Below are 57,671 nucleotides of genomic sequence, written 5' to 3' on the forward strand. Positions count from 1 at the left end.
GCCGGAAGCTCCGCAGACTTGTCAGTGGAAAAGAACATCGCGGCAATGACGGCGGCTCAGAAATTGTCGCAGCAGAGCAGGCCGGCGACCGCCGCCTCCGTCGTGATGCCGCGCCTTGCGTCAGGCTGGGAGACGCTCGGCTCGAGACGGCGGGCTTCGGCCGCGGCGTGGAGAATGGCGAGGGCGAGATCGCTGTGGCGGGCTTCAGCGCAACGATCGAGCCAGTCCGGCAATTCCCGCTGTTGCGACAATGCGCAGTGCCATTCGCCGTCGTCATAGGCGATGCGGCGAAGCTGCCATCGCGGCAATTGCAGCGCGATCAGCTCGAGCGCGGCATCGATCCGCGCCTCGGTCTCCAGCAATCGTGCGATTCGCAGCCGGCGTCGCCCTCGCGCCGACAAGGGTGAGACCCCCTCGTCCTCGCCAAGCAAGTCCGTCAACATCGCTGTCGTTGTCTGCGCGATCTGTGCCGGCTCCAGGACATCCAGTCGTGTCGTCAAGGCAGCCATGCTGGCCTCCCGTCGTCAGTGAGCATTGGCCTGTGGGCCCTGATCGGCAATGTGGCCGACGGCACCGTAGGAATGCGAGAGGGGCGGGGGAGGGGAGAAATAGGCGGCGCATAAAGATGCCTCGGCGCTGTGGCTGCCTCCATATGCGATCGCCGCGGCGACCAGGCGAAAGCCACTGCGGGAATGCCGCGGTCTTTATGAAATTCCTATAACTTTCCCGGCAGCGCTGTCTCGAAAACCTATGGTTCCGGATGCCATCTGTCGCGATGGAACGGATCGTGGGGCACGGCGACGGGATGCTTGATCTATCACAAGTCGCGCGCCTCCGGCTGTCCTTACGCTTTGCGCGTCTTTCGGGCGCATGAGGAGCACACCATGCTGGACATCCTGATGCTGGCGCTGGCCGCCGGCTTCTTCGCCTTGGCGATCGGCTATACCTACGCCTGCGAGCGACTCTAGGAGACGGGCCATGATCTTCGACTATTCGCTCGCCGGCGCCGTGTCGCTCGGCCTTCTGTTCTATCTCACCTATGCGCTGCTGCGGCCCGAGCGGTTCTGACCGCCGGCTGTCGCGCCTTCAAGGACATATCCCATGACTGTGATCGGCTGGATCCAGATCCTGCTCTTTTGCGCCGTCATCGTCGCGCTCGCCAAGCCGCTCGGCTGGTACATGACGCGCGTCTTCAATGGCGAGCGCACCTTCCTCTCGCCGGTGCTGCGGCCGGTCGAATCCGCGATCTATTGGATCGGCGGCGTCGATGAGCGGCGCGAGCAGCATTGGCTGACCTACACGGTCGCGATGCTGCTGTTCCACGTCGGCGGCTTCCTGATCATCTACGGCGTGATGCGCTTGCAGGCCGTGCTGCCGTTCAATCCGGCCGGGCAGTCGGCGGTAGCCGAAGATCTGTCGTTCAACACCGCGATCAGCTTCCTCACCAATACCAATTGGCAGAACTACGGCGGTGAGAGCACGGTCTCCTATCTCGTGCAGATGCTCGGCCTCACGCACCAGAACTTCCTGTCGGCCGCAACCGGCATCGTGCTGGCGATGGCGCTGATTCGCGGCTTCTCACGCGCCTCGGCGCGGACCGTCGGCAATTTCTGGGTCGATGTCGTCAGATGCACGCTCTATGTGCTGCTGCCGCTCTGCATCGTCTACACGCTGTTCCTGGTCTGGCAGGGCATCCCGCAGACGCTCGGGCCCTATGTCGAGGCCACCACGCTGGAAGGCGCCAAGCAGACCATCGCGGTCGGCCCGGTCGCCTCGCAGGTCGCGATCAAGATGCTCGGCACCAATGGCGGCGGCTTCTTCAATGCCAACGCCGCGCATCCGTTCGAGAACCCGACTGCGCTGTCGAACTTCATCCAGATGCTCTCGATCTTCGCGCTTGGCGCCGCGCTCACCAACGTGTTCGGCCGCATGGTCGGCAACCAGCGCCAGGGCTGGGCGATCCTCGCCGTGATGGGCGTGCTGTTCATCGCCGGCGTCGCCGTCACCTACTGGGCCGAGGCCAGCGGCAGCAATGTGCTCAACGCGCTCGGCCTGACCGGCGGCAACATGGAGGGCAAGGAGGTCCGCTTCGGCATCGTCGCCTCGTCGCTGTTCGCCGTGATCACCACGGCGGCGTCCTGCGGCGCCGTCAACGCCATGCATGACAGCTTCACCGCGCTCGGCGGCATGATCCCGCTCATCAACATGCAGCTCGGCGAGATCATTGTCGGTGGCGTCGGCGCCGGCCTCTACGGCATGCTGCTGTTCGTCGTGCTCGCGATCTTCGTCGCCGGCCTGATGGTCGGGCGCACGCCGGAATATGTCGGCAAGAAGATCGAGGCCCGCGAGGTCAAGATGGCGATGCTGGCAATCTTGGTGCTGCCGCTGATGTATCTCGGCTGGACCGCGGTCGCCGTGGTGCTGCCCTCGGCCGTCGCCTCGATGGCCAATGCCGGTCCGCACGGCTTCACCGAGGTGCTCTATGCCTACACCTCCGCGACCGCCAATAACGGCTCGGCCTTCGGCGGCCTCACCGGCAACACCTTCTTCTACAACCTGACGCTCGCCTGCTCGATGTTCGTCGGCCGCTTCTTCATGATCGTCCCGGCGATGGCGATCGCCGGCTCGCTCGCCGCGAAGAAGTCGATCCCGCCCTCGGCGGGCACGTTGCCGACCACCGGCGGGCTGTTCGTCGGTCTCGTCGTCGGCGTCATCCTGATCATCGGCGGCCTCACCTTCTTCCCCGCTCTCGCCCTTGGTCCAATCGTCGAGCATCTCGCGATGACCGCCGGCACCGTGTTCTGATCCCGGAGCAACCTCCATGGAAACCATGAAACTGCAGAAGCGCTCGTCGATGTCGACGATGCTCGACCCGAAGATCGTGCTGCCGGCCATCAAGGCCGCCGTCGTCAAGCTCGATCCGCGGCTGATGATCAGGAACCCCGTGATGTTCGTGGTCGAGGTCGTCGCCGCGCTCACCACGGTGATCTTCCTGCGCGACGTCGTCACCGGCGGAGCGAACCTTGGCTTCACCTTCCAGATCATTCTCTGGCTGTGGTTCACCGTGCTGTTCGCCAACTTCGCCGAGGCAGTCGCCGAAGGTCGCGGCAAGGCGCAGGCGGATTCGCTGCGCAAGACCCGCACCGAGAGCCAGGCCAAGCTGCTGACGGGCTCAAGCCCGACGGACCGCACCTACAAGCTCGTGTCGGGCACCAGCCTGAAGGTCGGCGACATCGTGCTGGTCGAGGCAGGCGACACGATCCCCTCCGATGGCGAGGTGATCGAAGGCGTCGCCTCCGTCAACGAGGCCGCCATCACCGGCGAGTCCGCCCCCGTCATCCGCGAATCCGGCGGCGACCGCTCGGCGGTGACCGGCGGCACCCAGGTCCTGTCGGACTGGATCCGCGTCAAGATCACGGCCGCACAAGGCTCGACCTTCATCGACCGCATGATCAAGCTGGTCGAAGGCGCCGAGCGGCAGAAGACGCCGAACGAGATCGCGCTCAACATCCTGCTTGCGGGTCTCACCATCATCTTCGTGTTCGCCACCGTGACCATCCCGAGCTACGCGGCCTATGCCGGCGGCTCGATCTCGGTGGTGGTGCTGGTGGCGCTGTTCGTGACCCTGATCCCGACCACGATCGGCGCGCTGTTGTCGGCGATCGGCATCGCCGGCATGGACCGCCTGGTGCGCTTCAACGTGCTGGCGATGTCCGGCCGCGCGGTCGAGGCCGCCGGCGACGTCGATACGCTCCTGCTCGACAAGACCGGCACCATCACGCTCGGCAATCGCCAGGCGACTGCGTTCCGTCCCGTCAGGGGCGTGAGCGAGCAGGAGCTCGCCGACGCAGCGCAGCTCGCCTCGCTCGCCGACGAGACACCGGAGGGCCGCTCGATCGTGGTGCTCGCGAAGGAGAAGTACGGCATCCGCGGCCGCGACATGGCCGAGCTCGGCGCCACCTTCGTGCCGTTCACGGCGCAGACCCGCATGAGCGGCGTCGATGCCGGCGGCTCCTCGGTGCGCAAGGGCGCGGTCGACGCCATCCTCAACTCCATCGGCGGCGGCGGCCCGACCCAGCCCGTCTCCGGCAATACGGTGCGCGCGGTCCAGCCGGTCGAGAGCGAGCTTGTCCGCGAGATCCGTGCAATCTCCGACGACATCGCCAAATCCGGCGGCACGCCGCTCGCGGTCGCCAGGGACGGGCGCCTGCTCGGCGTCGTCCAGCTCAAGGACATCGTCAAGGGCGGCATCCGCGAACGCTTCGCCGAGCTGCGCCGGATGGGCATCCGCACCATCATGATCACCGGCGATAACCCGATGACCGCGGCGGCGATCGCCGCCGAAGCCGGCGTCGACGATTTCCTGGCGCAGGCCACGCCCGAGGACAAGCTCAGGCTGATCCGCGACGAGCAGGCCAAGGGCAAGCTGGTGGCGATGTGCGGCGACGGCACCAATGACGCGCCGGCGCTGGCGCAGGCCGATGTCGGCGTCGCCATGAACACCGGCACGCAAGCCGCGCGCGAGGCCGGCAACATGGTCGACCTCGACTCCAATCCGACCAAGCTGATCGAGGTGGTGGAGATCGGCAAGCAGCTGCTGATGACGCGCGGCGCGCTGACGACATTCTCGATCGCCAACGACGTCGCCAAATATTTCGCGATCATCCCGGCGATGTTCCTGGCGTTCTACCCGCAGCTCAACGTGCTGAACGTCATGAACTTGGCGAGCCCGCAGAGCGCGATCCTGTCGGCGATCATCTTCAACGCGCTCGTCATCATCGCGCTGATCCCGCTGGCGCTGAAGGGCGTCGCCTACCGCGCCATCGGCGCCGGCGCGTTGCTCGGCCGCAACCTGATGATCTACGGCTTAGGCGGCATCATCATCCCCTTCATCGGCATCAAGGCGATCGACCTGATCGTGACCGCCCTGCATTTGGCTTGACAACCACAACCGCTGTCATTGCGAGCGAAACTCTCTCCCCGTCATTCCGGGGCGATGCGAAGCATCGAACCCGGAATCTCGAGATTCCGGGTTCGCCTCTTCGAGGCGCCCCGGAATGACGACCGAAGGGGATCGACGATTTCGATAGCAATGAAGGAGACAAATAGGAGATTCCCATGCTCAAAGAAATCCGTCCCGCCATCTTCGTCCTGCTCGCGCTGACCCTGATCACCGGGCTGCTCTACCCGCTCGCCATGACCGTCGTCGCCGGCACCATCTTTCCGGCGCAGGCCGAAGGCAGCCTGATCACGCGCAACGGCCAGGTGATCGGCTCGGCGCTGATCGGCCAGGAGTTCAAGGACGACAAATATTTCCACGGCCGTCCGTCGGCGACCTCGGCAGCCGATCCGAACGACTCCACCAAGACGGTCTCGGCGCCCTACAACGCTGCCAACTCGTCCGGCTCCAATCTCGGCCCCACCAGCAAGGCGCTGGCCGACCGCGTCAAGGAGGACGTCGACAAGCTGAAGGCGGAGAATCCCGCGCAGGCCGTGCCGGTCGATCTGGTGACGACCTCGGCGAGCGGGCTCGATCCGGACATCTCGCCGGAGGCAGCGCTGTTCCAGGTGCCGCGGGTGGCCAAGGCGCGCGGCTTGCCGGAGGCAAGCGTCCAGGCCGTGATCGCCCGGCAGACCCAGGGCCGTCTGCTCGGGCTGCTCGGCGAACCCCGCGTTAACGTGCTGGCGCTCAATCTGGCGCTCGATGCTGCCAAACCGCAATGAAGCCTTGCCGGCCGCGCCTTGAGGGTCTTGGCCTTAAAGGTCCTGGCCTTAAAGGTCCTGGCCTTAAAGGTCCTGGCCTTAACGGTCCTGGCCTTGGCGCCGAGGTCCCTCCGTCTATAATGCCGCATGGCCAGTCAACGCCGCGATCCTGACCAACGTCCCTCGCCGGAGGCCCTGCTCGAAGCGGCCCGGCGGGAGGACAGTCCTGCCGGCAAGCTCAAGATCTTCGTCGGCGCCGCGCCCGGCGTCGGCAAGACCTATGAGATGCTGTCGAGCGCGCATGCCAAGCTGAGGGCCGGCGTCGACGTCGTCATCGGCTTCGTCGAGACCCATGGCCGCGCCGAGACCGAGGCGCTGGTGCGCGGCCTGGAGGTCGTCCCGCGCAAACATATTTCCTACAAGGACCAGATCGTCGAGGAGATGGATCTGGATGCCGTGATCGCGCGCCGTCCCAAGCTCGCGATCGTCGACGAGCTCGCGCACACCAATGCCGCCGGCAGCCGCCACCCCAAGCGCTATCTCGACGTCGAGGAGCTGCTGTCGCACGGCATCGATGTCTACACGGCGGTCAACGTCCAGCACATCGAGAGCCTCAACGACGTCGTCGCCCAGATCACTCATGTGCGCGTACGCGAGACCGTCCCGGACTCGATCCTCGACCGCGCCGACGCCATCGAGCTGATCGATCTCACGCCCGACGATCTGATCCAGCGGCTGAAGGAGGGCAAGGTCTATGTCCCCAAGCAGGCCGAGCGCGCGCTGGAGCATTATTTCTCGCCCGGCAATCTGACCGCGCTGCGCGAGCTCGCGCTGCGCCGGACGGCCGAGCGCGTCGACGAGCAATTGCTCACCCACATGCAGGCCAACGCTATCGCCGGACCCTGGGCGGCCGGCGAGCGGATCCTCGTCTGCGTGTCGGAGGATCCGCGGGCGACAGGGCTGGTGCGCTACACCAAGCGGCTCGCCGACCGTGTCCACGCGCCGTGGACCGCCGTTACCATCGAGACCCGGCGCAACCTGCAGCTCTCCGACAAGCAGCGCGACCGGCTCGCCGATACGCTGCGGCTGGCCGAGACCCTCGGCGGCGAGGCGCTGACGATTCCGGGCGTCGGCCGGCGCATCGCGGATGACCTCATCAGCTTCGCGCAGGCCAACAACGTCACCCAGATCATCATCGGCAAGTCGAGCCGCTCGCGCCTGTTCGAGATCATCAGGGGCTCGGTGGTGCATGACCTCGTCAGGCGCGCCGGCAACATCAGCATCCACGTGATCGCCGGCGAGGAGGCGCCGGACACGCCGAGCCCGTCGGTGCAGACGCGCCCGCGCAGCGAGCCGCTGCAGCCAAAGCCCTATCTGATGGCGCTGCTGATCACGGCTGTCGGCCTTGGCCTCGCCGAGCTCATCCAGCCCTTCTTCGGTATCGAGAACGTCGATCTGGTGTTCCTGACCGCCGTGGTCGGCGTCGCCGCGCGTTACGGTCTTGGGCCGTCGCTGCTGGCGAGCCTCGCCGCCTCGCTCTGCTACAACTTCTTCTTCCTCCCGCCTCTGTATACGTTCACGATCACCGATCCGACCAACATCGGCGCGTTCTTCTTCTTCATGCTGATCGCCATCCTGGTGTCCAACGTCGCCGCGCGCGTGCGCGTTCAGGCTGACGCCGCCACCCAGCGCATCCGGACCACCGAGCAGCTCTACGCCTTCAGCCGCAAGCTCGCGGGCACCGCGACCCTCGACGACGTGCTGTGGGCGACGGCCTATCAGGCGGCGTTGATGCTGAAGGTGCGGGTCGTGCTGCTGCTGCCGCAGGACGGCAAGCTCACGGTCATGACCGGCTACCCGCCGGAGGATCAGCTCGACGACGCCGACCTCGCCGCCGCGAGCTGGGCCTGGAGCAACGACCGCGCAGCGGGCCGCGGCTCCGACACGCTGCCCGGCGCGAAGCGCCTGTTCCTGCCGATGCGCACCGGGCGCGGCTCGATCGGTGTCATTGGCATCGACGACGATCGCACCGGGCCGCTGCTGACGCCGGACCAGCGCCGGCTGCTCGATGCGCTGGTCGATCAGGGCGCGCTCGCGATCGAGCGCGTGCTGCTGGTCGAGGACATGGACAGGGTCAAGCGCACCATGGAGCAGGACCGGCTGCGTTCGGCGCTGCTCACCTCGATCTCGCACGATCTGAAGACGCCGCTTGCCTCCGTGCTCGGCGCGGCTTCGACGATGCGCGATCTGGCCGCCAGGCTGTCCGACAAGGAGAAGCTCGACCTGCTCGCCACCGTCATCGACGAATCCGAGCGGCTCAACCGCTTCATCGCCAATCTCCTGGACATGACCAAGCTGGAATCGGGCGCGATCGTGCCGAACGCCGCGCTCCACGACGTCGGCGAGATCGTCGGCAGCGCGCTGCGCCGCGCGGGCAAGATCCTCGCCGGTCATCATGTCTCGCTGGAGCTGGCGCCCGATCTGCCGATGGTCGAGGTCGACGCGGTGCTGTTCGAGCAGGTGCTGTTCAATCTGCTGGACAACGCCGCCAAATATGCGCCTCCCGAGACCTCGATCGCGATCCGTGCGGCCCGCGACAACAACTGGGTCGTGCTCGAGATCCGTGACGAAGGCGACGGCATTCCCGCCGCGGAGGTCGAGCACGTGTTCGACAAGTTCTATCGCGTGCAGAAGGGCGACCAGGTGCGGCCCGGCACCGGGCTGGGGCTCGCGATCTCGCGCGGCTTCATCGAGGCGATGCATGGCCGCATCTTCGCCGGCAACCGCACCGATCGGCGCGGCGCGGTCCTCACCATCCGCCTGCCCGTGCTGGCGCAGGCCAGACCGCTGGATACGGCCGCATGACCGGCGCTCCGATCAAGGTGCTCGTGATCGACGACGAGCCGCCGATCCGCAAGCTGCTGCGGATGGGCCTGACCACGCAGGGCTACGAGATTCTCGAAGCCTCGAACGGCAGGATTGCGCTGGATCTGTTGGGCCAGGAGCCGGCGCTGATCATTCTCGACCTTGGCCTGCCCGACATCGACGGGCTCGAGCTGCTGCGTACCATCCGTGGCCGCAACGAGGCTGTGCCGGTCGTGGTGCTGTCCAGCCGCGGCGACGAGGCGGGCAAGGTCCAGGCGCTCGATCTCGGCGCCGACGACTACATCACCAAGCCGTTCGGCATGGATGAGTTGCTGGCGCGGCTGCGCGCGGCGTTGCGGCATCAGTTGCAGGTGCAGGGCGAGCGTCCGGTGTTCCGTACCGGCGATCTCTCCGTCGATCTCGTCCGCCGCATCGTCAAGGTCGGCGAGCGCGAGATCAAGCTGTCGCCCAAGGAGTACGATCTGCTCCGCGTCCTGGTGCAGCACGCCGGCAAGGTGCTGACGCACCGCTTCCTGCTCAAGGAGCTGTGGGACGAATTGACCGACGCGCAATATCTGCGCGTCTATGTGCGTCAGCTCAGGCAGAAGATCGAGGCCGATCCCGAGCGCCCGCAATTCGTATTGACCGAGACCGGCATCGGCTATCGGCTGCGCGCGCCGGACTGAGCTTTGGCCGTATCGGCCGACTGGTCCTATGTGTCAGGGGCGTTGACATCGCCATTCGATGGGCGAGCTTGCGTGTCCCGCGGGCGGCATCAGCTCGTTTCGTTAAATTTACGAGCAATTTTGACCAGCCGGTCATCTCGCGCTGCGGCGCAGTACGTCCGCAGGCGCCCGTTCTCTGGATCAACGGACGATCGAGACTGCAGTCGTGCCACCTGATCGGCGCAGCTGATCGTGCGTTTGCATGCACGATGGTGTAAACACGGGACGTGCCATGTCTCGGCTTGTCAGAACGCGATCTGAATTTGGGGGGGCGAGGCTGCCGACTGCGGCGCAGAGATTGTCATCGGCGATACCGGGAAGAGCATCATGCCTGAAATTCATCTCAATCAAGGTCAGCCCGACGCGTTGCGGTGCCGCTTCGGCATGAAGGCCGGCCTATGTCCCGGTGAGGGGTTCTGCGCGTTCGATCTTTCAGCCTGCAGGGACTGTTCGAGATCGCAGCGCAAGATCCAGACCTTGACGGGTTCGGAAGACCCGATGAGATCAAAGATATTGCACGCCTGGATTTCGTTTGCCGTTCGTCCATCGACGTCGTTCTTGGCTCCCATCAGTGAGGTCGGTCATGGAAGAATACATTCATCTGCAGAACCTCATCCTGTTCAGGAAACGTCTCGCTGAATTCAACGATGAGTCCAAGCGGACGGTGCTCCTGAAATTGCTGACTGAGGAAGAGGCCAGGGACGCATCATTCGGAACGTCGCCTTGTCCAGTTGCGCCTCATGCGGTGGATCAGAACGTCTGATTGGCTTCTCGGTCTATCCGTCATCGAAACGACGAGCGCGAAGCTGCATTGGAATCTCAATGTATCGACGGGCTTCGATTCCCGCGATCGTGAATGCATGTGTGGAGGTACGCGGCATCAGCTTGCGCTTTGGAACTTTCGTCTCGCCGACGCGGTTTACGTGTCGCAATCGGGAGGATGTTCATGGCACGACAATACTCGCGCAAGGCATCGGCCAAGGTCGGCCGGGCCATGAAGAAGCGCAAGGCTGGCACGCTGCGCAGCGGCGGTTCCGGTCGCAAGGTCAAGAGCCGCAAGCAGGCCATCGCGATCGGCCTGTCGGAGGCGCGCCGCGAGGGCAAGAAGGTGCCGCCGAAGAAGAGCGCGCGGACATCGGCGAAGAAGTCATCTAAAAAGACAACCAAGAAGGCATCGAGCAAGAAGACCACGAAGAAGACCAGCCGGAAGACGACAAAGAGGTCATCGAAGAAAAGCTGAGGCTCGGGATTGCGCCGCCTTGCGCCGCGTAGCCCGGATGTCGCTGCGCTCATCCGCGCTACCGCGTACTCAGCCCGCCTTCCTCTGCCGCGCCGCCGACCGATGCGCCTTCTTCGCCGTGCGTCGATGCGTGCTCGTCCGCCGTGGCGCCGCACGCGCCGTCTTTTTTCCGCTCTTGCCGTTCAGGCTCTGCTTCAGCGCATCCATCAGGCTGACGACGTTGTCGGGCCGCTCCTCCGGCTCCGGCAGCTTGATCGGCTTGCCCGACGCCTTGCGCTTGACCAGCGCCTTCAGCGCGGTCTCGTATTGGTCCTTGAACGCCGAGGGATCGAAATGCGCCGCCTTGGTCTGCAGGATGTGGCCGGCGAGCTCGACCATGTCCTTGGTGATCTTCGGCGCCTTGATGTCGTCGAAGAACTCAGCTTCGTCGCGCAGCTCATAGGGAAAGCGCAGGGTGGTGCCGAGCATGCCCTTGCCCATTGGCTCGATGGCGATGATATGCTCACGGTTGGTCAGCACGATCCGCGCCAGCGCGACGCGGTCCTGATCCTTCATCGCATCGCGGATCACCGCGAAGGCGTCGATGGCCGCCTTGCCGTCGGGGGCGATGTAGTAGGGATGGTTGAGATAGCGCTGGTCGATCTCGTCGCGCGGCACGAAGCTGTCGATGTCGATCGTATGGTTGCTCTCGATCTGGACCGCCTCCAGCTCCTTGGGCTCGATCTTGACGTACTGTCCCTTGGACAGCTCGTAGCCGCGGCCCTTCTGCTCGCCTTCGACGATGTCGCCGGTCTCGGAGTCGACCATCTGCTGCTTGAGCCGGTTGCCGGTCTCGCGGTTGATCAGATGGAAACGCGTTTTCTCGACCGAGGTCGACGCCGGATAGAGAACGACGGGGCAACTGACGAGCGAGAGTTTGAGCGAGCCTTTCCAATAGGCGCGGGGGGCCATCGTGGTCTCCTTGGACAATCCGGACGAGGCTGCAACGGGCAAGCATCGGTGTGGGTTCCATGGGCCCGGCGAAGGTCGCTTCGGGAAAAAATAATTCGCTTGACGACTTCGTAAAATCAGCATTATGGTCCGACCCGTTCCGTTGCGTCGGAGGGGGCGTATCGCGGTCGTCACGGACGTCGGCAGCGGAATGCGATGGGTGTGTCGGATTGCAGCGTGATTCAGTCGCGCCGACGAACAATCCGGCACGCACGGTCAAGTCGCGCGGTCCTGATACCCCGATGCTGGTATCCAGCGCAATGCGCGCAAGCGCATTGTCGCGACACGGTGGCCAACAAGCCCGGCGCGCCGAGGAGAACGCGAAGCAGCCGTTAAAGCCGTCGCGCAGGGAGGGCCGGGATGTCTCGGCTGCACCTGTGGTACCTGCCGCCTGCATTTTCTTCGCAGGCGGGCCATGGGGGCGGCGAGCTCCCGGCCTTCCCTGCGCCCTCTCGATTGGCAGAGGGCGGACGCCAGCGCAGCCTGGGCTCCCCGAGCCGCGGGAACGCGGAACTTTGCCCGATGTTATCATCATGTTGACGCGGCCGGTTCCACGAGTTCACCGGCTTTGCTACGCTACCACTCAACGCGAGGGATCACCGTGGCGCTCAGGAAGCTCTCCACCTATCGCAAGAAGCGCGATTTTGACAAGACGGCGGAGCCGTCCGGCGACGCCAAGGTTGCGCGTGCGCCGCGGCCGCGTTTCGTCATCCAGAAGCACGACGCGACACGGCTGCACTACGATCTCAGGCTCGAATTTGGCGGCGTCTTCAAGTCGTGGGCGGTGACCAAGGGCCCGTCGCTCGATCCGCATGACAAGCGGCTCGCGGTCGAGGTCGAGGACCACCCGCTCGACTACGGCGATTTCGAGGGCACGATCCCGGAAGGCGAGTATGGCGGCGGCACCGTCATGCTGTGGGACCGTGGCTATTGGGAGAGCGAGGATCCCGAGAGCGGCTTCAAGAAGGGCGATCTGAAGTTCACGCTGGATGGCGAGAAGCTGCGTGGCAGTTGGGTGCTGGTGCGCATGCGCCACGATCGCACCGGCGGCAAGCGCACCAATTGGCTCCTGATCAAGCATCGCGACGAATTTGCCAAGGAGGGCGAGGCCAACGACATTCTCGACGCCGACAAATCAGTGGCGTCGGGGCGCACGATGGAGCAGATCGCGGCCGGCAAAGGCAAAGCGCCGAAGCCGTTCATGCTCGCCAAGACACAGCGCATGAATGCCGATGCGGTGTGGCATTCGAACCGCAGCGACGGCAAGGCCACTTCGACGAAGACGGCGCCGTCGGCAAAGACGACGAAAGCGAGCCCGAAGTCGAAGACAGTGGCGCCGCGCATGGTGTCATCGTTGCCGGACTTCGTCGCCCCTGAGCTTTGTACCTCGGTCGCGAAGCCGCCGAGCGGTGAGGGGTGGGGGCATGAGATCAAGTTCGACGGCTACCGCGTGCAGATCAGGGTCGAAGACGGCAAGGCAACCCTGAAGACGCGAAAGGGCCTGGACTGGACGGCCAAGTTCAGTGCGATCGCGCAGGAGGCCGCGAAGCTGCCGGATGCGATCATCGACGGCGAGATCGTCGCGCTCGACAAGGACGGTAATCCGAATTTCTCGGCGCTGCAGGCGGCGATCTCAGCGGGCGAAACCGACGAGCTGATCTTCTTTGCCTTCGACCTGATGTTCGCCGAAGAGTTCGACCTGCGCCGCCAGCCTTTGCGCGATCGCAAGGCGCGGCTCGCGAAGCTGTTGAAGGCGAACATCAAAGGCAAGGCGCCGCGCATCCGCTATGTCGAGCACTTCGAGAGCGACGGCGAAGCCGTATTGGAGTCGGCGCGCAAGTTGTTACTGGAGGGCATCGTCTCCAAGAAGCTGGACTCGGCGTATCATTCGGGACGCACCGAGAGCTGGACCAAAGCCAAGACCAGGCCCGGCCACGAGGTCGTCATCGGTGGTTGGAAGACCACCGACGGCAAATTCCGCTCGTTGATGGTCGGCGTCAACAAGGACGATCATCTCGCTTATGTCGGGATCGTCGGCACCGGCTTCGGCCAGGACACGGTGAAGGAGATCATGCCGGCGCTGAAGGCGGCGGCCTCCGACAAGAGCCCGTTCAGCGGCAAGAACGCGCCGCGCAAGACGCGCGAGGTGCATTGGCTCAAGCCCGAGCTGGTCGCCGAGATCGAGTTTGCAGGCTTCACCGGCGACGGCAATGTCAGGCAGGCCTCGTTCAAGGCACTGCGCGAGGACAAGCCGGCGCGCGAGGTCGTTGCCGAGGAGCCGGTGGTGACGACGAAGGTTGCGAAGCCGGTGGCGCGCGCCGCGGCGAGCGTCGCGACCGTCGGCACCACGGTCCACAAGACGCCGTCTCGGACGAAGGGCTCGGCCACGGTGATGGGCATTGCGATCTCCAAGCCCGACAAGGCGCTGTGGCCGGACGCCGGCGACGGCGAGCCGGTCACCAAGCTAGATCTCGCGAACTATCTGGAAGCTGTCGGCGACTGGATGATCGGTCATCTGAAGGGCCGGCCATGCTCGATTGTGCGTGCGCCTGACGGCATCGGTGGCGAAAAATTCTTCCAGCGGCACGGCATGCAGGGCATGTCGGACCTGCTCGAGCTGGTCAAGGTCTCGGGCGATCGCAAGCCGTATCTGCAGATCGATCGCGTCGAGGGATTGATCGCGGTGGCTCAGGTCGCCGCCGTCGAGCTGCATCCGTGGAATTGCGCGCCGGACGCCTATGACGTTCCGGGCCGGCTGGTGTTCGATCTCGATCCGGCGCCGAACGTCGCGTTCGAGGAGGTGATCGCGGCAGCCAAGGAAATGCGCCAGCGCTTGAAGAGCCTCGGACTCGAGAGCTTCTGCAAGACCACGGGCGGCAAGGGTCTGCATGTGGTGACGCCGTTGCTGCACGGCGCGCGCGACAAGGTGAGCTGGCCCGAGGCGAAGGCGTTTGCCCAGGGCGTGTGCCAATGGATGGCGAACGACAACCCGGAGCAATATCTGCTCAACATGTCGAAGAAGCTGCGCAGGGGAAAGATCTTCCTCGACTATCTGCGCAACGACCGGATGTCGACGGCCGTCGCCGTGCTGTCGCCGCGCGCCCGCGAAGGCGCCACCGTGTCCATGCCGCTGACCTGGGCGCAGGTGAAGAACGGGCTCGAACCCAAGCGGTACACGGTCCGAACCGTACCGGCGCTGTTGCCCAAGACCAAGGCGTGGGAGGGCTATGACGACGCGGCCGGAGCGATCAAGCCGGCGATGAGGAAGCTCGCGAACGAAGTGTAAGGCATACGATGCGCGGCGCAATCAAGCACGGACCGACGTGGCGCGGCCACGTCAGCCCGAGCTGATCAGTTGGATGGCTATGAGATCGATCGGATCAGATGCGTCCGAGCAGGACGAGAATCAGCACGATGACGATGATCAGGCCGAGGCCGCCGCCGCCGTAGTAGCCGGTGCCGTAGAACGGACCGCCGCCGATGCCGGAAAAGCCGCCGAGCAGGGCGATGATGAGAATGATGAGGATGATAGTTCCGATGGACATGTGCTTCCCTCCAGTGCCCGGCAGCGGGGCGACAACGTGCCTGCCTTCGCCGAGGAAACTGGTTGGAACTTCGAAAGTTCCGCGTGGGAACAAGTAAAATGCAGCGTGTGTCTTTGCGGTCGCATCCACTGATGACTACATGAAGACGGTTGTTAGTCAGGAGATCGCGATGTCAAGACCGCTTGTCGTTTCCATTCCGCATCGCCTCGGCAAGGACGAGGCCGTGCGCCGGCTCCAGGCCGGTCTCAGTCGCGCCGCGACCAGCGTTCCGGTCCTGAAGGTCGACGAGGAGCGCTGGGAGGGCGACAAGATGATCTTTCGCGTTCGCGCGCTCGGTCAGGCGGCGTCGGGCCATGTCGACGTCGCCGACGATCACGTGCGTGTCGAGGTCGTGCTGCCCTGGCTGCTGCAGCGCTTTGCCGAGGCGGCGCAGGCCGCGATCCGTAACCGCGGCCAGTTGCTGCTGACGAAGAAGAGCTGATCAGGTCGGCGCTGCCGCTGTCTGGCGTCGACCAGTCGGGTGGGCTGCCGCATCAGTCCGCGCCGGGATCACTGCTGCAGGCACGTGCGTGAAGATGGAGGACACCGCGACCATGCCGTTCTGCATGTCCGCAGATGTGTAACCGCGGGCATGAACCTCGGCTTCGAAATCATCCGCGTGGGGCCACACCCGGCCAGCGTCGGTAAACGGCGCCAAGTTGCGCGCAGTGACGACAATAACGGCGTCGCGCCCGCGCCGCCGTGCGAAGGCAATGATGTGACCGGCATGACGTCCGCTCACCTCGAGCGGCTCATAGGCGCCGTCCGTGAAGACCGAGGACATCTCGTTACGCAGCCTGAGCAGCCGCCGCGTCCAGGCCAGCTTGATGCGGCCATCCGGCCAGTGGTCCGCGAGGTGCGCCCAGTCGGGACTCTCGCACGCACGCAGCGCCTGTTCGCGTGCGGCGAAATCGACCGGGCGGCGATTGTCGGGATCGACCATCGAGAGGTCCCAGAATTCGGTGCCCTGGTAGAAGTCGGGCACCCCCGGCATGGTCGCCTTGAGCGTCAGCTGCGTCAGGGAGTTCAGCGCGCCGAGCAGCGCCAGCCGCTTGGCAAGCGTCTCCAGCGACTGCAGGAACTCGGGCGAACGGTCGCGGTCCAGGATGCGTTCGATGAAGGCGCGCAGGCCGTTCTCATAGGCCTCGTTCGGATTGAGCCAGCTGGTCTCCTCCTTGCCCTCGCGCGCGGCCTTCAGCGCATAGGCCTGCAGCCGATCGGGCAGGGTGTCATCGGTGCCGCTTGCCGGCCAGATGCCGACCAGCGTCTGGTACAGCATGTATTCGAACGCAGCCGAGGGCGCGCGCATTTTGCCATCCGTGATGACGTGCGGCGCGTTCAAGGTCTTCCAGCGCGCGACCGACGACGTCCAGTCATTGGGCAGCTCGGTGATGGCGGCCAGCCGCGTGCGCGCATCCTCGCCGCGCTTGGTGTCGTGCGTGGCGGTGGCGGTCATGCCGTGCGGCCAATGCCTGGCGCGGTCCTGCATCAGCTTGTGGAAGTCGGCGATGGCCAGAGCATGCGCCGCCGGATCACCGCCGACCTCGTTGAGCGCGAGCAGCCGGTGGAAGCGGTAGAAGGCGGTGTCCTCCAGCGACTTCGCCATCATGGGCCCGGTGAGCTGCTGCACCTTGAGGGCGAAGCGGCGCACACGCGGGACGCTGTGGTTGGTGCTGCGGTCGCGCTTGATGAGATCCATGGTCAGCGCGTCGCGCAGGAACTCGAAGATCGAGCCGTCGGAGGCGAACCATTCGGCGCGGGCGCCGGCGATGGCGTGGTCGATCAGCTTGCGGTCGGTCTCGGTCGGACCGGCTGTGGTGAGATAGGTGCGATAGACCGGGAAGTGGAGAACATACAGTTCGAGCGCCTGGCGCAGGATGTCTTCCGAATAGTCGCGCGTGGAGTAGTGGCCGTTGGCGATGCGCGCCAGCAGGCGCGTCAGCACGGTGAACTCGCTGGTCAGCAGCGTCTCCAGCACGCGGCGCTTGGCTTCCTTTATTACCGGCGCCAGCTTCGGCGGCTTGTTGCTGATCTGGCGCCAGATCTCGTCGAGCGGCTCCAGGCCGTTGCCGTCGATCAAAAGCTGGATGACCACGTTCATCCATTCGTAGCCGGTGGTGCCGTGCACGCCTGCGAAGCGCGGCAGCTTCTCCTGCTCGCAGAGGATCTTCTCGATCACGACGTAGAACGGCCCCGCCGCGGGCCCGCGGGCGTCGCCGATCAGCCGGCGCAGGCGCTGAAAATATTGTGCGGGATCGCGCAGGCCATCGATATGGTCGAGCCGCAATCCCTGCAACTGGCCGCCGGAGATCAGCGTCTTGACCAGCCGGTGGATCGCTTCGAACGTGCCGGCATCCTCGACGCGCAGGCCCGCCAGCGTGTTGACGTCGAAGAAGCGGCGGTAGTTGATGTCGCTGGAGGCGAGCCGCCAGTGGCCGAGCTTGTAGTGCTGCCTCTCCAGCAGATGATGCAGGGCGAGCGTCTGTGCCAGACGCTCGGGCCCGGCCTTGTAGGCCGCGATCCCGCGGGCAATGACGTCGGCGGCGTCCGGAATGGCCTTGAGGGCCGCCTTGAATGCCGGCGCTTCCTTGCGGTTCGGATGGCGCAGGCCTTGATAACGCGAGGCGAGCTCCAGGATCGCCCTGCCGGTCTCACTGCTTTCTGCGCCTGCCTCCTTGACGATGATGCGCAGCACTTCACCGTAGCGCTCGGGCGCGATCGGCAGCCGATGCTCGAAGTACCAGCAGGAGAACGAGCCTTCGCCTGGATCATAGCGCAGCTCGATGTCGCCATGTTCGAGTGCATGCCCGTAGGAGGTGCCGACGATCGGCAGCAGCACGCCGCCGCGTGCGCGATACGGCAACTGGTCCCAGTCGATGTCGAACGAGGCGGCGTGCGGCGAAGCCTGGCCCCATTCGAGGACGTCGAGCCACCATGGATTGTCGTCGAAATGCACGCCGACATGGTTCGGCACGAAGTCGAGAATGAGGCCGAGATCGTGCTGCTTGAGCGCCGCGCTCAGTTTCGCAAAGCCGTCCTCGCCGCCGAGCTCGGGATTGAGCTTGGAATGATCGGTGATGTCGTAGCCATGCGTCGAGCCCTTCCGCGCCGTCATGAACGGCGAGGCGTAGACGTGGCTGATGCCGAGCGCCTTCAGATACGGCACGACGCGCGCGGCCGCTTCGAAGTTGAAATCACCCGTGAGCTGCAGGCGATAGGTCGCGAGGGGAACGGCCGGAGGCATGCTATCCTCCGATGCTCCAGAACACGGACCACCGCGGCAGGCGGTCTCCAGGCGTGCCGCCCCAGATCGGAGTGCCCGGGACTCCATCCGGCTGGCCGGCAACCTCCTTGTCCGAGACGTTGGCAAGCAGAGTCAGCCTGCTGCCATCGCCCATCTCCCAATGCGCGGTCAGGCGACCGTCATCGGTCACATCAGCGTCGCCGAATTTTGCGCCCGGAAGCCGCGGCGCAACCTCCTTGTGACGCACGGCGAGGAGCGCGCGCACCAACGCCAGACGATCGCGCCCCGGCGACTCATTGCGGGAGTCCCAGTCGATGATCGCGGACTTGAAGGTTTCGATGTCGAGCGGATCGGGGACCTCGTCGCCATGCTTGGCGTATGCCCACTCATACTCCTTGCGGCGTCCCTTGCGCACGGCATGCGCAAGGTCGCCCTGGAAGTCGCAGAAGAATGGGAACGGCTGCTTCGAGCCCCATTCCTCGCCCATGAACAGCATCGGCACGGTCGGCGCCAGCAGCGTCACCGCGAGCGCCGCCGCGATCCCTTGCGGCGGCGCCAGCGCCTCGAGCCGGTCGCCGAACACGCGGTTGCCGATCTGGTCGTGGTTCTGCAGGAAGTTGACGAATGCTCCGGGGGCCAGATGACCGCTCGGCTCACCCCGCGGATCGCCGCCCCAGAATGCCGCGGGCTCGCCCTGATAGACGAAGCCGGAGGCGAGCGCGCGAGCGAGATCGCGGCGCGGCGCCTGCTGGTAGTCGCCGTAATAGCCGCCACTCTCGCCCGTCAGCATGACGTGCCAGGCATGATGATAATCGTCGTTCCACTGCGCGCGGAATTTGCCGCGCGGCGGCTCCTCCGCGGAATCCAGCATGCTGGCGCGGTTGTCGCCGTTTTCGAGCACCAGATGGATGTGCCGCCCGGTTGCTTCGACAAGCTTGCCAACCGCCGCGCTCAGATCGTGCAGCATCGGGATCTCACCCTCGTTGGACAGGATGTGATTGACCGCATCGAAGCGCAGGCCGTCGAAGCGATAATTCGTCAGCCAATGCAGCGCGTTCTCGATCGCGAAGGCGCACACTTCCGCGCGCCGGTAGTCGATCGCGCTGCCCCATGGCGTATGCGCATCGGTGAAGAAGGTCGGTGCATACAGGCCGATGTAGTTTCCCTCCGGGCCGAAGTGATTGTAGACGACGTCGAGAAACACCATCACCCCACGCAAATGGGCCTCGTCGATCAACGCCCGCAGGTCGTCGGGCCGGCCGTAGACGCTGTCGGGTGCGTAGAGCAGCACGCCGTCATAGCCCCAATTGCGCCGGCCGGCGAAATCCGCCAGCGGCATCAGCTCGAGTGCCGTGATGCCGGTCTCGACGAGGTGATCGAGCTTGTCGATCATCGAGCGGTAGGTGCCTTCCGACGTGAAGGTGCCGACATGACTTTCCAGGAACACGGCATCCTGCCACGGGCGGCCGCGCCAGTTTTCCGAGCGCCAGGTGTAGGCGCGGTGATCGATGACTTCGCTCGGACCGGAGACGTCCTCTGGCTGGAAATCCGAGCCGGGATCCGGAACGTCGAGCTCGCCGTCAATGCGGAACTTATATTGCGTGCCGGCGCCGACGCCGGCGACCTCGAGCGCATACCAGCCGCCGTCGAGGCGCTGCATCTCATGCTTGCCGTCGAGCACCAGATCGACGCGCTTGGCGGCGGGAGCCCACAACCGGAACGTCGTGCCTTTCCCGGTGATGCGAGGTCCGAACTGACGGGGGCTCATGGCAGGCCCGCATACGCCAGCACGGAGCGGGGCGGAGCCTTGAGGTCGGCCCCGGCGGTGAAATCGACCTGCTTCTGCTGGGCTTCGGTGGTGTCGAGGACCTGTTGCCACGTCTTGTATTCGGCGAGCTCGGGCAATTTGAATCCAATCTCTTCGGGCGCTGCATTCAGAACGATAAAGATCGGAGCCTGCTCCTGTTCCAACGGGGCGAGCACGTAGGCGAGAAATCGTCCGCCGGGAAAGGTCCAGTCGGTTTGCGTCATCTCCTCTGCCGAAGGCGTCAGCCACAGCACGCCGAAGCTGCCGTCCGAGCGGCGGCCGTCCAGCCAGCGGCGCGCGCGAATCTGGCCGAAGCGGCGGCGCAGCTCGGTCATGTGCGCGATGAAGTCGATGAGGTCGTCGCCCTCGCGGCCCATGCCGCTCCAGTCCACCCAGCCGACCTCGTTGTCCTGGCAATAGGCGTTGTTGTTGCCGTGCTGCGAGTTGCCAACCTCGTCGCCTGCGAGCAGGATCGGCAGACCCTGCGCGAGGAACAGACAGGCGAGCTGGTTCTTGCGCAACTGTCGGCGCATCGCATTGATCGCGACGTCGTCGGTCGGGCCTTCATGGCCGCAATTGTTGCTGTGATTGTCGTTGGAGCCGTCGCGATTGTCCTCGCCGTTCGCCTCGTTGTGCTTGCTGTTGTAGCTGAACAGGTCCGCCAGCGTGAAGCCGTCATGGACGGTGACGTGATTGACGCTGGCGCGTTGGCTACGGCCGTCGTGATTGAAGATGTCGGACGAGCCGGTCATGCGGCTCGAAACCTCGCCGATCAAGCTGCCTTCGCCGCTCCAGTAGCGGCGCATGGCGCTGCGATAGCGGTCGTTCCACTCCGACCATTGCGACGGGAAGGCACCGACCTGGTAGCCGCCGAGGCCGACGTCCCACGGCTCTGCCACGAGCTTCACGCCGGCGAGCACGGGGTCCTGGCGGATCGCAGTGAGAAACCCGCTGCGCCGGTCGAAGCCGTGCTTCTCGCGCGCCAACGTCGTCGCGAGATCGAAGCGGAAGCCGTCGACGTGACAGACCTCGACCCAGTAACGCAGCGAGTCCATCACCATCTGCAGCACGCGCGGATGGGTGAGGTTCACCGACGAGCCGCAACCAGTGAAGTCGTCGTAGAAGCGCGGATTGTCGGGCTGGAGCCAGTAGTAGGAGGCGTTGTCGATGCCACGATAGCACAGGGTCGGCCCAAGATGGTTGCCCTCGGCGGTGTGGTTGTAGACCACGTCCAGCATCACCTCGATGCCGGCATCGTGCAGCCGCGCCACCGTCGTTCGGAAGGCATCGAGCGGATTGTCCTGCGCGTAGCGCAGCTCCGGCGCGAAGAAGGAAATGGTGTTGTAGCCCCAGTAGTTGACGAGCTTCTTCTCGACCAGCATGCGGTCGTCGATGAAGGCGTGGATCGGAAGCAGCTCGATCGTCGTGACGCCGAGCCGCTTCAGATGCTTGATCATCGCGGGCGAGGAGAGTCCGCCATAGGTGCCGCGCAGATTGGGCGGCACGTCGTCGCGCTTGTTGGTCAGGCCCTTGACGTGGGCCTCGTAGATGATCGTGTCCTCCCACGGGATCTGCGGCCGCATCTCACGCCGGCCCCAGTTGAAGGTCTCGTCGATGACGACCGCCTTGGGCATGCCGCGGGCATTGTCGCGCCGATCGAACGAGAGATCCTCGCGCGGCGAGCCGGCGCGGTAGGCGAAATGGGCATCGCTCCAGACCAGCCGGCCGGCGAGCCGCTTGGCATAGGGGTCGAGCAGCAGCTTGTTGGCATTGAAGCGGTGGCCGCGCTCCGGCTCGTATGGACCGTAGACGCGGTAGCCGTAGAGCTGCCCCGGCGAGACGTCGTTGAGATAGCCGTGCCAGACATCTTCCGTCCGCTCCGGCAGTTCGATCCGCTCGATCTCTCGCCGGCCCTGGCTGTCGAACAGACAGAGCTCGACCTTCTCGGCATTGGCGGAGAACAACGCAAAATTGGTCCCCCGTCCGTCCCAGGTTGCTCCGAGACGGGCGTGGCTTCCAGCGGCCAGACGCATTGCGTCAGGCTTCCGGGACGAGAAATACCGCTGCCATGGGCGGGAGGATGAGGTTGAGCTGGTGTTCTTCAGAGGCATGGACCTGGCCGACATTGCCGACATTGCTGCCGCCATAATGCAGGGAGTCGGAATTGAAAGCTTCCCTCCATTTGCCGCCGAACGGCACGCGGACCCGGTAATTGTAATACACGTTGGGCGAAAAGTTCACGACCACGACGCAGCGCGCGTGCTCATCGAAGCCCTTTCGCACCCAGGCGAACACGTTGCGGTCTGCGTCATCGGCGATCAGCCACTCGAATCCGTCCGGCTCGCAGTCCCGCTCATGCAGCGCCGGCACGTTGCGGTAGAGATGGTTGAGGTCGCGGATCAGGGCCTGGATGCCGGCATATTTGGCATCGCCGAGTAGATGCCAGTCGAGCGAGGTGTCGTGATTCCACTCGCGCTCCTGGGCGAGCTCGCAGCCCATGAACAGGAGCTTCTTGCCGGGATGCCCGAACATGAAGCTGTAATAGGCGCGCAGATTCGCAAAGCGCTGCCAGTCGTCGCCGGGCATCCGGCCGAGAATGGAGCGCTTGCCGTGCACGACCTCGTCATGCGACAGCGGCAGGATGAAGTTTTCGGAAAATGCGTAGTGAAGGCCGAACAGAATCTCGCCGTGGTGATATTTGCGGTGGATCGGATCCTTGCTGATGTAGCGCAAGGTGTCATGCATCCAGCCCATGTTCCACTTGTAGCCGAAGCCGAGCCCGCCCATGTCAACTGGGCGCGACACCTGCGGCCATGCCGTGGATTCCTCGGCAGCCGTGGTCGCCTGCGGGAAATGACCGAACACGTCGATATTGGTCCGACGCAGAAACTCGATCGCCTCGAGATTCTCGCGCCCGCCATATTTGTTCGGGATCCAGCCGCCGGAGGGACGGCTGTAGTCGAGATAGAGCATCGAGGCGACGGCATCGACGCGCAGGCCGTCGATGCCGTAGCGCTCCAGCCAGAACAGCGCGTTCGAGCGCAGGAAGTTGGCGACTTCGGTGCGGCCGTAATTGTAGATCAGCGTGCCCCAATCGAGATGCCGGCCCTGCATCGGGTTGGCGTGCTCGTAAAGCGCCGTCCCGTCAAAATGGCCGAGGCCGTGCGGATCATCCGGGAAATGGCCCGGCACCCAGTCGAGCCACACCGCAAGGCCTTCGCGGTGGCAGGCATCGACCAGCGCGCAGAAATCCTCGGGACTGCCAAAGCGGCTGGTCGGCGCGAACAGGCCGGTCGGCTGATAGCCCCAGGAGCCGTCGAACGGATGCTCGCTGACGGGCAGGAATTCGATGTGCGTGAAGCCCATGTCGCGTGCATAGGCCGGCAACTGCTCGGCGAGCTCGCGATAGGTCAGCCACTGGTTGTTGTCCTTGCGCCGCCAGGAGCCGAGATGCACCTCGTAGATCGAGACCGGTCGATTCAGTTTGTTGATGTCATGTGGCGCCGGCTGAGGCCGCGGCAGGCTGGTTTCGTCGATCACGATCGATGCGGTCTTGGGACGCATCTCGGCCGCGAAGGCCATCGGGTCCGATTTCAGCGGCAGGTGCTCGCCCCGCGGACCGATGATGTCGAACTTGTAGTGGTCGCCGGCCCTGGCGCGGGGAATGAACAGCTCCCAATAGCCGTTGCCGCGGACGCGCATCGGGTGGCGCCGCGCATTCCAGAAGTTGAAATCGCCGACCACGCTGACGCGACGTGCATTGGGCGCGAGTACGACGAATCCGACGCCATCGACGCCGTCGAGCACCATCGGATGCGCGCCAAGCTTGTCGTAAAGCCGCTCATGGTTGCCTTCGCCGAGCAGATGCAGGTCGAAATCGCTCAGGATCGGCAGGAAACGATAGGGATCCTCGAGGTCGGTGACGTGGTCGCCGAATGTCGCCCGAAGCCGATAGCGCTGCAGCGACGGCATGGTCCCGGTGAACAGGCCGGCATCATGGATGCGCGTCAGCGGCGAGACTTCGCCGTGCTCGCCGACCACCTCGACCCGCGAGGCCTCGGGCAGGAAGGCACGCACGACGGTCCGCCCGTCGACATTGTGCTGACCGAGATAGCGAAACGGGTCGGCATGCCGACCTTCGATGATCGCAAACGCCTCGGGAGAAAGATGGGTCATGAGGACTCGCTGGCTGATGCTGGCTCGGACAGGACGCGAAGCAGGTTGCCCAATGCAACGCGCAACCAGTCCGGCCGGTGAGCCAGATCATATTCGAGCGCTCCGAGGGCTTTTTCCAGCATGAAAAAGTTAAGGAGCGCCTCCGCGGTGTGCGGATCGTCCGGCCAGAGGCACTGGTTGGCCTTGATCTCCCGATAACCCGTCAAAAAGGCCGTCACAGCCTGGTCGCGCCATTCCGACAGGGCGGCGGGGATCCGGCCGTGATCGTCCGGGCCTGCCCTCAGAGCACGCTCGAGCGCGACGCGGACCGAGCAATCGATCGAGCGCAGGAAGCCCGCGATGTCGCGGGCCGGCGGCGCCTTGCGCAGGCGCTCGGCGAGCGGCTGCTCCTCGTCGCCGTCGAAATCGATGATGAAGATATCATCCTTGACGATGAGGATCTGGCCGAGATGGAAATCGCCATGCAGCCGGATGTCGCAGCCGCCGACATGGTGTGGGATCAGGCTGCTGAGGCGCTCCGACAACTCGCCGCGCCTGGCGAGCACCTGGTCGACCAGCCCTCGTTCCGGATCCTTGAGGTGATCGCGGCGCTCGCTCAGGTCCGTCAGGACCCGTCCGGCCTGGGCGCGCAGCCGGTCGATCCAGTGATCGAGATGATCTGCGGTCGTGGGTTCGGGCGCGAAATCGGCGACGTCGCTGCGCGAGGCAAGCGCCGCATGCAGTTCGCCGACGCGACGGCCCGCCTGCGCCATGTAGCGCAGATAGGGCGACAGCTCCTCGCTCTGCCGCACGTCGCCGCTCGCGGCGAACACGCGCTGGTCGTCGACGTAGCGATCGAGATAGGCGGCGCTGACGGTCCAGCCGTCGCCCTGGTTCTCGATGAAACCATGGACGCAGCCGACGGTCTGCCGCTCGCCCTCCTGGATCACCTCGATGCTCCCGAGCAGCGGCGGGACATTGGCGAAGCCCACCGCCTCCGTGAGGAATCGGCCGATCTCGATCTCCGGATGCGGGCCGGCCTCCAGCTCGCGGCGGATCTTGATGAAGAACTCGTTGTTGACCACCGCTTTGCTGCTGCAGCGGTCGGTCTCGACCACGCGCACCTGCTCGGATTCGCGGATTGGCTTGTCCGGAAACCGCGGCGTCGGCCGGAATTCGAGGCGCACACCGTTTTCCTCGACCGTCAGCGATTGCTTCAGATTGTGCAGGAGCAGCGCGAGAAAGATCGGGCTGGTCGCCGCATCGAGCAGCGTTCCCTCGCGGGCGCCCTGGCGCACGGCGGCAAGGGCTTGCGGATTGTAGCGATCGCGATCGAAGCGGACCCATTCGATCTGCATCGGCAGCAGATAGCGCAGCCTGTCGTCGCGCTCCGCGGCCTTAAAGAAGATCAGCCAGGGCCGGTTGTCGCCGATGTCGCAGAACGGGATCGCCGAGGTCAGCGTCGGATGGATCGCGTCCGCCGAGCGCTCGGGGTACCATCGCGCGCGCGCCAGATGACCGGGCAGAACGTCGCGTTCGAACACGCTGCGAGTGCGAGCCAGCGATACCCAGGTCGAGCCGAGCGGCACGACCAGCGTCTCGAACTCCGGTACCGCGCGCTGGATGATGGGCTCCGACTTCTCCCGCTCCTTGAGCTGGAACCAGTAGAATCCGTAGGGCGCGAGCGTGATCATGTAAGGCAGCTCGCCGATGGCGGGAAAGCGCGAGCGGCCGAGCATTTCGATCGGGACGCGATCCTTGAACGGCGAGAGATCGAGCTCGGTCGCCTGCGCCGAGCGCGACAGGTTGGCGACGCAGAGGATGACCTCGTCCTTGTACTGGCGGACATAGGCCAGAACCGACCGGTTGGCCGGGCGGATGAAGGTCATGGTGCCCCTGCCGAAGGCCAGCGTCGACTTGCGCATCGAGATCAGCTTCTTGGTGGCGTTCAAAAGCGACGACAGGCTGCGCGACTGCGCCTCGACGTTGACCGCCTCGTAGCCGTACACCGGGTCCATGATCATCGGCGCGTAGAGCCGCGCCGGGTCGGCGCGCGAGAAGCCCCCATTGCGGTCGGGCGTCCATTGCATCGGCGTTCGTACGCCGTTGCGGTCGCCGAGATAGATGTTGTCACCCATCCCGATCTCGTCGCCGTAATAGATGATCGGCGTGCCGGGGAACGACATCAGCAGCGAGTTCATCAGCTCGATCTTGCGCCGGTCGTTGTCCATCAGCGGCGCGAGGCGGCGGCGGATGCCGACATTGATGCGTGCGCGCGGATCGTTGGCGTAGGTCGACCACAGATAGTCGCGCTCGACGTCGGTCACCATCTCCAACGTCAGCTCGTCATGGTTGCGCAGGAACAGCGCCCATTGGCAGGTCGCGGGGATGTCGGGCGTCTGGCGAAGGATGTCGGTGATCGGGAAGCGGTCCTCCTGGGCGATCGCCATGTAGATGCGCGGCATTAGCGGGAAGTGATAGGCCATATGGCATTCGTCGCCCTGGCCGAAATATTCCTGAACGTCCTCCGGCCACTGATTGGCTTCCGCCAGCAGCAGCTTGTCCTTGGCGTAATTGTCGAGCTCGACACGCAGGCGCTTGATGATCGCATGCGTCTCGGGGAGGTTTTCGTTGTTGGTGCCGTCGCGCTCGCAGAGGTAGGGGATGGCGTCAAGCCGGAAGCCGTCGACGCCGGCATCGAGCCAGCGTTTCATCACCTGGATGATCGCGTTGACCACGCGCGGATTGTCGAAATTGAGGTCCGGCTGGTGCGAGAAGAAGCGGTGCCAGTAGAACTGGCCGGCCTCCGGATCCCAGGTCCAGTTGGACTTCTCGGTATCGGTGAAGATGATTCGGGTGCCGAGATATTTCTGGTCGGTGTCGCTCCAGACGTACCAGTTGCGGGCGCTGGAGCCGGGCGGACTGCGCCGAGCGCGCTTGAACCAGTGATGCTGGTCGGAGGTGTGATTGACCACGAGCTCGGTGATCACCCGCAGGCCGCGCCGCTTGGCCTCCTGGATGAAGCGCTTGAACTCCTTCATCGTCCCGAAATCGGGATTGATGCTGCCGTAATCGGCGATGTCGTAGCCGTCGTCGCGGCCGGGCGAGGGGTAAAACGGCAGCAGCCACAGCGTGGTGACGCCGAGGTCCTGCAGATAATCCAGCTTGTCGGTCAGGCCGGCGAAGTCGCCGACGCCGTCATTGTTGCTGTCGGCGAACGCCTTGACGTGCAGCTGATAGATGATCGCGTCCTTGTACCAGAGACCGTCGCCGTCGGTCTCGGTCTGCAGACTCGGCGAATCCAGGGATGACATCAGGTTCACGAGGCCCTCACCTAGGAGAGAGGATGATGATGCAGCTGCGATCGGAGGCGTCTCGAAAGATGTCTCGGTCTCGGCAGATGCGGCTCTCCTCAAAAGAGGGCAGAATAGGGGAGAAAGCGTCCTTGGGGGTGACGCTCTCGAACGTGTGCGCAAATTTGTTCACGGTGATGCCATTGACAAGAAAACGGCGTCCCGGTTCGCTAGAAGCCGAGACGACCCCCTTATAAAGCTGCAAGGCTCGTTTTGTTCCCCCGGGAACGACGGCCACGTCGCGGCGTTAGGGGCTTATCTTCTTGCCGTCCCACAACAATTTACGACGTACGTCTCCCGTTACGTCCAGATCGCGTGCCGAATGGATCTCTACAGCGAAGCCCATAGTCTCGGAATCCTGACAGAATTCTACGATGGTCAGGGGCAGCGTCGTGTCACCGACGAAGCGGCGCTCAAGATCATCGTTGAGGCTTTTCCCAGGCCCACGCCGCATCGGCTGCTGAGCGGCGCGGTCGTGATTCGGTCCGGGCAGCCGGCGCGCAGCCGCCTCAACGAGGCGGCCAAGCTGCCAGTCAGGTGGACCATCAGGCGTGGCGACGCTGAGACAGCCTCCGGGCAGGCCGCTGAGGCCCTGGTCGAGTGGCCGGGTGATCTGCCGGTCGGCAGCTATCGCCTCGAGCTGGTGGATGCGTCGTCGTACCGCGAGGAGCTGCCGCTGCTGGTCGCGCCGGCGAAGGCCTTCGGCGGTGATTTCGATCGCGTCTGGCTGCTGGCGGTCCAGCTCTACGGCATTCGATCCGGTCGCAACTGGGGCATGGGCGATTTCACCGATCTTGCCGATCTCATCACGCTTTGCGCCAAGCTCGGCGCCGATGGCGTCGGCCTCAATCCGCTGCACGCGCTGTTCGACGACCGGCCGGGCGATTTCAGCCCCTATGCACCGAATAGCCGGCTGTTCCTGAATGCGCTCTATGTCGATGTGGAGCAGGCGCCCGGCTTCGCGAAGGGGCCGGACAGCAAGGTGCTCGAGCCGCTGCGGCAGGCCGAGCTGGTGGACTACAAGGGAGTGGCGGCGTTGAAATGGCCGGCCTTGCGCGCGGCTTTCGACGCCTTCATGGCTGCGCCCGACGCCGCCGCGGCGGCGGAGTTCAAGGCCTACCGCGCCGAGCGCGGCGATCTGCTGGCGCGCTTCACCTGCTTCGAGGTGTTGCGGCATCGCTTCCAGAAGCCCTGGTGGGACTGGCCCGAGGAGTGGCGGCAGCCCGATGCTGGGCGCTGCGCGGCGCTGCTCAGCGGCCCCGACCGGAGGGAGACTGATTTCGTCGCCTATGTGCAATGGCTCGCCGAACGACAATTGCGCCATTGCAGGGATCTCGCGCAGCGGCTGGGAATGAAGGTCGGTCTGTATCTCGACGTCGCGGTCGGCGTTCAATCCGACGGTTTCGATGCCTGGAACGAGCAGGGCGCCATTTCGCGCACGCTGTCGGTCGGGGCGCCGCCCGATCCCTTGAACACGGTCGGGCAGAACTGGGGGCTCGCCGGCTTCAACGCGCCCGGACTGGCGCTGAAGAATTTCGAGCCGTTCCGGGAAATGGTCCGGGCGTCGATGCGGCATGCCGGCGCGATCCGGCTCGACCATGTGCTCGGTTTGAAGCGGCTCTATCTGGTGCCGCACGGATTTCCGGCCAAGCAGGGCGCTTACGTGCAGATGCCGTTCGAGGCGCTGCTCGCCGCAACCGTCATCGAGAGCGTCGCCAACGAATGCATCGTCATCGGCGAGGATCTCGGCACCGTGCCAGAGGGCTTTCGCGAGCAGATGGCCGATTGGGGACTGTGGTCCTACAAGGTGATGATCTTCGAACGCGACGACAACGGGCGCTTCCGCGATGTCGACTTCTATCCGCCGAATGCGCTGGTGACGCTGAATACCCACGATCTCTCGACCTACGCCGGCTGGCGCTCGTTCGGCGATCTCAAGACCAAACGCGGGCTGGGCATCGATCCCGGTGAAAGCGACCAGGATCGCTGGGATGCGTTGGGGCTCTGGGACGAGGTGCTCCGCCAAAACGGCATTCGAGCCAACGACGTCCACTCAGCGATCGCCTTCCTGTCGCGGACGCGGTCCCGGCTGCTGGTGATTTCCCTGGAGGATCTGCTGGAAGTGGTCGATCAGCCCAATATTCCCGGCACGATCGACGAGCATCCGAACTGGCGCCGCAAGATGCCGATCAAGCTCGAGGACATCGCCGGTGCGACCAGCGTCGCGGCGTTGAAGGCGGCGACCGCCGAACGGATCAGCCCGGCCGGCGTTTAGAACGGGGGGATTGCGGGGGGCAGTTGCACGCGGATGCCAAATGTCCTGCAGGATCGAAGACTACGCGCTGATTGGTGATTGTGAGACGGCTGCCCTGGTGAGCCGGAGCGGGTCGATCGACTGGCTGTGTTGGCCGGCGTTCGATTCGGATGCCTGTTTCGCAGCCTTGCTGGGCGATCGCAGCCATGGCCGCTGGCTGATCGAGCCGCGCGGCGACGTCCGATCGACGTCTCGCCGTTATCGCGGCGACAGCCTCATCCTCGAGACGCGATACGAAACTGCGACCGGCACCGTCGAGGTGATCGATTTCATGCCGCCACGGGGCAGCGCCTCCGATGTCGTTCGGCTGGTCCGCGGCGTCTCCGGCCGGGTCGCCATGCGGATGGAGCTGATCATCCGCTTCGGCTTCGGCATCGAGATTCCCTGGGTCAAGCGTTCCGAGGATCGCTCCGCGCTGCTCGCCATCTGCGGCCAGGACATGGCGGTGTTGCACACGCCGGTCGCCACCCGCGGCGAGGACATGACCACGGTGGCGGAGTTCGAGGTCGCTGCCGGCGACACCGTGCCCTTCGTGCTCACCTACGGTCCGTCGCATCTGCCGGTGCCCAAGGCGATCGATCCGGATCAGGCGCTTGATGACACCGAAACGTTCTGGGCCGACTGGTCGCGGCGCTGCACCCATCAGGACGAGCATCGCGCGCTCGTGATGCGCTCGCTGATCACCTTGAAGGCGCTCACCTACGCGCCGACCGGCGGCATCGTCGCGGCGCCGACCACCTCGCTGCCGGAGAAGCTCGGCGGCCGGCGCAACTGGGACTACCGGTTCTGCTGGCTGCGTGACGCGACATTCACGCTGCTGGCGCTGATGAACTCGGGCTACACCGAGGAAGCGCTGGCCTGGCACAACTGGCTGCTGCGCGCCGCGGCCGGCGCTCCCGCCTACATGCAGATCATGTATGGCATCATGGGCCAGCGGCGGCTGATGGAGTGGGAGGCCGAGTGGCTGCCGGGCTACGAGGGTGCCCAGCCGGTGCGGATCGGCAATGCCGCGCATGCGCAGCTCCAGCTCGACGTCTACGGCGAGCTGATGGATGCCTTCCACCAGGCCCGCATGACCAAGCTCAAGCTGGAGGACGGCACCTGGGACCTGGAATGCGCGGTGCTCGACCATCTCACCGACGTGTGGGACCAGCCCGACCACGGCATCTGGGAACGCCGCGGCGATGGCCGTCATTACGTGTTTTCCAAGGTGATGACCTGGGTTGCGTTCGATCGCGCGATCAAGAGCGCGGAGAAATTTGGGTTCAAGGCGCCGCTGGAGCGCTGGCGGCGGCTGCGCGAGACCATTCATCGCGACGTCTGCGACAGGGGCTACGACGAAGGACTCGGCAGCTTCGTCGAGTCCTATGGCTCGCGGCTGCTCGATGCCAGCCTGCTGCTGTTGCCGGCGGTCGGCTTCCTGCCGTGCTCCGATCCGCGCATTCGCGGCACGGTCGAGGCGATCGAGCAGCATCTGCTGCGGGATGGCTTCGTGCTCCGGCACGATCCGCGCGACGTCTCTCCGGACGAGCAGCAGCCGATCGAAGGCGCGTTCCTGGCCTGCACGCTGTGGCTGGCCGACGCGCATGTTCTGGCGGGCGCCACCGAAAAAGCCGAGACGCTGTTCCGCCGCGTGGTGAACATCGCCAACGACGTCGGGCTGCTGGCCGAGGAGTACGACACCGAGGCACGGCGGCAGACCGGCAACTTTCCCCAGGCGCTGACGCATATCGCGCTGATCAACACGGCGCAGAATCTGAGCAGCGCCAAGAAGGCCAGCGACAAACCCGCGAGGCAGCGGTCGGAAGCCTGAGCTGCCGCGCGTCAGCTTGCGGATGAGCCTTGCGCGTTCTCCGCCAGGATCATCTCCATCGCATTGGCAAACCCTTCGTCCTGGTTGGACGTGGTGATGCGCTTGGCTTTGCTCTTCACCTCGTCACTGGCGTTGCCCATGGCGATCGACAAGCCGCTCACCTCGAACATCGCGACGTCATTATGCATGTCGCCGATGGTCGCGACCTGGTCGAGCGGGATACCGAGCCGCTGGGCCATCGCTTTGACGAAGGTGCCCTTGTTGCGGCCTGGCGGCGTGATGTCGAGATAGTAGCTCTGCGAGCGGACAGCGGTCGCTTCCGCCCCCAATGCCTGCTGCATCTGGCTCTCGCAGCGGGCCAGCAGCTCGAAATCGCTGCTGGCGCCGACGATCTTGCAGGCGTTCGACAGATAGGGGGAGAAATCGTCGACGATCGTCGGCTCCGCGCGAATGGCGCGCCGCTCGTTCGGGACGTACTCGCCGTCCGGATTGCGCGTCAGCCAGGCATCATTGGTGAAGACCCAGATGTCGACGCCGGATTGATGGAGAAGATCGACGCAGCGCGCGGCGGCCGCGGGCGGGATCAGGCTCTGCTCGAGCGGGCGCATGTCGGCGCCGATGATCGAGCTGCCGTTGAACGGGCCGACCGGAAGGCTGATCTGCAGCGGCTCGATCAGAAAGCGCATGCCGATCGCCGGGCGGCTCGAGGTGAGCGTGAAGGCGACGCCGCATTCATGCAGCCGTCGCGCCACCTTCGCGGCCCGCTCGGTCAGAACCTTGTCCTTGGTCAGCAGCGTGCCGTCGACGTCGGATACGACGAGAGCGATGCGGGTCATGAGCCCTTCCTGTTCGCGGTCAGGAGCCGCGCCGACCGGCGTGAAGCTGTTGCATGATGTCGTCCACGATCGCCGCGACCGGCGCGTCGACCGAGACGGTGATGGGATGCTCGGCGGCCCCAGGTGGTTCCAGGGTGGCGAACTGGCTGGCGAGCAGGCCCGGCGGCATGAAGTGCCCCTCGCGATGGCTCATCCGCTCGCCGATCAGCTCCTGACTGCCTTGGAGATAAACCATGCGGACATCGTTGCGGCCGCCGACGAGGATGTCGCGATAGGCCTTCTTGAGCGCAGAGCAGGCGATGATGATGTGCTCGCCCGCGGTACGGCAACGCGCGATCTCCGCCGCGATGGCCTGCAGCCAGGGCCAGCGATCCTCGTCCGTGAGCGGGTGGCCGGCGCTCATCTTGGCGACGTTCGCGGGCGGGTGAAAGCTGTCGCCATCCTCGAAGCGCCAGCCGAGGCGCTGGCCCAATGCTTGCCCGATCGTGCTCTTGCCGGAGCCGGACACGCCCATGATGACGAGCGCATGGGGCAGGTCAGATCTCGCCACTTCGCCCCTCCGGCCAGGCCTCGCTGTCGATGAGCAGGATCGTCTCCTGAATCGAGCGGGCGCGATTGGCGGGCAGGTCCTCACCGGCCAGCACGTGCGCCATGATCGCGCGCTTGTCGGCACCGGCGACCTCGAACAGCATAGTTCGGCAGGAGGAGAGCGCAGGCAAGGTCAGGCTGATCCGCGGCACGAAGGGGGCGACGTGGGCCTTGTCGACGCCGACAACCCAGCGATCGGTGACGTCGATTGCGGGAAAGCCGGGGAATAGCGACGCGACATGGCCGTCGGGACCGATGCCGAGCAGCACGAGGTCGAACAGCGGCCGCCCGGAGTCGAGCCGCGCGGCGCCGTAGAACGCCTGCAGCGTGCGCTGATAGTCGCGGGCACTGGCCTCCGGGTCCGACCCATCGGTCGCGATCGGGTGGATGTTGGCGGCCGGCGCGCAGGCATCGAGGAACACGTGACGTGCCGTGGTCATGTTGTGCAGGGAATCGCCGGGCGGAACATATCGCTCGTCACCGATGAACCAGTGGACGCGCGGCCATGGAATCCGTTCACGATAAGCGTCCGTCGCCAGCAGTTCATAGAGCTGCCTCGGGCTCGATCCCCCGGTGAGACAGATGGCCACGCGTCCCGGATTGGTATCAGTCCGAGCCAGGAGATGTTCGGCCGCGACCCTCGCCATCGTCGCCCGGTCGGCGACGCGCACGAGCTTGCGGTCCTGCGGCCCGGCCACGGCTAAACCAGCTTGCGCCAGCTGCGGCCGTCGCGGGCCAGGAGATCGGCCGCCGCCTCAGGTCCCTCGCTGCCGGCCGCGTAGGAATGCAGGCCATCGCGGCCAGCCTTCTTCCACGCCCCGATGAACGGCTCGACGGCCTTCCAGCCGGCTTCGACGCTGTCGGCGCGCTGGAACAGGATGTTGTCGCCGATCATGCAGTCATAGATCAGCGTCTCGTAGCCGGTGGCCGGCTCAGCCTGGAAATAGTCCTTGTAGTTGAACTTCATCTGCACGCCGTCGGTGCGGATGGTGGGGCCGGGTACCTTGGTGTTGAACTGCAGCGTGATGCTCTGGGTCGGCTCGATGCCGATGACCAGATAGTTTTCGGCCAGGGTTTCGATCGGCGTGCAACTGAACATTGCGAACGGCGCCTGGCGGAACTTGATCGCGACCTCGGTGCGCTTGGCGCCGAGCGCCTTGCCGGTGCGCAGATAGAACGGAACGCCGGCCCAGCGCCAATTGTCGATCGTGAGCTTGAAGGCGGCATAGGTCTCGGTGGTGCTGTCGGGGCGGACGTCCTTGCTCCTGACATAGTCGGGCAGCTCGGCGTCGCCGATCATGCCGGCCGTGTACTGACCGCGCACCGAGTTGAGCAGCGCCTCCCGTTCGCTCAACGGCTGGATCGCCGATAGCACCTCGGCCTTCTCGGAGCGGACGGTATGTGCATCGAACCGGGCCGGCGGCTCCATCGCCACCAGCGAGAGCAACTGGAATAGATGGTTGGGGACCATGTCGCGCAGCGCGCCGGTCGCGTCGTAGAAGCTGCCGCGCGTGCCGACGCCGAGCTTCTCCTCGACGGTGATCTGGACATGGTCGATGTGATGCCTGTTCCAGATCGGTTCGAACATGCCATTGGCGAAGCGCAGCACCAGGATGTTCTGCACCGTCTCCTTGCCGAGGTAATGATCGATCCGGTAGATCTGGTGCTCGGTCACGAGCTGCAGCAGCTCGTCGTTCAGCTTCTTGGCCGAGGCGAGGTCGGTGCCGAACGGCTTTTCCACCACGAGGCGGCGCCAAGCCTTGCCGTCCTCGCGCAGCAACCCGACGCGCCCGAGCTGTTGCGCGATCGGCGCAAAAGCGCTCGGCGGCGTCGCCAGGTAGAACAGCCGATTGCCGTGGGTCTCCCGCGCGGCTTCCAGCTTTTCCAGCTTCGCTTTCAACTGATCGAAGCTTTCCGGCTCCTTCGGATCGGCCTCGATCGCCGTCACGCATTGCAACAAGCGCTGCGCGATCTCATCCTCGATCGGGCGTGTGGCGTATTTGCGCAGGCCTTCCATGAGATTGTCGCGCAGTTGCTCGCTCGACATGCCCTTGCGGGCAATGCCGACGATGCAGAGCCTGTCGGGCAGCAGATGATTGGCGGCCAGATTGTAAAGCGATGGCAGGACCAGCCGATGCGTCAGGTCGCCGGTCACGCCGAAGAGGACGAAGGCGCAGGCGTCAGGCTTCTGGTGTTGCGGCTGATGCGAATGCTGGGCGGTCACGCGCGGTCCGCCTTCGGCTTGACGATCTCGGGCGCGCTCTGGCGCGCCGGGTCTGGGTGCTGTTCGGGTTCCTTGTGTCCGCCGAAGCCTTCGCGCATTGCCGAGAGAATCTTCTCAGCGAACGTGTGCTCCTGGCGCGAGCGGAAACGGGCGAACAAGGCGGCGGTCAACACCTCGGCCGGCACCGCCTCGTCGATCGCCGCATTCACGGTCCAGCGGCCCTCGCCGGAATCCTCGACGTAGCCGGAATATTTCTCCAGACCGGGCTGCCGCGCCAGTGCACTGGCGGTGAGGTCGAGCAGCCAGGACGGAATGACGCTGCCGCGGCGCCACACCTCGGCGATATCTGCGAGATCGAAGTCGAAGCGGTGCGCCTGCGGCAGCGCCGCGCTGTTCGCATTCCTGAGGATGTCGAAGCCCTCGGCATAGGCCTGCATCAGGCCATATTCGATGCCGTTGTGGATCATCTTGACGAAGTGCCCGGCGCCCACCGCACCGGCATGCAGATAGCCCTGCTCGACGCGCAGGTCGCGGCCATCACGGCCCGGTGTGCGCGGGATGTCGCCGATCCCAGGCGCGAGCGCGGCGAAGATCGGATCGAGCCGGTCGACGACCGGCTTATCGCCGCCAATCATCATGCAGTAGCCGCGATCGAGGCCCCAGACCCCGCCGGAGGTGCCGACGTCGACGTAGTGCAGACCGCGCTCCTTCAGGGCCTTGCCGCGGCGGACGTCGTCCTGCCAAAAACTGTTGCCGCCGTCGATGATGACATCGTCCCGGGTCATCAGCCCGGTGAGCTGCTCGACGGTGGCTTCCGTGATCTTGCCGGCCGGCAGCATGATCCATGCGTGCCGCGGGGTGGCGAGCTTGCCGACGAACTCCTCGAGGCTCGCGGCGCCGGTGGCGCCTTCGGAGACCAGCGCGGCCACAGCCTTTGCGTCGCGATCATAGACCACGCAGGAGTGCCCCGCGCGAATCAGGCGGCGCACGATGTTGCCGCCCATCCGCCCGAGACCGATCATTCCAAGCTGCATCGACGAGGCCCTTCCTAGCTCAGCGCTTCGCTGATCGCGCTGTCGAGCATCTTCAGGCCCGATTTCAGATTGCCCTTGAGATGGACCCGAAGAGCCCGGCGCCCGCGCTCGGTGAGCACGTCGAAATCGCCGCGCGCCTGCGCCGCCTTGATCACGCCGAAGCTCGCCTTCTGCCCGGGGATCGGCAGATCCTCGGCATCGTCGGCGGTGATCTGGAGAAACACGCCGCTGTCCGGACCGCCCTTGTAGGCCTGGCCGGTCGAGTGCAGGAAGCGCGGACCGAATTCGGCGCAGGTGGCGAGGTGCTTGGCGTCGCGCAGCCTCAGCCGGATCCGCTGCAGCGTGTCGATATTGCCTGCATTGCGGTCGATATAGCCGAGCAGGGCGATGTAGTCGCCGTCGCCGGCGCGGCCGAGATGCGCCTTCAGCCAGGACGCGAGCGTGCCGTCGGCGCCATGCCCGCGCAGGCTCTCGGCGTTCTGCGCATCGGTGTAGAGCTCGCAGCCCTTGATCGCCACGACGGGGTCCTCCGCCGGCAGCGCGCCGCTCTGCTCGAACGCCGCGGTCAGTTCGCGGGTCTTGATCTTGGCCGATTCGACGTCGGGCTGGTCGAACGGGTTGATGCCGAGCACAGCGCCGGCGACGGCGGTCGCCATCTCGAAGCGGAAGAATTCCTGCCCGAGCTGGTCGATCGACGTCATGACGATGCGCACGACGGGATGACCGGCCTCCTCGAGCGCGGCGAGCTTCGCGTCATGGCCCGCCACCTCGTCGCCGTCGACCTTGATGTCGATGAAGAAGCGATCATGACCGTAGACCTCGGGCGAGGCGACTCGTTCGCCATCGATCGGGATCAGGCCCTTGCCTTCCTTGCCCGTGGACTCCGCGATCAGCTGCTCGGCCCAGGCGCCGAAATCGGCAATCTTGGGCGAGGCGAAGATCGTCACCTTGTCGCGGCCTTCGAGGCCGGCAAGGCCCATCGCCAGACCGAGCTGCACACCCGGGTTCTGCAGCGGCGGCACGTCGGGCCCGCAGGAGCGCACCATGGACAGCGCCTGCGTGATCAGCCTGCGCACGTCGATGCCGGCTGTGGCAGCCGGCACCAGGCCGAACGGCGACAGCACCGAATAGCGGCCGCCGATGGTCGGCTCGCCGTGGAAGATGCGGGCGAAGCCTTGCGCCTTGGCCGCCTTCTCCAGCGACGAGCCGGGATCGGTCACGGCGATGAAGCGATGTCCGGCCCTCTTGGGCCCGATCGCGTTGGCCACGCGTGCGAAGAAATAGTCCTTCATCGCGTTCGGCTCGGTGGTGCCGCCCGACTTGGAGGAGACGATGAACACCGTCCTGGCGATGTCGATCGCCTTCTCCATCGCGCGCACCTGCGCCGGATCGGTGGAGTCGAGCACATGCAGCTTGGGGAAGCCGGCCTTGCGCGGGAAGGTCTCGGCGAGCACCTCCGGCCCGAGGCTGGAGCCGCCCATGCCGAGGACCACGGCGTCGGAGAATTTCTGTCCCTTCACCCGCTGCGCATAGTCCTCGTAATCGGCGATGTCGGCCTTCTCCGCGCTGGTCAGCCAGCCCAGCCATTTGTGCTCGTCTCGGCCGGTCCAGACCGTCGCGTCATTGTGCCAGAGTCGGCGGATCCTGGCGTCCTTGCGCCAATCCTCGGTAGCGGAGGCAACCTTCTTCTGCAGATCAGCAGCAACCGCGATCGACTGCTGCCCAAGCCCGGTCCCGAGCACGACGGCGCGCTTGTGCGCAACCGCGCCATAGAGCTTGTCGGCGGCGTCCGCGAACTGCTTGACGCCGTCGATCACGAGATCTGCGGTGATGTCGTCGAGCGAGATGCCGGTCTTCGCCAGATCCTCAAGGGCGGCCTGGGCCGCGTCGACGTCTTCCTCCAGACTGTCGCGCACCTTGCCGTGATCACGGAAGGCGTCCAGCGTGGCCGGCGGCACGGTGTTGACGGTGTTCGGCCCGATCAGCTCCTCGACATAGAGGACGTCGCTGTAGTCCTTGTTCTTGGTGCCGGTGGAGGCCCAGAGCAGCCGCTGCGGCTTGGCCCCTTGCTTGGCCAGCCGCTCCCAGCGCGCGCCGGCGAACAGCTGCTTGTAGTCCTGATACGCCATCTTTGCATTGGCGATGGCGATCCTGCCCTTGAGCGCGGCTAGCCGCTCCTTCTCGGTCGGATCATTGGCCTGGGCGATCTTCTCGTCCAGCTGCTTGTCGACCACGCTGTCGATGCGGCTGACGAAGAACGAGGCCACGCTGGCGACATGCGACGGATCGCCGCCGGCGCCGACGTAGGCTTCGAGGCCGGCAATGTAGGCTTCGGCAACCTGCCGGTAGACGTCTTGCGAAAACAGCAAGGTGATGTTGACGCTGATGCCCTTGGAGATCAGGTGCTGGATGGCCGGCAGGCAGGCGTTGGTCGCCGGCACCTTGATCATCAGATTCCTGCGGTCGACCGCCTTCCAGAGCTGTTCGGCCTCGGTGATGGTCGCTGTGCTGTCCATCGCCAGATAGGGCGAGACTTCGAGGCTGACGAAGCCGTCATTGCCATCGAAGCGGTCATAGACGGGCCGCAGCACGTCGGCGGCATTCTGGATGTCCTCGACGGCAACGGCCTCGAACAGCTGCGTCGGCGATCGATCGCCGTTCTTCAGCGCCGTGGCGATCGGCGTGTCATATTCGTCGGAGCTGCCGATCGCCTTCTCGAAAATCGCGGGATTCGAGGTGACGCCCTTGACGCCATCCTCATCGATCAGCCGCTTGAGGTCGCCTTTGGCGACGAAGCCGCGTGCGAGGAAATCGAGCCAGACCGCCTGGCCGTGTTCTTCGAGAGCTTTGACCGGATTCATGATGCCTATCTATGTGCGTCGGCTTGCTTTTTTGGGTTCCCGCCTGGCAGCTGCCAGGTCGATAGGGACCTCACATGAACAACTATGCGCCAGCCCTCAGGAGAACGCCATTCATAATGGATTGATCCCTCTGGAATCCCAAGAGCTTCGAGCCGGGGTGACGTGCCGGCGGGGCGCGTCCGGAGGGAGATCGGCAGGCGACGCGAAGCCTGCCGCTGATCGTTCCGGCCAAAGCGCGCGGCAGAGCCGCCAGAGCGCGGTCGGCGTTCGGCCTGCGTCGACCTCAGCAGTGCTCGTGCGCCGGAGAGGCCCCGGGAGGCAAGCAAATGCCGTCGATCAAGCTTCTCCGGCTTGCAATGCTGGAAAGGTGCCACATGTGTTCTGGGGAATGGTGCCCTACGCAACGGATCATGGCGAACGTCTCACGGTTGTCGCCTCGGCAGCGCCTCACGAGTGTCGGCGGATAACCCATGATGCTTTCCGGCTGCAGACGCTCAGCGGCGAACTGCCGTGTGATCATGGCAATGATCGGCATCGAGTGATCCGTCCGGCTTCAGCCGCGCGTTATTTCACGCCGTTCGGTTCAGGCGGCGAACATGCGTGCGCGCGGCCCTATGAGATGCGCGCGCTCATCGCTCCCTCGAGGACGTTGTATGAGCGACGGCAGATGCGATCGCAGCAGGCCCGTGTTTGGTCGGCCGCCGTGGCCAGCGCGCATCAGGTCGTGCAGCGAATGAGACGTTCCCTGCCTGGAGCGCTTGCGGGAAGAGTTGCGTTCACTCGCGGTTCACTTCGGGAAGAGAGACTGATTTTGGAGCTGTCACGCCACCAGTTCACGTGGCTTCACAACACCTTGTGCGGCGCAGGGAGACTACGGTGCCGGGGTATTGCGGATGTTGCGAAGCAGAGACAATGAGGTACAAATGGGGAGAGTCGGCCGGCTTTTGCCGAACTATTGAGCGAAGTGCATGTTGATAGGGCATATGCTGCATGCACTTTGCGTTGCGGAAAAGGACGAAGACGGTGCCCAATGGGGGCTAGCGCGCTTCACTCTGAGTCGGTTCGGGATCAGCAGGAACGTACTTGGATCTCGGCCCGTTGCAGCAGTGCGGCGGAACCTACGTGGAGAGGGATCATGTACAACGATTCGTTGTTCAACGCGTTCGCAAGGTCGTTCGAGGCACGCAGCCAGACCGACATGTCGATGCAGGAATATCTAGAATCGTGTCGAACCGACCCGATGCGATACGCGAACGCCGCTGAACGACTACTAGCTGCGATCGGCGAGCCTCAGATGATAGACACGGCCAAGGACCCACGCCTTGGCCGTATTTTTTTGAACCGGACGGTTCGCCTGTATCCTGCATTCGCCGGCTTCTACGGCATGGAGGACACGATCGAGCGCATCGTCGGCTTCTTCCGTCACGCCGCGCAGGGTCTCGAAGAGCGCAAGCAGATCCTCTATCTGCTTGGACCGGTCGGCGGCGGCAAGTCGTCGCTGGCCGAACGGCTGAAGCAGTTGATGGAAACCCATCCGATCTACGTGCTCAAGGCCGGAGATGAGCTGAGCCCGGTGTTCGAGTCGCCGCTCGGCCTGTTCGATCCCGACACGCTGGGCCCGATGCTCGAGGAGAAATACGGCATTCCGCGCCGCCGTTTGTCCGGCCTGATGAGCCCGTGGTGCTACAAGCGGCTCGAAGCCTTCGGCGGCGACATCTCGCAGTTCCGCGTCGCCAAGATCCAGCCGTCGCGGCTGCGCCAGATCGGCATCGCCAAGACCGAGCCCGGCGACGAGAACAACCAGGACATCTCCTCGCTGGTCGGCAAGGTCGATATCCGCAAGCTCGAGACCTACGCGCAAAACGATCCCGACGCCTACAGCTATTCGGGCGGTCTCAACCGCGCCAACCAGGGCATTCTCGAGTTCGTCGAGATGTTCAAGGCGCCGATCAAGATGCTGCATCCGCTGCTGACGGCGACGCAGGAAGGCAACTATATCGGCACCGAGAACATCGGCGCCATTCCCTACAACGGCGTGATCCTCGCCCACTCCAACGAGTCGGAGTGGCAGAGCTTCAAGACCAACAAGAACAACGAGGCCTTCATCGACCGCATCTGCGTCATCAAGGTGCCGTACTGCCTGCGCGTCACCGAGGAGCGCAAGATCTATGAGAAGCTGATCCAGGGCTCCGAGCTCTCCACCGCGCCCTGCGCGCCGGCGACCTTGGACACGCTCGCCCGCTTCTCGGTGATGTCGCGCCTGCGCAAGCACGAGAACTCGACGCTGTATGCCAAGATGCGGGTCTATGACGGCGAGAGCCTCAAGGAGTCCGATCCGAAGGCGCGCAGCGTGCAGGAATATCGCGATGCTGCCGGCGTCGACGAGGGCATGGACGGCATCTCCACCCGCTTTGCCTTCAAGGTGCTGGCTGCGACCTACAATCACGATACGGCGGAAGTATCGGCCGACGCCGTGCATCTGATGTACGTGCTGGAGCAGTCGATCAAGCGCGAGCAACTGCCCGAGGAGATCGAGAAGCGCTACCTCGAATTCATCAAGGCGGATCTTGCGCCGCGTTACGCCGAGTTCATCGGTCACGAGATCCAGAAGGCCTATCTCGAATCCTACTCCGATTACGGCCAGAACCTGTTCGACCGCTACGTCGACTACGCCGACGCCTGGATCGAGGATCAGGACTTCAAGGATCCCGATACGGGACAGCTGCTCAATCGCGAGCTGTTGAACCAGGAGCTGACCAAGATCGAGAAGCCGGCCGGGATCGCCAACCCGAAGGACTTCCGCAACGAGGTTGTCAAGTTCTCGCTGCGCTCCCGAGCCCAGAATGGAGGCAAAAATCCGTCCTGGACCTCCTACGAAAAGATCCGCGAAGTCATCGAAAAGAGGATATTCTCGCAGGTCGAGGATCTGCTTCCGGTCATCTCGTTCGGCACCAAGAAGGACGGCGAGACCGAGAAGAAGCACGACGACTTCGTCGCGCGCATGGTCGAACGCGGCTACACCGAGCGGCAGGTCCGTCGGCTGGTCGAGTGGTACATGCGCGTGAAGCAGGCGGGTTGATCGTGGTCCGGCGCCGATGTTCACTGCAGGTGCGGCAGGCCATCGGTCTGACGTCGGCGCCAGGGTTACGAACGAGATGAACGTTCGACGCTGAGCTTCGCTGGGAGGCGTCGGACAGGCAGAGGGTGCCGTTGCAGTGTCGGGTCCGATACTGCACCGCGGCATCGCGGCGGGGGAGAGCAGGAGTCGAAGCCGCTGCAGCAGGAGGCGTATGGAACGTGGTCATGCACATCATTGATCGGCGCCTGAATCCGGGCGGCAAAAGTCTCGAAAATCGTCAGCGATTTTTGCGCCGCGCCAAGGCCCTGGTTCAGGGAGCGGTCAAGAAGACCTCGCAGGACCGCGACATCAAGGACGTGCTGGAGGGCGGCGAGGTCTCGATCCCGCTCGACGGCATGGACGAGCCGCGCTTCCGCCGCGAGGGCGGCACCCGCGACATGGTGCTGCCCGGCAACAAGAAGTTCGTCGAAGGCGACATCCTGCCGCGCTCCGGCGACGGCAGCGGCCGCAAGTCGGCGCCCGGACAAGGCGACAGCGAGGACGCGTTCCGCTTCGTGCTGAGCAAGGAGGAGTTCGTCAATCTCTTCCTCGACGATCTCGAACTGCCTGATCTCGCCAAGCGCAAATTCGCCGAGGCCGAGAGCGAGGGGCTGGTGCGTGCCGGCTACTCGACGTCGGGCTCACCGGCCAACATCTCGATCAGCCGCACCGTCACCCGCGCCTTGGCCCGCCGCGTGGCGCTGCGCCGTCCGCGGCCGGAGGCGATTGCCGAACTCGAGGCCCAGCTGGAGCAGGAGACCGACGACGACAAGCGTGCCGCGCTGCTGGCCGAGATCGAGACCTTGAAGGCCAAGGCCAAGCGCATCCCCTTCATCGATCCGATCGACATCCGCTACCGCCGCTTCGAGGCCGTGCCGAAGCCGATCGCACAGGCCGTGATGTTCTGCCTGATGGACGTGTCCGGCTCGATGTCGGAGCACATGAAGGACCTCGCCAAGCGGTTCTACATGCTGCTCTACGTGTTCCTGACCCGGCGCTACCGTCATGTCGAGATCGTCTTCATCCGTCATACCGATCGCGCCGAGGAGGTCGACGAGCAGACGTTCTTCTATGGACCGGCATCCGGCGGCACCTTGGTGTCGAGCGCCCTGCAATGCATGCACGACATCGTCCGCTCGCGCTTCCGCCCCTCGGACTGGAACATCTACGCGGCGCAGGCCTCCGACGGCGACAACGCCACTTCGGATTCCGAGAACGTCGCCCGTCTGCTGACGGACAACATCCTGCCGGTGTCGCAGTTCTTCGCCTATCTCGAGGTCGGCGAATCCGGCACCTATTCGTTCGAGATGCCGGATTCCGCGCTGTGGTCGCTGTATGAGCGGCTGCGCGCCGATGGCGAGCCGCTGTCGATGCGCAAGGTGCGTGACCGCAGCGAGATCTTCCCGGTGTTCCACGACCTGTTTCAGCGTCGCGGCACCACGCAGGAGAGGGCGGCGTCATGAGCGGGTTGCTGTTCGATGGCGCGGATTGGAATTTCCTCACCCTGCAGCGCATCCACGATGCCTGCGAAGCCGTCGCCGAGAAGGAGCTCGGGCTTGACACCTATCCCAACCAGATCGAGGTGATCACGGCCGAGCAGATGCTCGACGCCTATTCCTCGGTCGGCATGCCCTTGTTCTACAAGCACTGGTCGTTCGGCAAGCACTTCGCCTACCACGAGGCCTCGTACCGCAAGGGGCTGATGGGCCTCGCCTATGAGATCGTGATCAACTCCTCGCCCTGCATCTCCTATCTGATGGAGGAGAACACGGCGACGATGCAGACCTTGGTGATCGCGCACGCCGCGTTCGGCCACAACCATTTCTTCAAGAACAACTATCTGTTCAAGCAGTGGACCGACGCCGACGGCATCCTCGACTATCTCGATTTCGCCCGCGGCTACATCGCGCAATGCGAGGAGCGCTACGGTCGGCTCGCGGTCGAGCATACGCTGGACGCGGCGCATGCGCTGATGTCGCACGGCGTCGACCGCTATCCCGGCAAGAAGAAGCTCGACTTCCGCGAGGAGGAGAAGCGCGCCGGCAAGCGCAGGCTCTACGAGGAGGGCCAGTTCAACGATCTCTGGCGTACGGTGCCGACCGGCCCGGTCAAGACCAATGCGATGCTGAACGTCGAGCGGCGCCGCGCGCTGCTCGGCCTCCCGCAGGAGAACCTGCTTTATTTCCTGGAGAAGACCGCGCCGCGGCTGGCGCCCTGGCAACGCGAATTGCTGCGCATCGTCCGCCACATCGCGCAATACTTCTATCCGCAGGGCCAGACCAAGGTCATGAACGAGGGCACGGCGACCTATGTGCATTATCGCATCATGAACCGGCTGCATCAGGACGGCCGCCTCACCGACGGCAACTTCCTGGAGTTCCTGCAGTCGCACACCAACGTCGTCTTCCAGCCGGAGTTCGACGATCCGCGCTTCTCCGGATTCAACCCTTACGCGCTCGGCTTTGCGATCATGCAGGACATCGAGCGCATCGTGAAGGACCCGACCGACGAGGACCGCGAGTGGTTTCCGGACATCGCCGGCACCGGCGACGAGATGGCGGTGCTGCGCGACGTCTGGGCCAATTATCGCGACGAGAGCTTCATCAGCCAGTTCCTCAGCCCCAACCTGATCCGACAGCTCAGACTTTTCCACCTGCATGACGATCCGGCTGAGCGCGCCGGCATCCTCGTCGACGCCATTCATGACGAGCGCGGCTATCGCCGTGTCCGCCGCGAGCTGTCCAAGCAGTACGACGTCGGTTGCATCGATCCGAACATCGAGGTGGTCGATGTCGATCTCGCCGGCGACCGCCGCCTGATGCTGCGGCATACCGTGGTGAAGGGGGCCCAGCTCAGCGAGACCGACACCAAGCGCGTGCTGCAGCATCTCGCCGATCTCTGGAGCTACGACGTCTCGCTGGTGGAAGTCGACGCCGCCACCGACAAGGTGCTGAAGGAGTACGTGCTCAATCCCCGGATACAACCGGCGGCCGCCTAGCGCGGCCGCCAAGCCTTAGATGTCCGCAAACACCTCGAGCAGATTGCCGTCGGGATCCCTGAAGAACAGCGTGCGGTGGCCGAAGGGCTGGTCCGTCGGCGGCTCCATGAGGGCGATGCCCTTGCCGGTCAGCTCGGCCGCGCAGCGGTCGACATCGTCGCGGGTCACCTTGAAGGCGAGCTGAAGCGATGCGCTCCCTGGCGGCGTCGGCTGGTCCGAGGCCAGCCGTTGCGGCCGGGCGAGCGCCAGCGTGTTGCTGCCGGCCTGGTACTCGATCCAGCCTTGTGACAGCTCGCGCAGCAGGGGAAAGCCAAGCACCTCCTCATAGAAGCGGCGCATCGCGGACCAGTCGCGCACCAGGATGACGGTGTAGTCGATGGCCCGGATGGCCCGGAACGGGGATGTCTGCTGTCCGGCGTGGGTCATGATCAGTCTCTCGTTCTGCAGGCGGGACCTGCAGCTTACGTGTTGCGGCGAGTGGCGTGAACGGGATCGGGGCGCTATGGTATGCGGGTTGGCCGGACGCGCCGGCCCGTGCAGCCGGATCGGCTGTCAATGGCGCAGATCGAAGCTCGGGCGTGAGTGGCGTGGTCGGACCAGGGAAGACGGCGGCGGCGGAGCGGCGGGACCGGTTCATTCCGTTGCGCAAGTCGGACATTCTTGATGGCCTGATCTCGAACGGCCATGTCGATGACGCTCAGGCCAGCGAGCTGCGGCAGCTGGCGCGTATGCTCGGCGCGATTCTGCACCATCAATATTTCGACGAGCTCGATCGGTTCCGCGACGCCTATTTCGACTTCGATCCCGAGGTGCCGGTCGGCCGCCGTCGATCGCCGGAGGATCTCGACGCGGCCTATCGCAGCCTCGCCGACGAAGTCGTGCGGGTACTCGGCGAGGCCAATTTCATCGAGATCAGCCATGACGAGATCGAGCGCGCCTTTGCCGAGCATGCGCTGGTGCGGGTCAAGCTGAAGGCGCCGATCTCCGACTATCGTGCTGTACGGATGTTCCGGCGTGGCCAGCATCAGGAGACGATCGAGGTCCCCATGCTGTATGGGCTGCGACGGCGCAAGCATGAGATCGAGGTCTATGACGACATCGTGCTGATGGTCGCGACCAAGCCCGACGAGCCGGTCAAGAAGAAGAGCAAGGCCGCCGCCTGGCGCGGCCGCAACAAGATCCGCGGCGGCGCGGTGCTGTTCAAATATTTCCGCCACATCGCGCGCTTCGACCTCGAGGCGCTGCTGCCGAACGTCCGCGTCGTCATGGGCCTGCGCGAGCAACTGACGCTGGGCGTGCCGGCGCTGGTCGGCGGCGTACCGATCCTGCTCAAGCTGGCCTCGACCTTGACGGTGCTGTTCATCGTCGCCGGCTTTTATCTCGGCCTCAGCGGCACCGTGCACGACAACGATACGGAGCAGGCGCTGGCGGCGCTGTCGGGCCTGTTTGCGCTCGGCGCCTTCATCCTGCGGCAGTGGGGCAACTTCCACCGCCAATCGCTGATCCACCAGAAGCAGGTCACCGACAACATCTACTTCCGCAACGTCAACAACAATTCCGGCATCTTCAACTATCTGATCGGCGAGGCCGAGGACCAGGACTGGAAGGAGGCGGTGCTGGCCTATGGCGGCCTGCTGCTGGCGTCGGTGCCGCTCTCGCGTGCTGCATTGGGCAGCCATGTCGAGGAGTTGCTGCAGCAGATGTTCGGGCTGGGTCGGAGGTTCAATATCGATGAGGCGCTGCTGCGGCTGCGCGAGTTTGGGCTTGTGAGTGGTGGCGATGACGCGCTTTCGGCGCTGCCGCTGCCAGCGGCGATCGCGCAGCTCGATCGCGTTTGGGCGAGCGCGCTACGGCCGTAGCCGCACGTGGACGATGAACAGGATCGTCGTCCGGATGAGCGGAAGCCTGCGCCCGGAGGGCGGAGGCGGACGCGACATCCGGGCTACGAGAGCCAGCTCCGAAACCGGCGCGGCAAACAGGCGTCGTCTCGAAGCACGACTGCGGGCGTTGCTGCCGCGTCAGCGCAGGCTCGCATTGATCTTGTCGAGCACCGACTGCCCCGGGCACAGATCCGCCGCCTCCAGCCGGTTGAGCGGGCGTTCCACCGTGTTGAGGTGGCTGTGCAGATCGTCGGCCTCAGGGTCGACATAGAGTAACCCGGTCACGATCTGGCCTTGCGCGGCATGCTTCTGGAGGAAGGTCATGGCGCCGAGCCGGTCGTGCGGGTCGTAGTCGGCGTCGATCTTGCGCAGCGCCAGCCTGGAGCCGTCGTGCTGCTCGACGATCTGCACTGTGCCCGGATCCTGGTCGATCTCGATCGGATCGCGTCCGGTCAGTACGTCGAGCCGGTTCACGGCATCGTTGTGCTCGCGGACATAGTCGAAGCTCTTGGTTGAGCCGGCGTGATTGTTGAACGCGATACACGGGCTGATGACGTCGATGAACGCCGCGCCCTTGTGCTGGATGGCGCCCTCGATGATCGGCACCAGCTGCTTCTTGTCGCCGGAGAACGACCGCGCCACATAGGTGGCCCCGAGCTGCAGCGCGATGCCGACCAGGTCGATCGGATTGTCGGTGTTGGTGACGCCCTTCTTCGACTTCGACCCGCGGTCGGCGGTCGCCGAGAATTGGCCCTTGGTCAGGCCGTAGACACCATTGTTCTCGACGATATAGGTCATGTTCACGCCGCGCCGGATCGCGTGGGCGAACTGGCCGAAGCCGATCGAGGCGGAATCGCCGTCGCCGGAGACGCCGAGATAGATCAGCTCGCGGTTGGCGAGGTTGGCGCCGGTCAGCACCGAGGGCATGCGACCGTGCACGGTGTTGAAGCCGTGCGAATTGCCGAGGAAATAGTCCGGCGTCTTCGACGAGCAGCCGATGCCGGAGATTTTTGCCACGCGATGCGGCTCGATCGACAGCTCGAAGCAGGCCTCGATGATCGAGGCCGTGATCGAATCGTGGCCGCAGCCGGCGCAGAGGGTCGAAATCTTGCCCTCGTAGTCGCGATGGCTGTAGCCGAGCGCGTTCTTCTTGATGCCCGGATGCTGGAACTTCGGCTTTGCGATGTAGGTCATGAGAGCCTCGCATCACCCGGCATCGTCATGGCCGGGCTTGTCCCGGCCATCCACGTCGGGGCCGAGAGGAAAGACGTGGATGCCCGGGCCTTCGCCGCGCCGAAGCAGCTACGGCCGCGCAGGCGGGTCGAGCCCGGGCATGACGGCGGAGAGAGCGAAGAGCACGTCATGACACGGCCTTGCGCAGTGGGGTGACCTTGATGTGGTCCTGGTGGTCGCCGATCGCATCGGCGATGAAGCGCGCCGTGATCGGCGTGCCGTCATAATGCAGGATCGGCACCAGCCGGACCGGATCGATGCCGTTCTCCGTGACGATGAGCTGGCGCAGCTGCGCGTCGCGGTTCTGCTCGACAACATAGACGAAGTCGTGCTCGGCAATGAAGCTCGCCACGCTCGAATGGAACGGGAAGGCGCGGATGCGCAGGCGGTCGAGCTGGTAGCCGCGCGCCTCCAGCAGTCCGATTGCCTCGTCCATCGCCGGCGCGGTCGAGCCGAAATAGATCACGCCATATCTCGTCGGCTTGCTCGCATTGGCCTGCAGCGGCCGCGGCACCATGTCTTGCGCGGTCTGGAACTTGCGCAGCAGGCGCTGCACGTTGTCGGCATAGACGGCGCCTTCCTCGGAATAGCGCGCGTAGCGGTCACGCGACGTGCCGCGGGTGAAGTAGGAGCCCTTCGTCGGATGCGTGCCGGGGTAGGTGCGGAACGGAATGCCGTCGCCGTCGACGTCGAGATAGCGGCCGAAGTCGCGGCCTTCGTCGAGCATCTCCGCCGTCATCACCTTGCCGCGGTCATACTGCTTGGCATCGTCCCACTTCAGCGGCCGGCACAGCCGCTGGTTCATGCCGATGTCGAGGTCGAGCATCAGGAAAATCGTGGTCTGCAGCCGCTCGGCAAGATCGAACGCCGCAGCGGCAAACTCGAACGCCTCGGCCGGATCTTCGGGAAACAGCATCACGTGCTTGGTGTCACCGTGCGAGGCATAGCCGCAGGCGATCAGGTCGCATTGCTGCGTCCGCGTCGGCATGCCGGTCGAGGGGCCGGCGCGCTGCACGTTCATGATCACGGCCGGGATCTCGGCAAAGTAGGACAGGCCGATGAACTCGGTCATCAGCGAAACGCCGGGGCCCGATGTCGTGGTAAAGGCGCGGGCGCCGTTCCAGGACGCGCCGACCACCATGCCGATCGAGGCGAGCTCGTCCTCGGCCTGCACGATCGCGTATTTGGCCTGCCCGGTTTCCGGATCGTGCCGCAGTTTCTTGCAGTGGTTGCTGAACGCTTCGGCCAGCGAAGACGACGGCGTGATCGGGTACCAGGCGCAGACCGTGGCGCCGCCATAGACGGCGCCCAGCGCGGCGGCGTTGTTGCCCTCGATGAAAATGCGGTCACCGACCTTGTCGGCCTTCTTGATGCGCAGGCCGATCGGGCACTTCAAATTCTGCAGCGCCCAGTCGCGGCCGAGATGCAGCGCGTGGACGTTGGAGGAGAGCAGCTTCTCCTTGCCCTTGTACTGCTCGCCGATCAATTGCTCGATCAGCTTCGGATCCATGTCGAGCAGCGCTGAGAGCGCGCCGAGATAGATGATGTTCTTGAACAGCTGGCGCTGGCGCGGATCCGAATAGGTCGAGTTGGTGATCGCGGTCAGCGGGACGCCGATGACGGTGATGTCGTCGCGGAACTTGGTTGCCGGCATCGGCTTGGTGGAATCGTAGAACAGATAGCCGCCCGGCGCGATACCGGCGACGTCCTTGTCCCAGGTCTGCGGGTTCATCGCCACCATCAAATCAGTGCCGCCGCCGCGGGCGCCGAGATGGCCCGCTTCGGTGACGCGCACCTCGTACCAGGTCGGCAGGCCCTGGATGTTCGACGGGAAGATGTTGCGCGGCGATACCGGCACACCGTGGCGCAGCACGGCGCGCGCGAACAATTCGTTGGCGCTGGCCGAGCCGGAGCCGTTGACGTTGGCGAAGCGGACGACGAAGTCGTTTACGCTGCTGAGCGGCGCTTGCTGGGACATGCGTTACCTGCGTGGGTCGTCTCGATGAAATATTTCTGCATGTCCCAGGCACCGGTGGGACAGCGCTCGGCGCACAGGCCGCAATGGAGGCAGACGTCCTCGTCCTTCACCATCACGCGCCCGGTCTTCAGATCCGAGGACACGTAGAGGCTCTGGTCGGGATGCAGCGAGGGCGCCTTCAGCCGCGCGCGCAGATCCGCCTCCTCGCCATTGTCGGTGAAGGTGATGCAATCCATCGGACAGATGTCGGCGCAGGCGTCGCATTCGATGCACAGCGTGTCGGAGAACACCGTCTGCACGTCGCAATTCAGGCAGCGATGCGCCTCGCCGAGCGCGAGCTTGACGTCGTAGCCGAGCTCGACCTCGGTGCGGATGTCCTTCAGCGCCACGACCTTGTCACGATGCGGCACCTTGAAGCGCTTGTCGGATGAGATGTCGTTGTCGTAGCTCCACTCATGGATGCCCATCTTCTGCGAGGAGATGTGCACCTCGGGCAGCGGGCGCTCGGTGATGTCCTCGCCCGAGAGCAGGCGATGGATCGACAGCGCGGCCTCGTGGCCCTGCGCGACCGCCCAGATGATGTTCTTCGGCCCGAACGCGGCGTCGCCACCGAAGAACACCTTTGGATTGGTCGAGACGAAGGTGGTCGGATCGACCTTGGGCATGTGCCGCTTGTCGAATTCGATGCCGCAATCGGCTTCGATCCAGGGGAATGCGTTCTCCTGGCCGACGGCGACCAGCACGTCGTCGCAGGGATAGGTCTCGTCGGGCTCGCCGGACGGCACCAGCGAGCGTTCGCCGTTGGCGTCATATTCCGCCTTCACCTTCTGGAAGGTCATGCCGGTCAGCTTGCCGGCGGCATGGTGGAACGCGATCGGAACGAGATAATTGAGGATCGGAATGTCCTCGTGCAGCGCGTCCTCCTTCTCCCACGGAGACGCCTTCATCTCCTCGAAGCCGGAGCGCACGATGACCTTGACGTCTTCGCCGCCGAGCCGCCGCGCGGTGCGGCAGCAATCCATCGCGGTGTTGCCGCCGCCGAGCACGATCACGCGCTTGCCTATCTTGTCGGTGTGGCCGAACGAGACGCCGGATAGCCAGTCGATGCCGAGATGGATGTTGGCCGCCGCTTCCTCCCGACCTGGAATGTTCAGCTCGCGGCCGCGTGGCGCGCCGGAGCCGATGAAGACGGCGTCATAGTTCTCGGCCAGCAGCTTCTTGAGGCTGTCGATACGATGGCCGGCCTTGTAGTCGACGCCGAGGCTGAGCACGTAGCCCGTCTCCTCGTCGATGACGCTGTCGGGCAGGCGGAATTTGGGGATCTGCGAGCGCATCATGCCGCCGGGCTTGGGATCGGCGTCGAACACGGTGCAGTGATAGCCGAGCGGCGCGAGATCGCGCGCCACGGTCAGCGATGCCGGGCCGCCGCCGACCAGCGCGATGCGCCGGCCGTTGCGGGGGACGGGGCGCGGCATGCGCTGATGGACGTCGTCCTTGAAATCGGCCGCAACGCGCTTGAGGCGGCAGATCGCGACCGGGCTTTCCTCGACGCGCCCACGTCGGCAGGCGGGCTCGCAAGGGCGATCGCAGGTGCGTCCGAGAATGCCCGGGAATACATTCGATTTCCAATTGATCATGTAGGCGTCGCTGTAGCGACCCTCGGCGATCAGGCGGATGTATTCGGGGACCGGAGTGTGTGCGGGACAAGCCCATTGGCAATCGACTACTTTGTGAAAGTAGTCGGGGGCCGAGATATCAGTCGCTCTCATTCATACCCTGTCCGCGCGGCGAACCATGAGCGCGCGGCCTTCCTGACGTGAGGACGACTGCTTGTTCAGGATCGGCTGGGGATCGATTGGGAGTCCGGAGCAGGTCCTGTTCGTCGCCCTTCTGTTTTTTGAATGGCTCAATTGAATAGTCTTATCAGACTAGAGCCATTCCAAGGCGCACACAAAGGCAAATTTGCAAAGCTGCCCTTCGTGCACAGTGTGCGGCGCCGCATTGCGGGCGTGATGTTGCCATCGAATTTGTTGCGTTGCGGCATTGTGGCGAGCGGCTGCATCTGCCGGTTGCACGCTCGCGTCATTGATGCAGAACAATGCGCGCTCAGCCAGAGGCGATGTCCGCGCGGCTCAGGTCCCACATCAGCCTGTAGATGCCGGCCGAGATCTGCGTCGCCAGCGGACCGTCGATCGCCGCGAAGCGCGTGGTCATCAAGGTCGCGATGGCATGACTGTCGGTGCCGTCGATGAGGATGAACCAGTCGGCATCGCGCGAGCTTGCAGGAACCCCGGCTGCCGGACCGGAGAGATCGGCATCGCCCTCGAGCAGGTGCATCGAGATGACGCCCTTGACCTCGCTCGGATCGAGCTCGATCTGCAGCGCGTCGCGCAGCGCCCCGTCCTGTCCCGGCTTCGGCCGCAGGCGGATGATGCCGAGCACCGCGCCACGACCGGCGCCGATCGAGATCGTGATGCGCGCGACGCTGCGGATCATGTTCTTGAACCGCGCCATCACTGCCTTCGACCATTCCGTCGGCGACTCCAGCCGGGCGCGATAGGGCGCGCTGTCGAGCACGTCGATCGTCTCGGTCGAATACAGGCAGAGATATTTCGGGCTGCCCTGCTCGGCGACATAGCGCCGCGCCTCGATGAAGCCGGGGATGGCCACGCGCTCTTCGAGATGCTCGCTGTCATACCAGCGGTTGAAGTCGGCTTCGTCAGCGGCATCGATATTCATCGATGTCAACAGCATGCCTTTCCCGGCGATGGGCATTGCAGATGTCCTTGTTTGGCGGCCAATTCCTCATGGTGAGGAGCGCCCCTCGGGCGCGTCTCGCGGACAATGCTTGCGCATTGCCTGGTGAACCATGAGGTCGGGATGGATCGGCCTCATCCTTCGAGACGCCATGCTGCGCATGGCTCCTCAGGAATGAGGGGAGACGATCACATGTTTAAGGCGCGGTCGTGCGCTTAGCCATGTCGGAGATGGCTTTCATGACCGCATCGCGGATGCCGGGGTCATAAAGATTGTGACCTGCGGCTTCGACGACACGGATTTCGGCGGCGCGCCACACCTCCGCCAGCCGTGCCGAGGTCGCTGGCGGACAAAGCAGGTCGTAGCGGCCCTGCACGATGATTCCGGGAATCCCGCTGAGACTGTTCGCATTGCGCAGCAACTGGTCCGGCGCCATGAAGCTGTCGTGCGAGAAATAGTGCGCCTCCATGAACGGCGTCGCCGGCAAGGCGGTGCCGGAGCGGATGGCGAGGCGATCGAGCCGGGCGCGCGCGGGCTTCACCTCCGACAGCGCGCGCTCGGTATCGTGCCAGGCGCGGGCGGCAGGGCCATGGATCGCCGGATCGGGATCGAGGATGCGCCGGAAGTAGGCGTCGCACGGATCGGCGTGCTCGCTCTCCGGCAGCAGCTCCAGAAAGTCGCGGTGCAGGGCCGGGTGAAAGCGCGCCAGCGTCTCGACGAAGGCGGTCGCCACCTCCGCGCGGGTGCCGAAAAAGGTCGCGCGCAACACCAGCCCCGTGACGCGCGTCGGGTGCGCCTGCGCATAAGCCAGCGCCAAGGTGGCGCCCCAGGAGCCGCCGGCGACGATCCAGCGCTCGAAACCGAATCTTTCGCGGATCGCCTCCATGTCGGCGATCAGGTCGGGCAGGGTGTTGTTGTCGCGGCTGTGTGCAGGACGCGAGCGGCCGGCGCCGCGCTGGTCGAACAGCACGGCGTGGAAGCGCTCGGGATCGAACAGCCGGCGGTGATCCGGCTGGCAGCCGGAGCCCGGCCCGCCATGCAGATAGACGGCGGGAATGCCGCCCGCACGGCCACTGCTCTCGACATAGATCTGGTGACCGCCGGAGACATCCAGCCATTCCGACGTCAGCGGGATGAACGGATCGCTGCGGTGCGCGGAGGCGCGGCCGGCTTCGGCGTCAGGCATCATTGCTCTCGGGCGTGCCGCCGGCGAAGTTGCGATAGAGGAAGCGGTCCTGGCCCGAGGCCGCGTCACGCTCGGCCTGCTTGAAGATGCTCTCGTGCAGCGGCGACAGCGTGCAGGCCGGATCGGAATTCCCCGCATCGCCGGTCAGGGCGAACGCCTGGCAGCGGCAGCCGCCGAAATCAATCTCGCGGAACTCGCAGGATTTGCACGGCTCCTTCATCCAGCCGGTGCCGCGGTAGCGGTTGAAGGCCTCGGAGTTCTGCCAGATCCAGGCGATTGAATGGTTCGAACGCACCGACATGAAGTCGAGCCCGGTGATGCTCTCGGCGGCGTGGCAGGGCAGGATCTTGCCCGAGGGCGAGATGTTGAAGAACTGCCGGCCCCAGCCGCCCATGCACTTCTTCGGCCGCAGCGCGTAATAGTCCGGCACCACGTAGTCGATGGTCAGCGTGCCCTTCAGCCGCTCGCGGGCCTCCTCGACGAGGCGGTCGGTCTCCTCCAACTGGGCGTAGGTCGGCATCAGGCTGGCGCGGTTCTTCAGCGCCCAGCCGTAATATTGCACGTTGGCGACCTCGAGCCGGTCGGCATCGAGATCGACCGCCATCTGGATGATGTCCGGCAGCTGATGCAGATTCTGCCGGTGCATCACGGCGTTGACCGTCAGCGGCAGGTCGAGCTCGCGGGTCCAGCGCGCGACCTCGAGCTTCTTGACGTGGCCGCCCTTGTAGCCGCCGACGCGGTCGGCGATGCCGGCCTCGCTGCCCTGGAAGCTGATCTGGACATGGGACAGCCCGGCGTCGGCCAGCTCCTTGAGCCGCTCGCGGGTCAAGAGCACGGCCGAGGTGATCAGGTTGGTGTAGAGTCCGACGTCGTTGGCATGCTGCACCAGCTCGACCAGATCCTTGCGCGCGGTCGGCTCGCCGCCGGAGAAATGGATCTGCAGCACGCCGATCTCGGCGAGCTCGGACAGCACCTTCTTCCACTCCGCCGTCGTCAGCTCCTGCCCGGCGCGATCGAGCTCCAGCGGGTTGGAGCAATAGGGGCATTGCAGCGGACAGCGATGCGTCAGCTCGGCCAGCACGGCGAGCGGGATGCCGTAGGTCTCGGCCGTGGAGCCGCGCCGCTCCAGCACGGCAAGGCCGTCATTCGCGTCGATCTGCGGCGTCGTCTCGGTGAGCTCGGTCATGATGTCGTCTCCCGAACCTCGGTGAGAAATCCCTTGTCGGCGAGATCCTGCAGCATGGCGACCACGTCGCTCGCGATGACGTCGCGGGGCGCGGCATATTTCGCCGCGAGATCGTCGATGATGCCGGCGACGGCGCGCGCGCCGTCGCACAGCTTGAGCACCTCGACCGCGATCTCGTCCGGCGCCAGCACGCGCTCAGGGGCGAGGATGACCCAGACCTGGCGCGTCTCGTCGAACTTCAGCTTGGTGTGTCGCGGCAGCACCACGCGGCTGGTCTCGGTGACTTGGATGTGACGCGGAGCCATGGCGGGTCTCTAGCCGATAACGGTTGCGTTATGTCCGATGCCGCGGCACCGGTACCCCTGAGAGAGCCGCGAAGACCACGCTCAGCCCTCCTTCGGCACGAAGGCGCCGGGCGGGATGTTGCCCTCGACATAGGCGTAATACAGCGCGTCGAGCTGCACCCACAGCACGTTGGTCTTGAAGATCAGCGCGTTGCACACGGCGGCGCGCTGCTCCGGCGTGGTGGCGTGCTCCTTGACGTAATGCAGCGCGAAGTTCGCGTCGCGCGGCGCCTGGGTGAGACGCCGCTTGAAGTAGCTCATCGTGTCGTTGTTGACGAAATCGTAGTGCTCGAGCATCCCGGAGATGCGCTCTTCATGGATGCTCGGCGCGAACAGCTCGGTCAGCGACGAGGCGATCGCCTCCAGCGGCGAGCGGTCGCGGCAGAAATGCACATAGGCTTCGACCGCGAAGCGCGTCGCCGGCAGGATGCCTTCGGTGGATTCGACGTAAGCCGTGTCGAGCCCGAGGCCTTCGGTCAGTTTGATCCAGCGCTCGATGCCGCCCTCGCTGCCGACATCGCCATCATGATCCTCGATGCGGTGCCGCCATTCCAGCCGCGTGGCGCGGTCGCGGAAGCGCGTCATCACCATCGCGTCCTTCAGCGGGATCGTCGACTGGTAGTAGTAGCGGTTGAGCGCCCAGGCCTGCACCTGGCCCTTGTTGAGCTTGCCGCCGTGCAGCAGCTTATGAAACGGGTGGTGGTTGTGATAGCGCGTCGCGCCGATATGGCGAAGTGCTGCTTCCAATTCGCTTGCATTGTTCAGCGTCACGCCGCGTCCGATCGACAGCGCCGTCATTCCGCTCAGATTGACCTCACTCACAGTACGATCTCCATCCCTTCAGCGGGGATTTCCCATCCCTCGCGTTCCAACGTTTGCCGCTCGGGTGAGGCGTGCAGCCACGCCGGATTGGAGTTGTTGATGTGCAGGAAGACCTTCCTGCCGATCGCGAGGTCCGCCAGCTGCTTGATCGCGCCGCTTTCTCCGGACATCGCGATATGTCCCATGCTCTGCCCGGTCTTGTTGCCGAGTCCGGCCTGGATCATCTCGTCGTCGCGCCACACCGTGCCGTCGAACAGCACCAGGGGCGCGCCCCTCAATCTCGTTCTCAGATCATCGTCGACGCCGGCACAGGCGGCGATGACGTAGCAATATTGGCCGCCTTCGAGATCGGCAATCTTCAGACCCAGCGTGTCGCCGATCGTGGAGCTACCGCCGGGATGCTGCTTGTCGCGCAGATACCACGCGCTCGTTCCCGAGACGGCGAAGGCCGTGACCTCCAGGCCCGAGGGCCTGCCGTCCTGCAAAAGCGGCCGGAACGGGACGTCGATCACGATCGGCACGCGCTTGACGGTCTCGTCCTTCAGCACATCGAAGATGTTGTTCGATCTGAGGATCGCAAGCACCTTGGGATGCGCATGGATCGAAAATGGCGAGCTCTCGCGCATCGACAGCAGCCCCGTGACCGCGTCGATCTCGCCATTGGTCAGGATCACGCCGGCGATCGGGCTGTGGCGCAAGGCGCCGAGCTTCGGATGCAATTGCGGCGTGCGGGTGACCTGCTGACGCAGATCGGGCGAGGCGTTGATCAGGAACCAGTTGGCGCCATCGGCGCTGACCGCGACCGAGGCCTGGCTGTTGCTGATCTCGGGATG

42 protein-coding genes (1 of these 42 running past the window's edge) are annotated in these 57,671 nt (G+C 64.9%); 17 read left to right on the top strand and 25 right to left on the bottom strand.

What is annotated here, in order from left to right; translation table 11 throughout:
- Nucleotides 1-56: 56 nt before the first annotated feature.
- Nucleotides 57-509 (bottom strand): hypothetical protein, encoded by a 453-nt coding sequence (locus tag QW881_RS07515; protein WP_315755237.1) that lies wholly within the window; start codon nt 507-509, stop codon nt 57-59.
- Between the two features lie 300 nt (nt 510-809).
- Here QW881_RS07515 and QW881_RS07520 point away from each other — a divergent pair, with 300 nt between their 5' ends.
- The 7 genes from QW881_RS07520 (at nt 810) to QW881_RS07550 (ending at nt 9,254) form a co-directional block, all read left to right on the top strand.
- On the top strand, nt 810-968 hold the full coding sequence (locus QW881_RS07520) for a hypothetical protein (protein WP_315755239.1): 159 nt from the start codon (nt 810-812) through the stop codon (nt 966-968).
- 10 nt (nt 969-978) lie between these two features.
- The gene (locus tag QW881_RS07525; RefSeq protein ID WP_018454042.1) at nt 979-1,068 is read left to right on the top strand and encodes a K(+)-transporting ATPase subunit F; all 90 of its coding nucleotides are present in this window, start codon (nt 979-981) and stop codon (nt 1,066-1,068) included.
- Between the two features lie 33 nt (nt 1,069-1,101).
- Nucleotides 1,102-2,805: a potassium-transporting ATPase subunit KdpA gene (gene kdpA, locus QW881_RS07530; protein WP_316158139.1), complete on the top strand. Its 1,704-nt coding sequence runs from the start codon at nt 1,102-1,104 to the stop codon at nt 2,803-2,805.
- A 16-nt stretch (nt 2,806-2,821) separates the two neighbouring features.
- On the top strand, nt 2,822-4,942 hold the full coding sequence (gene kdpB, locus QW881_RS07535; RefSeq protein WP_316158140.1) for a potassium-transporting ATPase subunit KdpB: 2,121 nt from the start codon (nt 2,822-2,824) through the stop codon (nt 4,940-4,942).
- Between the two features lie 176 nt (nt 4,943-5,118).
- On the top strand, nt 5,119-5,724 hold the full coding sequence (locus QW881_RS07540; protein WP_316158141.1) for a K(+)-transporting ATPase subunit C: 606 nt from the start codon (nt 5,119-5,121) through the stop codon (nt 5,722-5,724).
- Between the two features lie 126 nt (nt 5,725-5,850).
- Nucleotides 5,851-8,568 carry a sensor histidine kinase KdpD gene (locus QW881_RS07545; protein ID WP_316158142.1) on the top strand — a complete coding sequence of 906 codons (2,718 nt, stop codon included), beginning with the start codon at nt 5,851-5,853 and terminating at the stop codon, nt 8,566-8,568.
- Nucleotides 8,565-9,254 carry a response regulator transcription factor gene (locus tag QW881_RS07550; RefSeq protein ID WP_316158143.1) on the top strand — a complete coding sequence of 230 codons (690 nt, stop codon included), beginning with the start codon at nt 8,565-8,567 and terminating at the stop codon, nt 9,252-9,254. The genes QW881_RS07545 and QW881_RS07550 overlap by 4 nt, the downstream gene beginning before the upstream one ends.
- A 392-nt stretch (nt 9,255-9,646) precedes the next feature.
- On the opposite strand, the gene QW881_RS07555 is transcribed toward QW881_RS07550, so the two are convergent.
- The gene (locus QW881_RS07555; RefSeq protein ID WP_315755246.1) at nt 9,647-9,862 is read right to left on the bottom strand and encodes a hypothetical protein; all 216 of its coding nucleotides are present in this window, start codon (nt 9,860-9,862) and stop codon (nt 9,647-9,649) included.
- Nucleotides 9,863-9,876: 14 nt separating this feature from the next.
- On the opposite strand from QW881_RS07555, the gene QW881_RS07560 reads away from it, so the two are divergent.
- Complete coding sequence (locus QW881_RS07560; RefSeq protein ID WP_315755247.1) at nt 9,877-10,056, top strand: hypothetical protein; 180 nt, start codon at nt 9,877-9,879, stop codon at nt 10,054-10,056.
- 183 nt (nt 10,057-10,239) lie between these two features.
- Nucleotides 10,240-10,533 (top strand): DUF6496 domain-containing protein, encoded by a 294-nt coding sequence (locus tag QW881_RS07565; protein WP_315755249.1) that lies wholly within the window; start codon nt 10,240-10,242, stop codon nt 10,531-10,533.
- A 69-nt stretch (nt 10,534-10,602) separates the two neighbouring features.
- Here QW881_RS07565 and QW881_RS07570 read toward each other — a convergent pair whose 3' ends face one another.
- The gene (locus tag QW881_RS07570; protein ID WP_315755250.1) at nt 10,603-11,484 is read right to left on the bottom strand and encodes a Ku protein; all 882 of its coding nucleotides are present in this window, start codon (nt 11,482-11,484) and stop codon (nt 10,603-10,605) included.
- 640 nt (nt 11,485-12,124) lie between these two features.
- On the opposite strand from QW881_RS07570, the gene ligD reads away from it, so the two are divergent.
- On the top strand, nt 12,125-14,809 hold the full coding sequence (gene ligD, locus QW881_RS07575; protein ID WP_315755251.1) for a DNA ligase D: 2,685 nt from the start codon (nt 12,125-12,127) through the stop codon (nt 14,807-14,809).
- 94 nt (nt 14,810-14,903) lie between these two features.
- Here the strand turns inward: ligD and QW881_RS07580 are convergent, their stop codons facing one another.
- A complete protein-coding gene (locus QW881_RS07580; RefSeq protein ID WP_006614022.1) occupies nt 14,904-15,068 on the bottom strand; it encodes a DUF3309 family protein in 165 nt (54 codons plus the stop codon).
- Between the two features lie 169 nt (nt 15,069-15,237).
- On the opposite strand from QW881_RS07580, the gene QW881_RS07585 reads away from it, so the two are divergent.
- Entirely contained in the window at nt 15,238-15,549 is a 312-nt protein-coding gene (locus QW881_RS07585) for a polyhydroxyalkanoic acid system family protein (protein ID WP_315755252.1), read from the top strand.
- Here QW881_RS07585 and treY read toward each other — a convergent pair whose 3' ends face one another.
- From treY to treS, 5 genes are read right to left on the bottom strand one after another with little or no spacing between them, the layout of a single operon-like run.
- Entirely contained in the window at nt 15,550-18,351 is a 2,802-nt protein-coding gene (gene treY / locus QW881_RS07590; RefSeq protein WP_315755253.1) for a malto-oligosyltrehalose synthase, read from the bottom strand. It lies immediately after the preceding gene.
- Nucleotide 18,352: 1 nt separating this feature from the next.
- Entirely contained in the window at nt 18,353-20,119 is a 1,767-nt protein-coding gene (gene treZ / locus QW881_RS07595; RefSeq protein ID WP_315755255.1) for a malto-oligosyltrehalose trehalohydrolase, read from the bottom strand.
- Complete coding sequence (gene glgX / locus QW881_RS07600) at nt 20,116-22,191, bottom strand: glycogen debranching protein GlgX (protein WP_315755256.1); 2,076 nt, start codon at nt 22,189-22,191, stop codon at nt 20,116-20,118. The genes treZ and glgX overlap by 4 nt, the downstream gene beginning before the upstream one ends.
- A 4-nt stretch (nt 22,192-22,195) precedes the next feature.
- Entirely contained in the window at nt 22,196-24,334 is a 2,139-nt protein-coding gene (gene glgB, locus QW881_RS07605; RefSeq protein ID WP_315755257.1) for a 1,4-alpha-glucan branching protein GlgB, read from the bottom strand.
- Nucleotides 24,331-27,636: a maltose alpha-D-glucosyltransferase gene (gene treS, locus QW881_RS07610; RefSeq protein WP_315755258.1), complete on the bottom strand. Its 3,306-nt coding sequence runs from the start codon at nt 27,634-27,636 to the stop codon at nt 24,331-24,333. Before treS ends, glgB begins: the two co-directional genes overlap by 4 nt.
- Nucleotides 27,637-27,988: 352 nt before the next feature.
- On the opposite strand from treS, the gene malQ reads away from it, so the two are divergent.
- Both malQ and QW881_RS07620 read left to right on the top strand, forming a co-directional pair.
- Complete coding sequence (malQ, locus tag QW881_RS07615) at nt 27,989-29,941, top strand: 4-alpha-glucanotransferase (protein ID WP_315755259.1); 1,953 nt, start codon at nt 27,989-27,991, stop codon at nt 29,939-29,941.
- 40 nt (nt 29,942-29,981) lie between these two features.
- Complete coding sequence (locus tag QW881_RS07620; RefSeq protein ID WP_315755261.1) at nt 29,982-31,793, top strand: glycoside hydrolase family 15 protein; 1,812 nt, start codon at nt 29,982-29,984, stop codon at nt 31,791-31,793.
- An 11-nt stretch (nt 31,794-31,804) separates the two neighbouring features.
- On the opposite strand, the gene QW881_RS07625 is transcribed toward QW881_RS07620, so the two are convergent.
- Genes QW881_RS07625 through QW881_RS07650 form a run of 6 tightly spaced genes read right to left on the bottom strand, consistent with a single transcriptional unit; the run spans nt 31,805 to nt 39,336 of the window.
- On the bottom strand, nt 31,805-32,629 hold the full coding sequence (locus QW881_RS07625) for an HAD family hydrolase (RefSeq protein WP_315738656.1): 825 nt from the start codon (nt 32,627-32,629) through the stop codon (nt 31,805-31,807).
- Between the two features lie 19 nt (nt 32,630-32,648).
- Complete coding sequence (locus QW881_RS07630; protein WP_315755262.1) at nt 32,649-33,179, bottom strand: gluconokinase; 531 nt, start codon at nt 33,177-33,179, stop codon at nt 32,649-32,651.
- Entirely contained in the window at nt 33,166-33,864 is a 699-nt protein-coding gene (pgl, locus tag QW881_RS07635) for a 6-phosphogluconolactonase (RefSeq protein ID WP_315755493.1), read from the bottom strand. The genes QW881_RS07630 and pgl overlap by 14 nt, the downstream gene beginning before the upstream one ends.
- A 53-nt stretch (nt 33,865-33,917) precedes the next feature.
- Complete coding sequence (gene zwf / locus QW881_RS07640) at nt 33,918-35,441, bottom strand: glucose-6-phosphate dehydrogenase (protein WP_315755263.1); 1,524 nt, start codon at nt 35,439-35,441, stop codon at nt 33,918-33,920.
- A complete protein-coding gene (gene gnd / locus QW881_RS07645) occupies nt 35,438-36,475 on the bottom strand; it encodes a phosphogluconate dehydrogenase (NAD(+)-dependent, decarboxylating) (protein WP_315755264.1) in 1,038 nt (345 codons plus the stop codon). Before gnd ends, zwf begins: the two co-directional genes overlap by 4 nt.
- A gap of 14 nt (nt 36,476-36,489) precedes the next feature.
- Nucleotides 36,490-39,336, bottom strand: a complete 2,847-nt coding sequence (locus QW881_RS07650) for a bifunctional transaldolase/phosoglucose isomerase (RefSeq protein ID WP_315755265.1) — start codon at nt 39,334-39,336, stop codon at nt 36,490-36,492.
- A 1,135-nt stretch (nt 39,337-40,471) separates the two neighbouring features.
- Between QW881_RS07650 and QW881_RS07655 the strand changes: the two genes are divergently transcribed.
- The 3 genes from QW881_RS07655 to QW881_RS07665 all read left to right on the top strand — a co-directional run bounded on the left by QW881_RS07655 (nt 40,472) and on the right by QW881_RS07665 (nt 45,452).
- Entirely contained in the window at nt 40,472-42,415 is a 1,944-nt protein-coding gene (locus QW881_RS07655) for a PrkA family serine protein kinase (protein WP_315755266.1), read from the top strand.
- A gap of 224 nt (nt 42,416-42,639) precedes the next feature.
- A complete protein-coding gene (locus QW881_RS07660; RefSeq protein ID WP_315755267.1) occupies nt 42,640-43,917 on the top strand; it encodes a YeaH/YhbH family protein in 1,278 nt (425 codons plus the stop codon).
- Nucleotides 43,914-45,452, top strand: a complete 1,539-nt coding sequence (locus tag QW881_RS07665; protein WP_315755268.1) for a SpoVR family protein — start codon at nt 43,914-43,916, stop codon at nt 45,450-45,452. Before QW881_RS07660 ends, QW881_RS07665 begins: the two co-directional genes overlap by 4 nt.
- A 15-nt stretch (nt 45,453-45,467) precedes the next feature.
- On the opposite strand, the gene QW881_RS07670 is transcribed toward QW881_RS07665, so the two are convergent.
- A complete protein-coding gene (locus tag QW881_RS07670) occupies nt 45,468-45,878 on the bottom strand; it encodes a VOC family protein (protein ID WP_315755269.1) in 411 nt (136 codons plus the stop codon).
- Nucleotides 45,879-46,039: 161 nt separating this feature from the next.
- On the opposite strand from QW881_RS07670, the gene QW881_RS07675 reads away from it, so the two are divergent.
- Nucleotides 46,040-47,311, top strand: a complete 1,272-nt coding sequence (locus QW881_RS07675) for a TMEM143 family protein (protein WP_315755270.1) — start codon at nt 46,040-46,042, stop codon at nt 47,309-47,311.
- A gap of 159 nt (nt 47,312-47,470) precedes the next feature.
- Here the strand turns inward: QW881_RS07675 and QW881_RS07680 are convergent, their stop codons facing one another.
- The 9 genes from QW881_RS07680 to pqqB all read right to left on the bottom strand — a co-directional run.
- Nucleotides 47,471-48,526 (bottom strand): 2-oxoacid:ferredoxin oxidoreductase subunit beta, encoded by a 1,056-nt coding sequence (locus QW881_RS07680; RefSeq protein ID WP_315755271.1) that lies wholly within the window; start codon nt 48,524-48,526, stop codon nt 47,471-47,473.
- Nucleotides 48,527-48,692: 166 nt separating this feature from the next.
- Complete coding sequence (locus tag QW881_RS07685) at nt 48,693-50,543, bottom strand: 2-oxoacid:acceptor oxidoreductase subunit alpha (protein ID WP_315755272.1); 1,851 nt, start codon at nt 50,541-50,543, stop codon at nt 48,693-48,695.
- Nucleotides 50,513-52,312, bottom strand: coding sequence for an FAD-dependent oxidoreductase (locus QW881_RS07690; RefSeq protein ID WP_315755273.1), 1,800 nt, complete (start codon nt 52,310-52,312; stop codon nt 50,513-50,515). The genes QW881_RS07685 and QW881_RS07690 overlap by 31 nt, the downstream gene beginning before the upstream one ends.
- 337 nt (nt 52,313-52,649) lie before the next feature.
- Entirely contained in the window at nt 52,650-53,318 is a 669-nt protein-coding gene (locus QW881_RS07695; RefSeq protein ID WP_315738641.1) for a DUF4286 family protein, read from the bottom strand.
- 178 nt (nt 53,319-53,496) lie between these two features.
- Complete coding sequence (gene pip, locus QW881_RS07700; RefSeq protein ID WP_315755274.1) at nt 53,497-54,486, bottom strand: prolyl aminopeptidase; 990 nt, start codon at nt 54,484-54,486, stop codon at nt 53,497-53,499.
- Nucleotides 54,479-55,672 carry a pyrroloquinoline quinone biosynthesis protein PqqE gene (pqqE, locus tag QW881_RS07705; protein WP_315755275.1) on the bottom strand — a complete coding sequence of 398 codons (1,194 nt, stop codon included), beginning with the start codon at nt 55,670-55,672 and terminating at the stop codon, nt 54,479-54,481. The genes pip and pqqE overlap by 8 nt, the downstream gene beginning before the upstream one ends.
- A complete protein-coding gene (gene pqqD / locus QW881_RS07710) occupies nt 55,669-55,977 on the bottom strand; it encodes a pyrroloquinoline quinone biosynthesis peptide chaperone PqqD (protein ID WP_315755276.1) in 309 nt (102 codons plus the stop codon). Before pqqD ends, pqqE begins: the two co-directional genes overlap by 4 nt.
- 81 nt (nt 55,978-56,058) lie before the next feature.
- Nucleotides 56,059-56,814, bottom strand: coding sequence for a pyrroloquinoline-quinone synthase PqqC (gene pqqC, locus QW881_RS07715; RefSeq protein WP_409998962.1), 756 nt, complete (start codon nt 56,812-56,814; stop codon nt 56,059-56,061).
- 20 nt (nt 56,815-56,834) lie between these two features.
- Nucleotides 56,835-57,671 carry the 3' portion of a pyrroloquinoline quinone biosynthesis protein PqqB gene (gene pqqB, locus QW881_RS07720; RefSeq protein ID WP_315755278.1) on the bottom strand. Its footprint extends 93 nt past the window's final position, so only the last 837 of its 930 coding nucleotides appear in the window; its start codon lies beyond the right edge, outside the window; the stop codon is at nt 56,835-56,837.

Origin of the sequence: Bradyrhizobium sp. SZCCHNS3016, assembly GCF_032484535.1 — a bacterium.
Lineage (GTDB): Bacteria > Pseudomonadota > Alphaproteobacteria > Rhizobiales > Xanthobacteraceae > Bradyrhizobium.

Bases quoted from the DNA above. Each gene is read 5' to 3' on its own strand.
- QW881_RS07515 (WP_315755237.1), bottom strand. From the start codon at position 509: ATGGCTGCCTTGACGACACGACTGGATGTCCTGGAGCCGGCACAGATC.
- QW881_RS07525 (WP_018454042.1), top strand. From the start codon at position 979: ATGATCTTCGACTATTCGCTCGCCGGCGCCGTGTCGCTCGGCCTTCTG.
- kdpA (WP_316158139.1), top strand. From the start codon at position 1,102: ATGACTGTGATCGGCTGGATCCAGATCCTGCTCTTTTGCGCCGTCATC.
- kdpB (WP_316158140.1), top strand. From the start codon at position 2,822: ATGGAAACCATGAAACTGCAGAAGCGCTCGTCGATGTCGACGATGCTC.
- QW881_RS07540 (WP_316158141.1), top strand. From the start codon at position 5,119: ATGCTCAAAGAAATCCGTCCCGCCATCTTCGTCCTGCTCGCGCTGACC.
- QW881_RS07545 (WP_316158142.1), top strand. From the start codon at position 5,851: ATGGCCAGTCAACGCCGCGATCCTGACCAACGTCCCTCGCCGGAGGCC.
- QW881_RS07550 (WP_316158143.1), top strand. From the start codon at position 8,565: ATGACCGGCGCTCCGATCAAGGTGCTCGTGATCGACGACGAGCCGCCG.
- QW881_RS07555 (WP_315755246.1), bottom strand. From the start codon at position 9,862: ATGGGAGCCAAGAACGACGTCGATGGACGAACGGCAAACGAAATCCAG.
- QW881_RS07560 (WP_315755247.1), top strand. From the start codon at position 9,877: ATGGAAGAATACATTCATCTGCAGAACCTCATCCTGTTCAGGAAACGT.
- QW881_RS07565 (WP_315755249.1), top strand. From the start codon at position 10,240: ATGGCACGACAATACTCGCGCAAGGCATCGGCCAAGGTCGGCCGGGCC.
- QW881_RS07570 (WP_315755250.1), bottom strand. From the start codon at position 11,484: ATGGCCCCCCGCGCCTATTGGAAAGGCTCGCTCAAACTCTCGCTCGTC.
- QW881_RS07580 (WP_006614022.1), bottom strand. From the start codon at position 15,068: ATGTCCATCGGAACTATCATCCTCATCATTCTCATCATCGCCCTGCTC.
- QW881_RS07585 (WP_315755252.1), top strand. From the start codon at position 15,238: ATGTCAAGACCGCTTGTCGTTTCCATTCCGCATCGCCTCGGCAAGGAC.
- treY (WP_315755253.1), bottom strand. From the start codon at position 18,351: ATGCCTCCGGCCGTTCCCCTCGCGACCTATCGCCTGCAGCTCACGGGT.
- treZ (WP_315755255.1), bottom strand. From the start codon at position 20,119: ATGAGCCCCCGTCAGTTCGGACCTCGCATCACCGGGAAAGGCACGACG.
- glgX (WP_315755256.1), bottom strand. From the start codon at position 22,191: ATGCGTCTGGCCGCTGGAAGCCACGCCCGTCTCGGAGCAACCTGGGAC.
- glgB (WP_315755257.1), bottom strand. From the start codon at position 24,334: ATGACCCATCTTTCTCCCGAGGCGTTTGCGATCATCGAAGGTCGGCAT.
- malQ (WP_315755259.1), top strand. From the start codon at position 27,989: ATGGATCTCTACAGCGAAGCCCATAGTCTCGGAATCCTGACAGAATTC.
- QW881_RS07620 (WP_315755261.1), top strand. From the start codon at position 29,982: ATGTCCTGCAGGATCGAAGACTACGCGCTGATTGGTGATTGTGAGACG.
- QW881_RS07625 (WP_315738656.1), bottom strand. From the start codon at position 32,629: ATGACCCGCATCGCTCTCGTCGTATCCGACGTCGACGGCACGCTGCTG.
- pgl (WP_315755493.1), bottom strand. From the start codon at position 33,864: ATGGCGAGGGTCGCGGCCGAACATCTCCTGGCTCGGACTGATACCAAT.
- gnd (WP_315755264.1), bottom strand. From the start codon at position 36,475: ATGCAGCTTGGAATGATCGGTCTCGGGCGGATGGGCGGCAACATCGTG.
- QW881_RS07650 (WP_315755265.1), bottom strand. From the start codon at position 39,336: ATGAATCCGGTCAAAGCTCTCGAAGAACACGGCCAGGCGGTCTGGCTC.
- QW881_RS07655 (WP_315755266.1), top strand. From the start codon at position 40,472: ATGTACAACGATTCGTTGTTCAACGCGTTCGCAAGGTCGTTCGAGGCA.
- QW881_RS07660 (WP_315755267.1), top strand. From the start codon at position 42,640: ATGCACATCATTGATCGGCGCCTGAATCCGGGCGGCAAAAGTCTCGAA.
- QW881_RS07665 (WP_315755268.1), top strand. From the start codon at position 43,914: ATGAGCGGGTTGCTGTTCGATGGCGCGGATTGGAATTTCCTCACCCTG.
- QW881_RS07670 (WP_315755269.1), bottom strand. From the start codon at position 45,878: ATGACCCACGCCGGACAGCAGACATCCCCGTTCCGGGCCATCCGGGCC.
- QW881_RS07680 (WP_315755271.1), bottom strand. From the start codon at position 48,526: ATGACCTACATCGCAAAGCCGAAGTTCCAGCATCCGGGCATCAAGAAG.
- QW881_RS07685 (WP_315755272.1), bottom strand. From the start codon at position 50,543: ATGTCCCAGCAAGCGCCGCTCAGCAGCGTAAACGACTTCGTCGTCCGC.
- QW881_RS07690 (WP_315755273.1), bottom strand. From the start codon at position 52,312: ATGAGAGCGACTGATATCTCGGCCCCCGACTACTTTCACAAAGTAGTC.
- QW881_RS07695 (WP_315738641.1), bottom strand. From the start codon at position 53,318: ATGCCCATCGCCGGGAAAGGCATGCTGTTGACATCGATGAATATCGAT.
- pip (WP_315755274.1), bottom strand. From the start codon at position 54,486: ATGCCTGACGCCGAAGCCGGCCGCGCCTCCGCGCACCGCAGCGATCCG.
- pqqE (WP_315755275.1), bottom strand. From the start codon at position 55,672: ATGACCGAGCTCACCGAGACGACGCCGCAGATCGACGCGAATGACGGC.
- pqqD (WP_315755276.1), bottom strand. From the start codon at position 55,977: ATGGCTCCGCGTCACATCCAAGTCACCGAGACCAGCCGCGTGGTGCTG.
- pqqC (WP_409998962.1), bottom strand. From the start codon at position 56,814: ATGACGGCGCTGTCGATCGGACGCGGCGTGACGCTGAACAATGCAAGC.